Raw genomic sequence first — 57671 nt, forward strand, 5'->3', positions numbered from 1 at the left:
CACATTCTAATCGGATGGGGATGTATTCTTTCCTGCTTCGTGACATTCCCTCTAGTATTTGGATGGATGTACTTCACCATGGACGACAATGGCTACTACAGCATTATCGCAATGGGGATCCGGGTAATAACAGTACCAGCTAATGGGATCATTGCTAACTTATCTTATAACGCTCTGAACATTACAGCTGTGATGGTAATCGCCGGAGTATGCATGGCTCTATACCGCCGTTTGAAAAATATGCAGGCAAGAGCAGAACAAAAATTCATGTATGACTTTCTTCCATTATATATGCTGTTATTAGTTAGCGTTACAGGCTTGTCACTAACGTTTATGAACATCTTCTTGCGCGGTGCAGGTCAGCCAGCTATGTCCCTGATTCACCAGTGGTCAGTCATTATTACATTGATTTATCTTCCGTTCGGAAAACTTGCTCACATACCATTCCGCCCAATGAGTGTATTTGCAAGAAACTACAGAGAGCATTATGCGGAACAATCCATGAAAGGATGCAAAGTATGTGGTGATGAGTTTGTTTCAACAGAACAATCAAAAGATGTCGTAGAGGTTCTCGGCGTGAACGATATCGAATTTCAAACGAAGGAAGGCCATCATCTCGCTGAAATGTGCCTACCTTGCCGAAGAAAATACCGGATTGCTCAATTTTCCGGTTTCCCTATCCATGAGCTAAAAGTTAAGGAGGCAAACCAGAATGCAAAGGGATAAGTTTTTTAAAGAAGTAGAGAATGTGATACACCCGAATGAAACATTGGTCAAAACGCATTGTGCGTATTGTGGAATGCAGTGCGGAATGAATTTAAGGGTAAATAGAGCGACAAATAAAATCATTGGGGTTGAACCACGTTATGACTGGCCTGTAACGGTTGGAAAAATGTGTCCAAAAGGGGTTACAGCTTACCAGCAGACGAACCATGATGATCGTATTTTAAAACCGCTTATTCGTGATGATGCATCATTAAAGGGAACAAAGGAAGGCTTTCGTGAAGCAAGCTGGAATGAAGCATATGATTTAATCGTGAAAAAGTTCAGTGAGCTTCAAAATAAATATGGAAAAGATTCATTATCCGTTTTCAGCGGCGTATCAATGACAAATGAAAAATGCTATTTAACAGGGAAATTTGCACGTGTGGCTCTTGGAACGCGCTACATTGACTATAATGGCCGTTTCTGTATGTCTAGTGCGGCCGGGGGATTCCTTCGTTCTTTCGGCGTAGATAGAGGTTCAACATTACCCTGGACAGATATTCATGAAACGGATTGCTTATTTATTGCAGGAAGTAACACAGCAGAATGTCATCCAACTTCTATGTTCCGAGTCTGGAACGTTCAAGAAAGAGGCGGATACATTATCGTGGTGGATCCCCGCGAAACGCCTATTGCGAGAAGAGCAGATGTGCACCTTGACCTGAAACCGGGAACGGATCTTGCCCTTGCTAATGGAATCTTAAATTTATTAATTCAAAAGGGTTATGCTGACAAAGAGTTTATTAATAATCATACAAACGGATTTGAAGAAACAAAAGAGCTTGTAAAAGAATTTACACCGGAATATACGAGTGAGCTTACAGGTGTGGCACCGGAAAAAATCATTCGCGCAGCAGAGATTTATGGAAAAGCACCGAATGCAGTTGTCATGTTTGCCCGTGGAATTGAACAGCAGCATAAGGGTGTTGACAATGTATCTGGATATACAAACATGGCGCTTGTAACGGGTAAGATTGGCCGTCCGAAGTCTGGTGTAGCAACATTCACAGGTCAAGGAAACGGACAGGGTGGACGAGAGCATGGTCAGAAAGCGGATTTATTGCCAGGATACCGAAAAATTACAAATCCTAAACATGTAGAAGAAGTTTGTAAAGTATGGAAAATCACTCCGGAAGAAATGCCTCAGCCGGGTGTTTCTGCTTATGAAATGTTTGAACTAATGGAACAAAAAACGATCCGCGGATTGTATCTGCTATGTTCTAATCCTGCAGTATCCGCGCCGAATTTAAATTTCGTCAGAAGCGCGATGAAAAACCTGGATTTTATGTTGTGTTCGGATTTCTATCTTTCTGAATCAGCAGAGTTTGCGGATGTGATCCTGCCGTCTGTAACGTGGTCAGAAGATGAAGGGACAGTTACAAACCTGGAAGGAAGAATTATTAAGATAAATAAGGCACAAGAACCAATCGGTGAATCTAAGCCCGATTGGCAAATACAAGTAGAGCTTGCAGAACGTCTCGGAAGAGGAAAATATTTTTCATATTTGAAAACAGCAAAAGATATAGCTGATGAATTCAGACTGGCTAGTAAAGGCGGATATGCCGATTATTACGGTGCTACATGGGATAAAATCGACAAACAGGACGGTGTATTTTGGCCTTGCAAGGATGAAAATGACAAGGGAACGCCCCATATGTTCCTGGATAAAAAATTCTATCACGCAGACGGCAAAGCGAAAATTTGTGCGCTTCCTTACCGCCCCCCTGCTGAAGAGCCAGATGAAAAATATCCGCTTCGTTTAACAACTGGACGTGTCGTTTACCACTACTTATCAGGGAACCAGACGAGAAGAATCCAGTTCCTGCGTGATATGTGTCCGGAGCCATACGTCGAAGTACATCCTGAAACAGCAAAAATATACAATATGGAACATGAAGAAAGAGTCCGCCTATTTACCCGAAGAGGTGAGGCAATCTATAAAGTGAAAATTACAGAAGCAATTCGTAAAGATACTGTATTTGTTCCGTACCACTTTGGTCACGAGCAATCTATCAATCTATTAACCATTGCAGCACTGGATCCGATTTCCCGTATGCCGGAATATAAGGCATGTGCTGCTCAATTGGAAAAAGTAGAAATAAAGAAGGTGCAATAAATGAAAAAGAGGCTGTACTTAGAACTTGAAAACTGTATAGGATGTCGTTCATGCCTTGCAGCATGTACACAATGCGGAGGGCATGAAGAGCGGAACAGAAACTACGTTTACGATGTAAACCCTATGGTTAATCGGCAAACCATGCCTCTTATGTGCCTTCATTGTGTGAATCCGGCCTGTGCAAGAAGCTGTCCAGCCCAGGCAATCCAAATCCATGAAACAGGGGCCGTATTATCAGCTCTCGTTGAAAAATGTATCGGCTGCCAAAACTGTACGATTGCTTGTCCATACGGAATACCAAAATTTGATACTGAACAAAACTTAATGTACAAATGCGATTTATGTATCGACCGGACAAAAGACAGTATCCCGCCAATGTGTGCAAGTGTTTGTCCGTCTAATACACTTCAGTGGCTAACAGATGAAGAAATTGAAAATAAGAAAAAACAATTTAATCTAGATAATGGAAAATGGGTGACCAGCATCCCGTATCTTGAAGGTGAAACGAACGTTAAAGTAAATTTGCCTGGTATTTTACAGGGGATAACAAAGCTATTTTAGGAGGGATTAAGATGCCGTCAGATAAAAATAATAAAATTCCCTTTAATGAAGATAATTACACTCATAATATTGAACGGAATAATGAAAGAAAGCTTGACAGACGTGGATTCATGAAAACATTAGTGGGGGCTGCTGGCGTATTCGCAATTTCCTCCCTTCCTTGGGGGGCGGTAGCGGCTAAAGAATTGCTGGGGCTGGGGGATAAGGAGTATCCTCACAAAAAAATAACAGATGTAAGCAAACTTGCAATTGGTGACGCATTAGAGTTTAAATTTCCAGGTGATCATGATGATGCTCTTTTGATCAGATTGTCAGAAAAGAAATACGTAGCTTACCAAAATGCATGCACACATCTTCGCTGCCCGGTTTTCTGGGTGAAGGAAGAAGGAGAGATGGTTTGTCCTTGTCATCATGGGAAATTTGATGTTGAAACAGGTGTTCCAACTGCCGGTCCGCCAAGAAGGCCGCTGCCTGAGATTCAGGTGAAAGTTGAAAATGGCGCGGTATACGCAGTAAGGGTGAAGCGTTATGAGGCTTAAGTTTATTGGTGTCGCGCTGCTTTGTGCCTTCTTTATGATGAATATTGTATTTACCCAATTTATGGTTCACCAATATTATTATGAAAATTATGTAAATGTATTAATATTTGGGGGATTAAACATTGTGGTGTTTCCCTTAGCGTTATTTACTTATAAAAAAACGAAAAATGAAAAGGCGTGAATCAAATGAACAGTGAAACATACCTTGATTTTTGTTTTATAAAAGAAGCATCTGGAAATTTTGCTACTGAAATCGATAAGCTCCTTTCAGACCTTTTTAAAGATGTCCGTCTTAACTGGTATTTAGATGAAAAGTCAATAGATGGGGTTGATATTGTAGTTGCCGAAGTAAAGGGAATGAGCAGATGGGAGTCTGAAGAGGAAACAATTGAATTTATCGAGAATCATGCAAAAGATACATTCTGGAAATATTTGCAGGGTTATCAGATGAATGTTTACATGGCAAAGAGAGGGTGCAATACCTGTGGAACAAATTAATGTAGAAGATATACAACCATTAGTATCGGAAAAAGCAAGAGTAGCCATCTTAGATGATGATGGCCAGGATAAAGCTCCTTTCGTTTCTAAAACGATTGTTAAGGTGGAGCTTTGTCCTGACATAACACATCTGCGTATTTATTTTGACGACATTAACTTTTTCGCTGTCCCATTGTTATCCAATGTGACTAAAAATGAAAATGAGTGGTCAGCTTTTGATGAAAATTCGGGTTTACAATATATAATTAGAAGAGAGAGTGGTCAGGATGTTTAGAAAAATTCAGCTTCCATTACAAACCTTAAATCTCGTTGTAGGATTTATGGTGTGGGTATTAATTTCTTCCCTGCTGCCTTTTATTAAAGAAGATATCGCTATACAGGATGGTCAGCTTGCACTGGTAACAGCTGTTCCGGTTATTTTAGGATCTATTCTTCGCATTCCTCTTGGCTTTTACGCCAATCAGTTCGGGGCTAGGAAAATTTTCCTGATTAGCTTTATTTCGCTGTTATTCCCTGTTTATTATATCAGTATCGCGGACTCTCTTGCTGATTTGTTGATTGGAGGGCTTTTTCTTGGTATTGGGGGAGCCGTATTCTCTGTAGGAGTAACCTCTTTACCAAAGTATTATCCTAAGGAACGCCATGGCTTTATAAACGGAATTTACGGTGCAGGGAACCTCGGAACGGCTATATCAGCGTTTGCAGCACCTGTTGTAGCTACGAAGTTTGGCTGGTCTACAACCGTGCAGCTTTACCTTGTAATTTTGGCAGTCTTTATTGCAGGTAACTTCCTATTAGGAGATAAAAGGGAACTGAGAGTGAAAACACCGCTTTTAGAACAAATTAAGGGTGTCTACAAAAATGAAAAACTATGGCTGCTAAGCTTATTTTACTTTATAACATTCGGTTCTTTTGTTGCATTTACTATTTACCTGCCAAACTTTCTTGTAGCGAACTTTGGATTAGATAAAGTTGATGCCGGTATAAGGACAGCAGGCTTTATTGTCCTTGCTACTCTTATGAGACCAATTGGCGGGTGGCTTGCCGACCGCTTCCATTCTCTTATTCTGCTCATGTTTGTTTTTGGAGTTTATACGATTTCAGCAATGATCCTATCCTTTGCTCCATCTCTTGGCTGGTACACATTTGGCTGTTTAAGTATTGCTCTATGTGCTGGAATGGGAAATGGTGTTATTTTTAAGCTAGTGCCCATGTATTTCCAAAAACAGGCTGGTATTGTGAATGGTATAGTGTCCGCAATGGGCGGTTTGGGAGGATTTTTCCCGCCGTTAATTCTATCCTTGTTATTCAATATCACAGGCCATTATGCAATCGGGTTCATGGCATTGTCAGAAGTTGCTCTTGCAAGTTTGATTTTAGTCGTCTGGATGTATTTCCAAGGTAAAATGGAGCTTGCCAAAGAAGTGATTGACCATACAATAGAAGGCATTTTGATCACCGATACCAGTGGTAAAATCATTTCAGTAAACCCTGCGTTTACAAGGATTACGGGTTATCAGGAAAATGAAGTAATTGGAAAGAATCCTAGTATACTTAAGTCAGGTAAACAGCCCCAAACTTTTTATAAGGATTTATGGAAATCCATTGAAAAAAATGGTTTCTGGCAAGGTGAAATCTTGAATAGCCGTAAGGATGGACAACAATATCTACAATGGCTGACAATTAGTGCAATAAAGAATGATGCTGGGGATGTTGTTCAATATGCCGGGATGTTTAGTGACATTTCAAGTCATAAAGTGAAAAAAGCATAAAAAATCAATGTGCAGTAGATCATTGAATCCCAGTCTTGAAGCGGAGTTTTCGACGTAAAAGAAGTACTAGTGCAAACTTTCCCTAAGGACAGAAACTCTTTGTCAGCTTTTACATCGCTCGACCGAAAGCGTAACTTTTGAGAGGACGTCTCGTATTAGTCGTCCTGCCCGATAATTTGCGACAAACGATTAAGGAGGGTGAGAATGAATACTCAGCCACTCAAAAAAAACATCAGTTCTTATATTATTCAAACTCATGAAGAAGAGATTAAACGAATTGCAATGGAGCTTCATGAAGGCGTGGGACAGTCCCTCTACAGTCTCTTTACAGGTATGCAGCTCATTGAAAAGGCAATCGAACAGCCTGCCATGAAAAGCTATGCAGGTGATATGAACCAGCTATTGGAAAAGACAATTCAAGAAATCAGGCTCTTGGCTGTAGAATTGCATCCTCCTACCCTTACAACTCTGGGGCTAATTTCTGCTATGAAAAGCTATATAAAATTATACACTTCAACATATGGCATTGAAGTTGAGGTAGAGAATCTGGGTGTTGAATCGCAAATCTCTGATAGAGATAGCATTACACTTTTCAGAGTCTGCCAGGAAGCATTAGTGAATATAGCAAGGTATGCTGATACGATGAAGGCAAGTATAATATTCAAATGGAAAAAAAGCAGGTTATTGATTATGATTAAAGATTCAGGAAAAGGGTTTGAGGTGGAAACGGCTATGAATAAGTCGAGCGGGCTTGCAGCCATGAGTGAAAGAATGCATTTGATTGGCGGAAAATGTACCATATTTTCAAAAATAGATAAAGGGACATCTATAGAGATTTCTCTTCCATTATATTAAAATGAAACAGGGGGTTTGCTAATTGAGCAATCCCCGTTGTTGTTTCATATTCATTTATAACAATACATATACGAACAAAGCTAAGGGGGAACAGCTTTGATAAAAATTTTGCTTTGCGATGATCACGCCGTTGTAAGAATGGGCTTAAAGATGTTATTAAATAATCATGCTGATATGGAAGTGATAGGGGAAGCTTCCGAGGGGAACGAAGGAATACAGCAAGCACTAGAGCTCCAGCCAAATGTGGTAGTCATGGATTTAAGCATGCCTCATGGGAAAGATGGCTTATCAGCAACTTCAGAACTGAAAAAACTAATGCCTGAAGTAGCCATATTAATACTTACTATGCATGATGATGAAGAATATTTGTTCAGAGCTATTCAAGCGGGTGCTTCAGGCTGTATTTTAAAAACTGCACCACATGAAGAATTATTGGTAGCTATTCGCTCTGTATCGACCGGAAATGCTTACCTTCATCCATCTGCAACTAAAAGGTTAATGGAAGTATACATAGGCAGTGTGAAGCAGGGGACCTCTGATACTTTCAATCTGCTTTCGGACCGTGAAAAAGAGGTCCTGACATTGATTGCGAAAGGATTTTCCAATAAAGAAATTGCCGGACAGCTTGTTATAAGTGTGAAAACGGTTGAAACCCATAAAGGAAACCTGATGGAGAAGCTTCAGATGAAAACAAGACCTGAACTTGTTTCATTTGCTTTAAAAAAGGGGCTATTAGGGTATGGAATTTAACGTATGCAATAAATCGAGAAAAGATCAACCATTTAAACAAGCGTGTGAACAAGTATTAGAAGAATTGAACTGTGATTTTGTTGGGCTAGCTTTACAAAACAGCAACGGTCCAGACGTAAGCTGGCATTATGCCGCAGGGAATAGAAATGATAAATACAAAAGAATAACAGTTCGATATGGAAAAGGGATAGCAGGTAAGGTAATATCAACAGGCAGACCAATGGGAATTGAAGATTTTCCTAATAATATTCTGGGCAAAGCACTAGAATATCCTATCATGCTCGCGGAAAATCTCAGCTACGCTTTCGCAGTTCCAATTCAATTTAAAGGTGTTCTCAAAGGTGTATTATTAGTAGGTAATAGAACAAAACAGCCTATTTCTGAAAGTGACCAGCATACGATCCTTGATGCAGCGAAAAGATTGGAAAAGGAATTAAACAGCTCAATTTAACGGCAACAGGAGGACTATGTATGGACTGGAATAATCATTTGGAAATGAAAAAAGAGAATTCTTTTGGGTCCAGCGAAGCGACAATTATCGTTAATGAATCAGGCGTCATCTCTTTTGCGAATCAACAGGTATATGAAAATTTTGGTTATTTAAATCATGAATTAATAGGAGAAAAACTTTTGAATCTTATGCCAGGAGCAAATCTTCAGGCCAGTGGGGAAGGGGAAATAATCCACCAGTTCGGAATCCACAGAGATGGACATACTTTTTCACTTTTTTTCAGGGTGAATGCTTTTTCGCTTGAAAAAGAGGTCTATTACTTAGTCGTGTTCCATAAAGTGAAAGACCAATCACGACTTAATCAACAGCAAACCTATCCCATAAATGAGCTGGTTGATTTAATGTACGCACTCGATGAATCAACGATTGTCGCTTTTACAGATGAAAAAGGCAAGATACAATCCATTAACAAGAAATTTTGTGAGGTATCCCAATATTCAGCAGCAGAACTTATAGGGAAGGATCATCGAATTATCAATTCAGGTTATCATTCAAAGGAATTTATGCAAAATCTTTGGAGAACAATCTCGACAGGAAGTGTATGGAGGGGCGAAATTAAGAACAGAGCAAAGGATGGAACCTATTATTGGGTAGATACCACAATTGTCCCTTTCTTAAATGAAATAGGGAGCCCTTATAAATACCTGGCAATTCGGAAGGAAATTACCGAATATAAACGAGTTGTAGAGGAACTGAAAAAGTCCGTAAATAAACTTGTCGATTTTCAATTTGCTTTGGATGCTTCATCAATTGTAGCAATAACCGATCAAAGAGGGACCATCAAATTTGTTAATGATCAATTTTGCCGGATTTCGGAGTTTTCAAAGGAAGAGCTGATTGGACAGAATCATCGAATTATTAACTCGGGATTTCATTCTAGAGAATTTTTCAATGATCTTTGGAGAACAATTTCATCGGGGAAAGTATGGAAAGGTGAGATTAAAAATAAGACCAAGGGTGGAACCTATTATTGGGTAGATACGACTATAGTTCCGTTTCTTGATGATCACAATAAACCATACCAGTATTTAGCGATTCGCTATGAAGTGACCAAGAGGAAGATTGCGGAAGAAGAGATTCAGAAAATGACGGGAAAAATCATTGATGTTCAGGAAGATGAAAGGAAACGCCTTTCTCGAGAGCTTCACGATGGTATCGGACAAAACTTATACAGCCATCTCATCACTATTAACAGGCTGCAGACAGAAATGAGTCATCCTCTTTTAGATCAGATGCGAGATGAAGCAACTGAAATTATCGAAGAACTCCGACACCTATCATGGGAACTGCGGCCATCAGTACTTGATGATCTTGGTTTGTTCCCAGCCATTCGCTCTTATTTGGTCCGGTTTTCAGAGCATCATCATATCAAGATCCATTTTGACTGCTATTTAAATTGCCGTCTGAATACAAACAAAGAAATTACCATTTACCGTGTAATCCAAGAAGCATTAACGAATATTCGTAAATATGCTCAAACCGAAGAAGCAACAGTGACGATTCGGGAAATAGATGACGAAATTCATGTGGTTATAGAGGATGAAGGAAAGGGATTTGATTTAGAAAAGGTTACCCGTGGAGTAGGCTTATTCAGTATGGAAGAGAGAGCCAAAGCTGCCGGTGGAAACCTTTCCTTTCATTCTGTTGAGGAGAAAGGGACAAAAGTATTTTTGGAAATACCTTTGTAGAGAAATTTTTTTTTGTAACGATCAAGTAAATTTAGCTGCAAGGAATTACTGATAGCTTTACGCATTAAGATAATATTCCCATTAAAGGTCCTCTTAAGGGGTCTGTTAAGCTAATAGCCCATGGCGAAAGCTTCCAATATACAAGCAAACAAAAGTTGAAAGTTATGAAGAAAACCGCTACGAAGCTAATATGAATATGTGCTCAGAGCATTTATTCAAAATAACAATCTATGCGAAAACAGTCTTATTCAATTACAACTTTTGTGCTTTGTTTTATAATAAATTGATAGTAAAGGTGAACAACAATTTCTATCTACTGCACTAATAAAAATACTAAAATCATGAAAGGAGCCATGTATGCAATCACAAAATAAAACCGTTGTAAAGTCAATGCAGATTCTTAACCTTTTCATGAATCATTCCAAGCTCACTTTTAATGAAATGCTGGAACTTTCTGGCCTCCCAAAAACCTCTCTGCACCGTATGATTGGATCATTAGAAGAAATGGGGTTTTTAACAAGAGATGATGATGGTTATTATTCACTTGGGCTAATATTCTTGCAGTTTGGACAACTCGTAGGAGAGCGTTTAGATATAAGAAAAATCGCATACCCCATTATGAAAGAACTTCGAGATGATGTTGAAGAAGCTGTGAATCTAATTGTGAGAGATACTAACGAAGCCATGTATATTGAAAAGGTAGATACGTTGCATCCTGTTCGTTTATATACTTCAATCGGAAGGCGTTCACCACTGTACGCAGGTGACTCTCGAATAATACTCGCCTATTTGTCTGAAGAAGAGCGTGAAGCATATCTCGAAAATATAGAATTAAAACCAATTGCTATTGGAACGATAACAGATGAAAAAATACTCCGTCATGCTTTGGAAGATGCAAGAATGAAAGGGTATACGATTACTTCATCTGAATTAGAGGATTATACAAAATCCGTAAGTGCACCAATACTTAACGGTAAAAATCAAATTGTAGCAGGTATAAGCGTAGCTGGAATTGATGCAAGATTTCAAGAAGATCGCTTGCCGGAATTAATTGAAAAAGTAACGAATGCCGCCAGACGAATTTCATTGAAACTAGGTTCTCAAACTTCGTAAACTAAAACCGAAAAAGAAGTAGCAGATTAATAAACTTTGTATGTCCCCCAATTCAATTCAGTACTATACTGTCTGATTTTTGTTTCCTTATTTATTATGACTTACATAAGATTTACTTGGAATTTCTAAAAGTTGAGGGATAGGACTATGGAAAGCCATTCCCGAACGGAAACAACCATGAGCAGACCTTTCTTTGTTATTTCTTAGGTAAACCTTTTACCACTTGGTTCCTTGAAGGTGTGAAGGCTTCATCTCAACTAAGGGAATAATTTGTGTAACCACTCTAATCATTTACGATTATGGTGGTTTTTTGGGTTTTTGTTATCACACTTATGATAGGTTTATATTATCTATTTTTGCATGTTATGTTTATAAAAGGGGATTAGATGAGAGATAAAGAAGTATATCGTTCAATCATTGGAATAGTACCAATCCTTGGTAAGTTGGCATTATCTGTTTTCAATTATTAATATGAATAAATCGTACGAGGTTATTAACTTGGATAACGATTTTAGTAAAGAGTTTCTTGTGACACATAAAAAACAATACTTTATTTTATAATTTAATCCGTCCACGTAGACTGTTAAAATACGATATTTACTCTTGTAAGGGAACAAATAAAATGAACTAAACCATCGTTGGAAATGATTAGGGGAATTCGTCGAATAAGAAACGAAACGTGTACGGGAATCATCCTATTTTCGAATCTAGAATTCTCGCACACGTCAAGGAATAATAAACTATTGAAGAAATGAACATATTCTGTGTTGTCTGTTGTAGGTTACACTTCGTCCAAGTGGTGCTGTTTCTGCATTTAAATACGTGCAAATTCGGATTGATATATATTCCTTGGCACTCCAATGTCAGCCATGGTAAGTAACCCTGGTTTGCGAATAGCATCGATCTGCTTAGCGGTATTGATAACCATTGCAGCGGTCGCAGTATCTCCAAAAATTCCATTTGGAATGATCAATCTTTGCGTTTCGTTTCCTTCAATAATAATTTCATCTTCTTGATTAATTCCAACAGACATAGTCAAATCCAAGCATATTTCCCTTCCATTTGAGGTCTTGCCCTTGGATACTTGATGAAGGCCATTTACATCTCCTGGTTTTAAGGAAGTAAGTGGAACGGTAATATTTTCTCCAGCAATCGTCGGTTCAATTGTATTTTTTACACTTGTAAGGTTCCAATTGAGACCATAAGCGATTAATCTGACAGATTCTTCAAGTCCAACATGCCCAATTTTATTCTGTTCAGCTAAGAATTCAAATTCTTCTTTGGGCATACCGATCCCGACTTTTTTTTGTAAGGGAATGCGTCGTTTTGAAACATCTACCCTACGGTTGACAATTATTTTATTGACCGTTGTTAATACTGTTGAAAAACAGATGACCAATGTATCCATGATGAATCCTGGATTAATGCCAGTCCCAATGACACTAAGCCTTTTAGCCTTAGCGTAATCATCTATTTCCTTGGCAAGTTCAGGGTAACGGTCCCAGGGGAAAGAAAGCTGTTCGCAGGTAGAAACGACTGAAAAACCATGATCTAGAAGTTCTTTGATTTGTGGCCATACTTGTTGTAAGTTAGAACCGGTTGCATGAAGGGCGACAGGATGATCTGTGTTCGTTTTTACTTCCTGTATACTGGATACTACATTTAGTCCTGTTTGTTTTTCATTGATTAATAACCCAATATCATTTCCAATCTTTTCAGGATCAATATCTATAACACCAATAATCGAGTGTGGATTAGTTTGGTATGCACTGCGGAGAATTTCTATACCAATAGGGCCAAGTCCGAATACTGAAAATTCAGAATTTTGTTTAGTCAATAATCTCTCATCCTTTCAAATATCGTATAAAAAAATGCTAACATGGTAAGATCAATAATAAAAATAGTAAATTTTTATATACTTATAAATATTGGTTATAGAAGGGAGTACTTAAAGAAAGGGGGAATTATCAAGTAACGTATTTGTTCAAAGCGGGAATATTATTTGTATTATAATTTATATTGAATATTCAATATAAATTTATGTAAAAGAGGCTCTACCAAAGGTTTTACTTTTGGTAGGGCCTCTTTTTTTTAAATAACCTAATGTTTATTCTGGATCAAAATAAAAAACTCTTATTTATCGTAAAACGTTGGATCGTTTTGTAGAGTTTGCAAAATTTGATTAGTTAATAATGACGTATCTTCGGTGTTTTTCCATATCGCTGAAATGGAACTAGTTAATTCAGTGTTATCGATGTCTAAAGCTTTAACGTTACTTGTCCCTAACAAACCAATCATATCTTTGGGCATGAGAGCAACGCCAAGGTTATTAGAGACCAAATTAGCTATAGTTAATAATTCCGATCCTTTACATAATTCTTTCGGAGAAAATCCAGCAGTTAAACAAGCCTTTTCCAATAGAAATTGAAGGGAGTGTGCTTGAACAGCATCATAATGAATGAAAGATTCATCCTTTGCTTCGTATAAGTGTATAGAATCCTTTTGAGCTAGTGGATGAACTGTTGAAACCACTAATTGTAATGGAAACCTTTTGAATTCAATCATGTTCAATCCTTCATGGGCAATTATGTTATTGTGAATGGGAGTTCGGATAAACCCGATGTGATAATTTTGTTGATTAACTAGTTTGACAGCCCTTGATGATGTTGTTTCATGTAGATAAAATTCAACATCAGGATATTCCCCTAGAAACTTTTTTAATAGCTTTGGGATATAAATGCTAGCTGCAGAGGGTACGGTAGCGATTTCTATTTTAGGTTTGGGGATAATCTTGTTTTCAATTATGTAATTGATCGTTTTCTCAATATCATCGAAGGAAGGAGCGAGTTTTTTATAGATGTACTCTCCCTCCTCTGTTAATGTGATTTTTCTTGTTGTTCGATTTAAAAGTTTAAAACCTAGTTGTTTTTCAAGGGAAGAGATTTGTTGACTTAGCCCGGGTTGGGAAATATGCAGGGTTTTGGATGCCTCACTGAAACTAAGATGGTTAGAAATCTCTATAAAATAGCGTAGAGATAGAAAATTCATATGATCACTCACTTCAGTTGGATTTCAAGAATCACTGCCAAAAAGGTAATTTTTATAATGAACACTTATAAGTTTATAACAATAATATATTTCTAATATAGAAGAGTCAATATTATCCTTTAATAAAGGGTGGAGCTGTATAATTAGGGATTTCCACTCACAAATGATTGAATTTTCTAATTTATTCGCAGTATTTTGACCCATTTACGCCTTGTTTTTTGCTGATTTTGTAAGAAATAATAATTTATTCCTAGAGATTTTTCAGTACTAAGGTCTAACTGGAAAATGCAGGGGAATCAAGGTGGTCGGTAGAATATTAACAATATCATCTATTAAAAGGTGATAAAAATGCAAAAGGAGGATTTTAATGAAAAAATTATACAGTGGCTTTTTATTAGTTAGTATCTTGATGCTTATCGGAATCATGACAGCATGTAGTGGCAGTAAAGAAGGTGTCTCCGGCGGTGGAAGCCAAAACTTAAGTTTATTGACTGGCGGAACTGGTGGTACATATTATCCACTTGGTGGACAAATTGGAAATATCATTTCTGATAACACAAAGGCGAATATAACACCCCAAACATCCGGTGCTTCAGCTGAAAACATGGAAACCTTGAGAGTGGGAGAAGCTGAAATTGCTTTCTCGCAAACAGATATCGGAGCATATGCAATTGAAGGTAAAGAAATGTTTGAAGGAAAACCAATTGATAATATCCAAGCAATCAGCTCTTTATATCCGGAAACAGTACAACTTGTAACGACAGCTAAAAGTGGAATTAAATCAGTTAGTGATCTAAAAGGGAAAAAAGTATCAGTGGGCGCACCTGGATCAGGAGCATACATTAATGCCATGCAAATTCTAGAAATTCATGGATTATCAGACAAAGATATTAAAGCACAAAACCTATCTTTTGATGAGTCAACTGACGGGATCCAGGCAGGTAATATTGACGCAGCATTTATAACTGCAGGTACACCAACTGGTGCGGTTGAAGCGTTATCTGTACAAAATGATATTGTCATTATTCCAATGGCAGACGACAAAGTTCAAGCATTGGTTGACAAATATCCATACTATGCAGAGGATACCATTCCTAGTGGCACTTATAAAATAAAATCTGACATTAAAACGGTGGCTGTTAAAGCAATGTTAGTTGTATCAAAGGATCTTGATGAAGAATTAGTATATGAAATGACAAAAGCTATCTATGAAAATACAGACAAAATCACACATGCAAAAGGGAAGTTCATTACACCTGAAACGGCACTTGAAGGATTAGGGGATATGGAGCTTCATCCTGGGGCAGCTAAATACTTTAAAGAAAAAGGTGTTACTCAGTAAACACTATAATGGTCGGTAGTACGCTATATGTGTTCTATCGACTTTTGTTTTCTAGAAAAAAGATTCCTAATTTTGAAAGGGGTATCTATGAGAGTGAAGAAATTTACGATTTATTGTATACCTCTACTATTGTTTAGCGCTTGTCTATTCTTCTTTCCATATAAACAAGTCATTGCTTTTTCTTACCAGGATCAAGAGGAATTACTAGCATATTTACCGTTGAAAAAAGAAAAAACCGTTCAAATAAAGTATACACACTCTATTCACCTATCAGAAGTACTCGAAACATATCACTTATCCGACAAGAAAATGAAACTAACCGAGCTTGCATATAAAGATTTTGCAGTTGGTATGCCTTCTAATGCAGAAGGTGAGGAAGTATTTGAAGAGAAAGATGGCATTTATTATATAAAAAATATGAATCGCCAATTTGCATATATCGATTTAAGAATAGGGAAAGTTAGAGCAAATCATCGGTTAATTTATAAGGGGTGTACATACACAATTTCAAGTTTTATTAAGCCAGGCACATGGATCAGAATTTCTCCAAAAAAAATCTCATTTTGGGAACAATTGAATGGAGTGAATATAAATGGCTGATGATAACGAAATAGCGAAGTATTTAACGGAAGAAGAACAACAGGAACTATTAGAAAAATACGATCCTGAAGCGGGAACAAGGAAATTAACAGGTATTTTGGGTTACATTGCTTTTATCGGTCTCTTAGCCTTTTCATTATTTCAATTATATACGGCTGTTTTTGGTGTTTTTACAGCACAAATTCAAAGGACGATACATTTAGGTTTTGCACTTTCTTTAATTTTTTTACTATTCCCCGCAAACCGCAAGAATCGTCAAAAGGGAAAGTTCCAAATTGCCTGGTACGATATTATTTTAGCTGTTCTTAGTATTGGAGTAGGCGCTTATTGGCCATTATTTTTCGAGGATCTCGTTATGAATGTTGGTCGTTTAGGCACTTTGGATTTTGCAGTTGGTTTAGTAGCGATTCTACTTGTACTTGAGGCTACTAGGCGTGCAGTAGGTCTTCCCATTATGGTTATTGCCATAGTATTTGTTCTCTATGGACTTTTTGGCCAATATATGCCTGGGTTCTTATCACATCGTGGGTTAACCTTTGAGCGTATGGTACAAACGATGTTTTTCTCTACGGAGGGGATATTAGGCACACCTTTAGCGATTTCATCTACATTTATCTTCCTGTTTTTATTGTTTGGTTCTTTCCTTATTCGAACAGGGGTTGGTCAATATTTTAATGATCTTTCAACAGCGATTGCTGGTAGAAGAATAGGAGGGCCTGCAAAGGTTGCAATTTTTTCAAGTGCTCTTCAAGGAACGATAAGCGGAAGCTCTGTAGCTAATGTTGTTACTTCAGGAGCATTCACGATTCCGATGATGAAAAACCTTGGATATAAAAAGGAATTTGCTGGTGCAGTAGAGGCAGCTGCTTCAACAGGTGGTCAATTAATGCCGCCAATAATGGGGGCTGCTGCATTTTTAATGGTTGAGTTTATTGGTAACGGGATTACGTATTGGGATATAGCTAAAGCAGCTTCCATTCCAGCCATACTTTACTTTTCAGGAATTTGGATAATGACACACTTTGAAGCGAAGAGACTTGGATTGCGTGGGTTAACCAAAGAAGAAATGCCTAGTAAGAAAGAAGTATTTGGTAAGATTTATTTATTAATTCCGATAATCGCCATTGTTTTATTACTCATGTCAAATATAACGGTTACACATGCTGCACTGTACTCAATTGTCATTTCTGTCATAGTAGGCTTTATTAACAAAGATGTACGTATGAAATTCATTGATATTATTTATGCATTAGTTGATGGAGCTCGTACAGCACTTGCAGTAGCAGCTGCCACTGCATCAGCTGGTATTATTGTAGGAATTGTGACGAAAACGGGATTAGGGCTAAAGCTGGCAAATGGTTTAATCGATTTGTCTGGTGGATATTTAATACCAACACTTATGCTAACGATGGTAGCAGCACTTGTTTTGGGAATGGGATCACCGACAACTGCAAACTATGTAATCACATCCACAATTGCGGCCCCTGCAATAATTTTACTAGGTGTACCGGATTTATCGGCACATTTATTCGTTTTCTACTTTGGAATAATTGCAGACATAACACCACCAGTTGCATTAGCAGCTTTTGCAGCTGCAGGAGTTTCTGGTGGAGAACCGATAAAAACTGGGATAGAGTCATCAAAACTGGCAATAGCCGCATTTATCATTCCATACATTTTTGTACTTTCTCCGCAAATGCTAATGATTGATACAACTTGGATGGAAGTTGTATGGGTTGTTCTTACAGCAATGACGGGTATGATCGCAATTGGAGCCGGTGTAATTGGTTACTGGGTGAGGGGGATGCACTGGTTAGAAAGAATCCTTGCTATCGTGGTTGGGTTGCTATTAATCTATCCTGAAACAATTTCGGACATTATTGGATTAACTACGTTTGTAATATTACTTGGTTTACAATATTTGAGGAATCGAGACAAGGATAACAGTTCTAATATATTGGAACATAAACAAAATATGTAGAAATCATACCTGCAACGATATTATATGGCAGCAGAGGGTGTAAGGTATGTGTTTGCACTCTTTGTGACTATAATCGTAAGGACATGAATGGTATCAATAAATACTAGAGTTGAAGAAAAGCAGGTATTGGTTTTTTTTAATAGCATAAGAAATCTAAATCAAATTTTAGTTTTTGATTTTAAGGGGGTGGCTTGATGAGGTAAAGTTTCCAATTCATATTTTGACAAAAGAGAGAATAAAAGAATGTGCTTCAGTCAGTTCAAACTGCTTTTATATAGTAGAGAGTACATCACGCACATTCCATCTGGTAATAGTGAATGTAGTCGAATCCTGTAACAGCCCTTTGTGAATTTGTGAAGATCAGTAAAAGTTTCATTAGTTATGCATTTGTTTTTAGAAACAATGGATCTATAATCATTTTGAAAGGAGACTAATTTATGAAATTTATAAAAAGTTTTATTTTAGTTACTTTCAGTTTCTTTTGTATGATTACACCGGCTTTTGCAAGTGTCCCTGGAGTGGATAAGTCAATGGGAAGGGGAGCAACCAAAGGAATCGTATCAGTTTCTCATCCGTTAGCTGCTGAGGCAGGTATAAAAATATTAAAACAAGGTGGAAATGCAGTCGATGCAGCAGCTGCCATTCAATTATCGTTAAATGTAGTTGAGCCAATGATGTCTGGAATCGGCGGCGGTGGTTTTATCATGATTTATAATAAAAAGGAAAATAAAATAACGATGCTCGATAGCCGCGAAATGGCCCCGCAAAATGTAACGCCTGAACTTTTTTTAGATGGAAAAGGAAAACCAATTCCTTTTAGTAAGCGTCACACTACTGGAAAAGCAGTAGGAGTTCCAGGAACGTTAAAGGGTGTCGAAACAGCTCTTGAGAAATATGGAACGTTGGATATATCTCAAGTAATAGATCCAGCAATTAAACAAGCAGAAAAAGGGGTTAAAGTCAATTGGATCACAGCTCAATACATCGATGAAAATGTAAAAAAACTTCAAAATAATCAAGCGGCAGCAAATGTGTTTGTTCCTAACGGCCAACCCTTGAAAGAGGGAGATACCCTCGTTCAACCAGATCTGGCAAAGACGCTGAAATTAATTAAAAAACAAGGATCGGAAGTATTTTATAGTGGCCAAATTGGTAAAGCACTTACCAAAGAAGTGCAAAAACGCGAAGGAACAATGACAACAGAGGATTTAGAGAATTATGTGGTGAAAGAAAGAGAACCGATTAGATCGGAATATAGAGGATACGAATTGGCAGGGGCAGCTTCACCAAGTTCAGGCAGCTTGACTGTCCAACAAATCCTGGAGCTAATGGAAGGATTCGATGTACAAAAGATGGGGGCGAACTCCCCTGAATATCTTCATTATCTAACCGAAGCCATGCATCTAGCTTTTGCCGATCGCGCTGCCTATATGGCAGATGAAGATTTTTATGATGTACCAACAAAAGGACTATTGGATGAAGATTATATAAAAGAAAGAAGAAAACTCATTAATCCAAATAGATCAACGGCTGATGTAAAAGAAGGCGATCCATGGAAGTATGAGGGCACAGAACCCACTTCAATGGAGAAGGTAAAAGAAGAGAAAACTCCGATCGGACAAACGACTCACTTTTCTGTCATGGATAAGTGGGGAAATATGGTTGCTTATACGACTACAATCGAGCAAGTATTCGGATCAGGTATCATGGTACCTGATTATGGATTCATGCTTAATAATGAAATGACGGATTTTGATGCGACTCCCGGTGGCGTTAACCAAGTAGAGCCAGGAAAAAGACCGAGAAGCAGTATGTCCCCGACCTTCGTATTAAAAGATGGTAATCCCTTCATGGCCATTGGTTCACCAGGCGGGGCGACGATAATCGCATCGGTATCTGAAACGATTATGAATGTGCTTGATCATCAAATGCTAATTCAAGATGCGATACTTGCGCCACGTATTTATTCCGCTGGTTATCCGACAGTTAGATGGGAACCGGGAATTGAACAAAATACAAGGTTGGAGTTAATGGCAAAAGGCCATGTTTATGAAGAAAAACCCCAACATATCGGAAATGTGCAAGCTGTTATTTTTGATTATGAAAAGGGGAAAATGTATGGAGGAGCCGACAATACGAGAGAAGGAACTGTTCAAGGAGTGTATAATGTATCCTATAAATCGAAAAAACCAAAAGAAATAAAAGAAGAAAAGAAGGGACCGTTTACCTTAAAAGTGAATGGAGCCGTTTATCCTTATACAGCTGAACAAATGAAACTGATAAATGAAAAACCCTATATCCAATCAGACAAATTGCTACTTGGTTTGGGTGTAATTGGAACCGGGGACTTAGAAACATTTAGACCAGATAAAAAATCGTACTTACCTGTGATAAAAGTAGCGAAATCATTAGGATATAAAGCAAAATGGAACGAAAAAGATAAAGAGGCACTATTGGAAAAAGATCCGGCGGATATTGAAGATCCCGACGATGATGGTAGTGTTACGAATTAATTTTTCACTCTAAGTTTTAAGTTCCATAATAGTTGAATAATACCCTGAGAGAACGAAGAGTTTGAAAGTGATAGTAGTCTTAACCCTAAATGAATGTTAATAATTCCCCTTGTGCTATATGCATAAGGGGAATTATTTTTTGGGAAATGATGGCTAAAAGACTTGGACATTTTTCTATGAAGCATTCGGTGCAAGGCTCATCTTATATCGCTGATAAATCCAGATTGTACTACCAAGCCAAAACCCACCTGTAAAAAAGCCGCCAAGGATATCACTTGGGTAGTGTGCACCCAGATAAATTCGACTAAAGCCGATTGTTAGGATAAATATCGCACTTATAAAAATTAACATAGTTCGGCTGATCTTTTTGATAAGTACTGCCATATTAAGAAAGCCAGAAAACCATACAAAGCAATCGCATTGATGGCATGAACGCTTGTAAAGCTGTAACCGGTCGATTCAACTAAAGGGTTAATCCCGGGCCAAGAAATACTTTACTTGAATTATTTTGATTCAGGTAACGCACGAATCTGTTGACTGCTTACTAAGTAAGCAATCAAAATAAAGCCCGCGAGCGAAAGCAGACTTAGAAATAACGCAAGTGAAGGTTGAAGCAGCTTGATCATAAAATCCCTCTCATTCAATATAAGTAAGATTAACTATACGACGAATTAAGCTAAATCCGGTTTGAAATTCAATTTAAAAAACCTGATTTAGCTACATTATTCTTTATGAAGGGGACAGGCTCTTTACCCCAAAAATTATTTTGATGGTGCAGGATAACTAAAATTAGATTTCTCCTGTTCAATTGCAGATAATGCTAATTTTTTTATTGTTACATCATCCATTGGAGGATTGTGTAAACCTGCTCTTACATCTCTATAGTACCTTTGAAGAGGATTGCTTCGATGAAGGCTTTTTGCACCGACTATTCGCATGGCTTTATCGACAATTGTAATTGCTGCGTTTGTAACAATATGTTTAGCAGCTCCAAGCTCATTGGTGATATGAGCTCTTCGTGATTCATCATCATAAGCCTCTGCAACGCTATATAAGAAATGCCTTGCTTTCAATAATTCTACATCAATTTCTCCTAGAAGTTGTTGGACATTTGCCAGCTGGCTAATAGGTCCATTTAGACTATTTGGCGAATAATTATTAGCAAATTGTATAGCGTAATCTCTTGCAGCTTGCGCAATACCAAGGTAACAAGCTGGAATATGAAGAATCCATGCATTCAATTGGCTGCCACTTGGTATTTCAGGAAGTTCGACTAGTTTTGAATCATCTACTTCTACCTCTTTAAGAACCAGATCATGGCTTCCAGTTCCCCTCATTGAAATTACGTCCCATGTTTCATCTATGGTTAGTCCTACTAAATCTTTATGTAGGAGAAAAAATCCAACCTTTTGCTTTTCTTCAATCCATGCAGATACTAGAAAATAAGTTAATACTGGGGACATGGTTGTAAAAGTTTTACGTCCTGAAATAACCCAAGAATTCTCTTTTTTGACAGCTTTTGTTCCAGGACGCCCTCCCCGGGTTGGACTTCCTGTTTGTGCTTCACTAACTGAACGATTCACTAAGGCACCATTTAGAACTTCATTAGCAAAAAAGTTTATCTGTTTATCTGTCCAACTCTTTTTTTCAAAAAGTTCGCCTATCACTCCAAGGTTCCAGCCAATGGAAAGTGCTGTTGTTGCATCAAAACTAGCCAATGTTTCTTGAAGGAGTATCATGTCATATATTTTTAAACCTCCGCCACCATAGGCTTTGGGAAGAGTTGAACTTGTATATCCCATATTAATTAAATCTTGAATGTGTTCTGTTGGAAAGGTTGCTAATTCATCAATTTGAGCAGAATTATTTTTGAATTTTGATTCTAGTTCATGTAACTTATGTAACCACGTTTTTTGACTCTCTGTTTTAATAAATAAGTTAATCACGTTTTGCCCTCCTGCTATTTAAAAGGTTTACCTAGTAGTTTAACAAAATAATCCCTATTATTCTTATTGGTTTAAATGTTAATTGTGATGGTTTAAGTTGTCAAGGAATTTATATCCAGTAGATAATAAGTTGGAGATTTCCAAAAAATACATTGACTTTAAAATATTATCAATTTAATATTTGAATTATCAGTTACCATACTTAACCTACCAAAATAGTTGGTATTTAAGGGCAGCAGGTGGATCTGCTATATGAGGATAGTTAAAGGTATGTAATAAGCATTATACAAATAAACAAAAGAAGGAGATTTTTTATGAAAAGTAAAAAGTTTTTCAATGTGGTAGTCACCGGTTTAGCATTAGTAACCCTTTTAACAGGATGCGGTTCAAGTACATCGTCCGGAAAAGAAGCAAATACAAATGAAGGTAGTAGCGACACAGAAGTAAAAAAGGTAAAAATAGCATATGACCAAGCGTCAAAACCAATGTCTTGGTTAGATGAGAAGGGAAATCCAACTGGTTACGATGTAGAAGTTATGAAATTGGTTGATAAATTACTTCCAGAATACGAATTTGAATATATTGGGACATCAAGTGATGACTTATTAGTAGGCATTGAACAAGGTAAATATCAAGCAGGGGTTAAAAATGCTTTCTGGACACAGGAAAGGACAGAGAAGTTTATTTTTCCTAAAGAATTCCTTGGGTTAAGCAGTGCAGGACTTGTGTTAAAGAAAGAAAATGAAAAGATAAAAAATCTGAAAGACTTTGCTTCAGCTGGTTTTTCTTTAGCACCAATTGCTGCAAACAACGCGCAATATACAATTGTTGATGAATATAACCAGGCCAATAAGGACAATAAAGTAAAATTAAAAGCCGGAGATGCATTCACAGTTGATGTAGTTCAATGGGTAAACGAAGGTCGTGTAGACGGTGGAATAGCAATTGAGGGAGCTTTTAAGAAGCAAGTAGCAGAAGATGGTCCATATCATAATTTAAAAAATGATCTCGTTTACAATGAATTCGCAGTAATCAAAACTTGGCCATTGTTTAACAAAAAAGAACAAGAATTTGCAGACGCTTATGATGTAGCAATCAAAAAGTTAAAAGAAGAAAAGAAGACAAATCAGTTAAGTACAGAATTTTACGGCAGAGATTTGTTTGAGGTATTGGAAACTGTAAAAAGATAACAACACTTTAATCTAACAGAGCCTAAAAAAAGTAAATCATTGAGGCTATACTTGTCACTTTCTTATTTTAGGTTTTTGGTGAGTAACCTCAACTCAAACCTAAAAAGTAAAGAAGTGGCAAGTTTTTGTATATATACCTCTAATATTGAAGAATGATTACGTTTTAAATATTGAACCTTGTCAATAGGAAAAAGAAGATGGAGGTGAAACATGGAAAAATACTTTGATGTAAGTTACATAGTTGAGTCAGTACCAATGTTAATTCCTTTTCTAAAAGTAACATTAATGGTTGCTGGTCTCTCGGTCCTATTCGGGACAATCTTAGGTTTCATCTTAGCAGCCATGAAAATAGGAAATAGTAAAATTGCTAAGAAAATTGCCTATGGGTATACAACAATATTAAGATGTACACCATCTATTGTTCTCCTATTTCTAACTTATTATGGGATTCCAGCAATTGCAGATAATTTTGGCGTAAACCTAAACGACATTGACAAAGCGGTATTTGTTGTTATTACCTTTTCGCTTCAATTTGCAGCTGTCATGTCTGAGGTTATCAGAACATCGTATGAATCTATAGATAGAGGGCAATTTGAAGCTGCAGTATGTGTAGGATTAAGTAATACACAAGCGTACTGGAGAATTATTTTACCGCAAGCTTTTGTAGTTGCTTTACCAAACTTCGGTAACAGCTTACTTGAGTTGATGAAAGAAGGGGCCCTAGCATATACAATCGGATTGATAGATATCATGGGGAAAGCAGAGCTTATAATCGCTGGGAATTATAATACTCATGCATTAGAAATTTATCTTGCTTTAGCTGTTATTTACTGGATATTATCAATTGCTATTGAACAACTATTCTTAAAATTAGAAAAGGTATTTAGTAAAGGAAAACAAGTGATAACAACTACATAGGGGGTGACAGAGTGTCAGAAGGATTGGATTATAAATTTTTAGTGGAAACCTTTTTTGTAGCATTATCAGGGGTGCCCACGGCGTTATTCATTACAATTGTAGCTTTACTTGTTGCGCTTCCGTTAGGATTTTTGCTTGCTTTAACAAGAATAAATCAATTTCCGGTTTTAGATCGTGTAGCACAGATATATGTTTCCTTTGTAAGAGGAACTCCTGTCATAATTCAAATTTTTATTATTTATAGCAGTGTACCCTTATTGCTAGCTTCGATATTTGAAAAGTATAACATCGAAATGAATGTATACGATGTAAATCCGATTTGGTACGCATTCATTGTTTTTTCATTGAATACGACAGCTATTCTAATAGAAGTGTTTCGTTCAGCAATAAGCACAGTGAGTAAGGGACAACTAGAAGCTGCTTATTCAGTCGGATTAACAAATGTCCAAGCATTTAGAAGAATTATCATTCCACAGACATTAGTTGTAGCATTACCAAATATTTGTACAGCAACAGTCAATCTAATTAAAGCAACATCTCTAGGATATGCGTTGTCATTGCAAGAAATTACTCTAAGAGCCAAGGTAGCTGCCAATGTAGGCTACAATTACGTTGAGGCTTATATTGATATCTTTCTTGTATACCTGATTTTATGTAGTTTAGTAGAGTATTTATTTAAGCTGTATGAAAAACGTTTAAGTAGGTATAGAGCAGTAGGTATTTGAAATGAAGCAGGAGGTGGACATGATGTTAGAAATTACAAATATCCATAAATCATTCGGAGAAAATGAGATTTTAAAAGGTGTAGATTTAAAAATAGAAAAGGGTGACGTGGTAGTAATTCTGGGCCCAAGCGGTTCAGGAAAGACAACATTACTTCGATGCATTAACTTTCTTGAAAAAGCAGATCAAGGACATGCAATTTTTGGGGATATTGATGTAAATCTTAAAACAGCATCAAAAAAGGCGATTCATGGAATTAGGCAAAAGATAGCTTTTGTATTTCAAAATTATAATCTGTTTAATAATAAAACGGCATTAGAAAATGTGACAGAAGGTCTTGTTATTGGAAGGAAGATTGCGAAAGCAGAAGCAAATGAGATTGGTAAAAAAGCATTAGATAAAGTAGGTCTGTCAGAAAAATACAATGCTTACCCTATTGAACTATCAGGTGGTCAGCAACAAAGGGTTGGCATCGCGAGAGCAGTTGCTTTAAATCCTGATATTATTCTATTTGACGAACCAACTTCTGCACTTGATCCTGAACTAGTCGGTGAAGTTTTAACAGTAATGAAGCAAATAGCAAAAGAAGGAACAACCATGTTAGTAGTCACGCATGAAATGTCTTTTGCAAAGGATGTAGCAAACAGAGTAATATTTATGGATGCTGGTGTAGTAGTAGAAGAAGGATCACCTAAAGATATTTTTGTGAAACCAAAAGAAGAAAGAACAAGAAAGTTCTTAAAAAGGGTCTTACCGGAGGATTATATTTTTTACATTTAATTTTTAAATGAAATTAAGTTAATAAGAAAAGGGTGAATTTTTGAAGCTGATCCCCAGTTATAGATTAATAGCGATCACTCTATACATATAAGTAATTAAAACAAACGCATACTTGTGTTGAAATAATAAATCATTCAGTAATAACCATCGAAATTATGGGCTTTAGTGCAGCCTATATGAAGTAGACAAAAAACGAATTAACTATGAGAACCTGGTTGGGGATTTCGTGTAAATAACTAGTAATCCTACGAGATGAAATTAACTCTTCACTTGATCACTAGATTAAAAAAAATGCATAATTGAACGTATGTTTTCAATGCTTTTCTCCTTTCGTTTAGTTAATTGATGACGGTGCTCTTTAGTTTTTACAAGTGAGTTTTTGGTTTATAATAACAATTATCAAGTCTTATCAGGGGGTGAAACTTTGAATGAATATAATGTTACAGTTAAGAATGGCAGCACATTAATTCTGTCAGAAATTATTAAAGCTGAAGATGAAAGAGAAGTCCTTGGCACACTATTGATTACTAGCGAATTATTTAATCAACCTTTTACTGACATTAGGATTTTAGAACGCTAATTTGTTACTGAACTCTCCATTTGTTACAATCATAATAAATCTTAAAACAGTAGGCGATATTATGTGCGGGCGTTTCACCCTTTTCACTGACATTGAAGAAATAATTGACAGGTTTGATATTCAAGCGCCATTTAATGCCGAGTACCAATTTAGCTACAACATAGCACCTTCTCACTCTGTTTTATCCGTTATTAATGACGGATCTAGGAATCGACTTGGATATCTTCGTTGGGGACTCATACCTTACTGGGCAAAAGATGAGAAAATGGGCTACAAGATGATTAATGCCCGAGCGGAGACCATTGCTGAGAAAACAAGTTTTAAGAATTCGTATAAGAAGAAACGGTGTTTGATACTTGCCGACTCTTTTTATGAGTGGAAGAAGGCACCAGAACGTAAAATACCTATGCGAATAAAACTTAAGAGTAATGCCCCATTTGGAATGGCTGGTCTCTGGGAATCATGGAAATCACCTGAAGGTATCACGATATATTCCTGCTCAGTTATTACCACTACTCCGAATGAGCTAATGACTAGTATTCATGATCGCATGCCAGTTATACTTAAACCTGAAGATGAAAAGACTTGGCTGGATCCTTCAATTAATGATACTGCATATCTGCAGCAATACTTAAAATCATTTGATACTGAACAGATGGAAGCTTTTGAGGTATCAACTGATGTGAACTCACCTAAAAATAATTCACCTAAGTTAATACACCAAATTTGCTGAGAGGTCCTAGGACCTCTTTTTGTTTTCCTCTTTTCCTATTAAAGATGAAGTACTTTATCATCGTTCATAAGTTCCTCTTTACTCATTTGAAAAAACCTCCTTATAAAATACTTTAGGCTACACCTTGCGGAAATACACAAAATACTGTACTCTTATATTTGCTTTTCGATGCGGGTATCGATGTCACTTTCCTAGAGTGAATGGATGAAAAGCTAGGGCTGCAAAAAGACAACTTAGCAATGAACAATGCAGTGAACTTGTTAACCTGACTGATTCTTTACTCGTAGACATCGGAACATTTGATAATATCATTACGTAATTTGGATCTTCTTATCAAGAGAGACGGAGGGACTGGCCCGAAGATGTCTCGGCAGCAGACTTAATAGGAGTGCTGTGCCAAATCCAGCAGGCGAATACGCCTGAAAGATGAGGAGGGTGTTTTTTATAGTTTAAAAGACCTCTTCTTATTGTTTAATAGAAGAGGTCTTTTTTCAATTTCAAGGGTTTAGCTTTAGCTTCGTATTGGCTATTATGCTTTTGGAGTCATGTTGACAATAATATGAAAGTGATGCTGGATCTTACTAGAATTTTTTTACCGAATTAGTCAATGAAAAAGGGCTGTGACATATTTGTCATGGGAAAAATAAAAAGAGGTGTTCATCATGAGTACAAACAATAAAGGGAATCCTTGGGCTTTAGTCCCATTTGTCGTTTTTTTAATTTTATTTATAGGTTCCGGGGTTATTACAAGAGATTTTTATTCATTTCCGGTGATTGTGGCGATTGCGATTGCATCAGCGGCTGCATTGGCAATGAATCGAAAAGAGTCATTCAATCAAAAAGTTGAAATCTTTTGTAAAGGTTCCGGGGACTCCAATATTATGTTAATGGTTATCATTTTCCTTTTGGCCGGTGCTTTTTCAGAAGTGGCGAATGGAATGGGTGCGGTAGAATCAACGGTGAATCTTGCGTTATCGGTTTTTCCGCAAAATCTATTAATGGTAGGTATTTTCATTATCGCTTGTTTTATTTCTCTATCTATGGGGACAAGCATGGGAACAATCGTAGCGCTAGCGCCTATAGGTGTAGGAATTAGTGAACAAACCGATATTTCGCTTGCCCTTTCAATGGCCGCCGTTATCGGTGGTGCGATGTTTGGTGACAACCTATCTTTCATTTCAGATACGACAATCGCAGCTGTTCGAACGCAGGGAACGAAAATGAAGGATAAGTTTAAAGTGAATTTTTTCATTGTTTTACCTGCAGCCATCATTACATGTGTCATCCTTGGCTTTTTAACAATGGGTGAACAAGCAGCTATCTCTCAACATTCCTATAATTGGGTGAAGATTCTACCTTATCTTTGCGTTTTGATCACTGCATTAGCTGGAGTCAATGTGTTCCTTGTCCTCTCCATCGGTATTGTGTTTGCCGGAATTATCGGGTTAGCGGATGGTAGTTATCAACTGATGGGCGTCATTCAAAAAATGGGAGATGGAATGGCGGGAATGTATGAGATCTCTTTTCTTGCCATTTTAATTGCTGGTATGGTGTCAGTCATCAAACATAACGGCGGCATCGATTATCTTCTCCACGTCGTGACCCGTAATAGCAAATCAAGAAAAGGTGCTGAATTCAGCATTGCCGGTTTGGTCGGTTTGACAAATCTATCTACGGCAAATAACACGATTTCTATTATCATTGCAGGTCCGCTAGCCAAAAATATTGCGGAAAAGTATGGCATCGATCCTCGTAAATCAGCGAGTTTGCTTGACGTTTTTGCTTGTTGTATTCAAGGGTTAATTCCATACGGGGCACAACTGCTTGTTGCGGCGGGGGTAGCACAAATTTCACCTGTAAGTATTTTACCCTATTCTTTTTACCCGGTATTAATTGGGATTTGTGGAGTCATAGCCATTTTGATTGGTTTTCCGCGATTTTCAGGAAGTGAAGAGAAGAAACATACTTCTTGAAAAAGTGAATTAACCAGAAAAACACCCTGAATCTTTAGATCTAGGGTGTTTTTTTATATGCGTCCATTTTAATAAATATATATTTAGCTTTTATTCATGGAACTCTTTACAATTTTGATCTTAGAAGGGTTCAATTGAAAGTATCACAAAGCGTGGGAGAACAATTATTTTTATATGGAAATGATACAGAATATTATATCATTCTTATTCTCGATGGGAGTTTCCCAATTCATTCCTCAAATTCATGAATGAAATAAATTGAATGGTAGTATATAATAGATTATTGTATTGGGGATTCATTCTTGAATCTCCTTTTTTTACTATGGACTTCTATCGTTTATCTTACCGAGAGAATGGGAAATAAACAATGGTTGTCAATTGCTATCATATATAAGTTAATAATTAGAGGTGGTTTGTTTTTAATGGAGATGTTAGGAAGTTTTATTAGTGGAACAAATGATTTGTTATGGTCAAAAATACTGATTATTATGCTGATTGGATTGGGTCTTTATTTTTCCGTTCGTACGAAGTTTGTCCAATTCAGAATGGTAGGGGAAATGTTCAGGCTTTTGGGAGAAGGTGCCACAGCGGATAAAAAAGGTGTGACATCGTTTCAGGCTTTTTGCATAAGTACTGCTTCACGGGTTGGAACAGGTAACCTTGCAGGTGTTGCCATAGCCATCACAATGGGTGGTCCAGGAGCCGTTTTCTGGATGTGGTTAATAGCACTAATCGGGTCTGCCTCTGCCTTCATTGAAAGTACACTTGCACAAATTTATAAGGTCAAGGATGGCGATACATTCCGAGGTGGCCCTGCTTATTATATGGAAAAAGCATTGAATGCCCGTTGGATGGGTATCACGTTCGCTGTATTGATTTCGCTTACATTTGGGCTTGCTTTCAACTCTGTACAAGCCAACACGATCACAAGTGCGTTCAATGAATCGTTTGGGATCGATAAGTGGGTTACGGCAATCATCCTTGCTCTTGTTACGGCTGTCATCATTTTTGGAGGCATTAAAATGATTGCAAAAGTATCTGAGGTCATCGTACCGATTATGGCAGGAGCATATGTGATAGTAGCATTGATTATCATTATCATGAATATTACCGAGTTACCGGGTGTTTTTGTTTTAATCTTTGAAAGTGCTTTTGATGGATTAAGGGAAGTTGCTAGTGGAGCATTAGGCGCTGCCATGATGCAAGGAATCAAGAGAGGTCTATTTTCTAATGAAGCCGGGATGGGTAGTGCACCTAATGCAGGTGCGACAGCAGATGTCAGTCATCCGGTAAAACAAGGGCTTATTCAGTCACTTGGTGTATTTGTGGATACGCTTGTCATTTGTAGTTCGACCGCCTTCATCATTTTGTTCTCAGGCCTGTATACATCGAAGGAAACAGATGGTATAGTCCTTACCCAAAATGCACTTGGTACGGCATTAGGATCTTGGGCGGGCATTTTCCTTGCCATTATCGTACTGTTATTCGCCTTTAGTTCCATAGTCGGTAACTACTATTATGGAGAGTCGAACATTGGCTTTATTAATGAAAATAAAGTTTGGTTAAACTTATATCGTATCGCAGTCGTAGGGATGGTGATTTTCGGTTCGCTTGCTTCACTCAAGTTTGTATGGGGACTAGCTGACTTGCTGATGGGGTTAATGGCCATTATCAACTTAATCGCCATAGCCTTACTTGGAAAAATTGCATTTGCTGCACTAGCCGATTATCAAAAACAAAAGAAGAGTGGAAAAAACCCAGTTTTCCATGTAAACAATATTAAAGGTTTGAAGAATGTGGAATGTTGGGGTGATCCATCCGATAATGTGGATGAGAGTAAGAGCAATCGAAAGTTAAAAATAAATTAAGGCCCTTCAGCTTGTAGACAAAGTCCCTTTTTTTAGGGACAAGTCTATAAGCTTTTTTTTGTATAGGCGATGTTAAATCTAAATCTTGATAGGTATACATTAAGAAAGGGAACTCTTGATACATATTAAATTCCCTTTTTAATTCAACTATCGCTACCCTTTACTTGATTAAGGATTACTCTAAAATCAACGTTATATTTTTATTATCAAGGATAATTTCTTCTACCCAATTAAATATAGTTGAACCAATGTTCATTTTTGCATCCCTTATTTCTTTAATTACTTTTTCTTCATTACTTGGATGGCAATTTTTCAACATCTCATTCAGTATGGTTATTGTTTCTCCGTACCCTAAATCGATTTTAGATTTGACAGAATTTCTCCAAAAAATTGTATATTCTTCTTCAACTTCTATATCACCGAAACCACCAAACAAAATATCATTAAATGCATCGAGACTTCCATTCCACTTGTATTTTCCAGAGAGAACTACATTCGAAAACTCGTTACAGAGTCCATTAAAGTCCGAAAAATTTTCACCATCTATGACAAAAACTTTGTTAAATTTAATCACCTCTAATACATCATTTTCGTTATTTTAATTAAATCGCCTTCTTCAACTCAATACTTCTTTAGTGAAATAAGAATTAACTTGTCAAACTGAATTTTGACATAGGACGTAACATCTATATATATTTTAAGCGAACTTCAAGGTTTAGAGATAGGAAAAAAATTATTAAAAAGACTCCTTCCTGAATTTAAGAGGTTAGACTTCAATTCAGCTAGTGTTAAAGGGTTAGAGAAAAATAGTTCTTGCCACTTCTATGAGGCAATGGGAGCTAAAATAGTGGATAGCATGTTAACTAACATTGCAGATGATAACTTAAATTATTCGTTTATAGGTGGGAGGATATCAGCATATAAAAAGCATATGTTCTTTCTTATTCCACTATCGGGGCAGAAGAGTTGAATAAGGAAGTGGATACGTTGAGACAATATTGTAATAAGAAAAAGGCAAACTATCTTTAATATGGGCTGGATGGTATATAATACCGATAGTACAAAACGTTATTAAACTCATGTAAGCATACTTATACTGGCTTATGAAGTGATAATTATAGGGGGATAATATGGAACTTTCTTTATTATTAGAGTATGGCTGGGTATTAATTATTTTGATTTTTTTAGAAGGTTTATTATCTGCAGATAATGCTTTAGTTTTAGCTATTATGTCAAAACATTTACCAGAAGAACTGCAAAAAAAAGCGATTAATATTGGGTTGCTATTAGCTTTTATATTTAGGATTGGTGCAATCTTTATTATTTCGTACCTTTTCCACGTTTGGCAAGTGCAAGCAATTGGGGCTGCTTATTTAATTTTCATCGCTTTAAAACATTTACTAAAAAAGGACCACGGAGAAAAAGAGAAAAAAGGGAAAAGCTATCGTATGACTATTGTGCAAATTGCATTAGCTGATATCGCCTTCGCTGTTGATTCTATTTTAGCAGCGGTAGCTCTTGTCATTGCCCTACCAGATACTTCAATGGGTGAAATTGGGGGGATGGATGGCGCTCAATTTATAGTTATTTTATTAGGAGCAATTGCTGGTTTAATTGTTATTCGGTTTGCAGCAGGTTACTTCGTTAAGATATTGACAGAACGCCCTAGTCTTGAAACTGCAGCAATGTTACTCGTTGGTTGGGTTGGGGTTAAGTTATTAATGCATACTCTTGCGCATCCGGCCTTGCACATTATTCCTCACGAGTTTGTTGAAGGACCTATTTGGAATACAATCTTTTGGTCAGTAATGCTGCTTATTGCATTAGGTGGATGGTTTTTATCTAAAGGAAAAACAGAAAAACAGTGAAGTAAAATAAATATATTTGTCCGTAAAAAAATAACGATTTTTAAATTGTCAAACGATCATTCCGTTTACTAATTTTGAGTTATTTGATAATTAAACGAAAAGTTTTGTTCAAATAAGGGGTGCTTTATTTTAAAAAGGGAGGTTGCTGCGGCAACCTTTTTTTCTTACATACTAAAGGGGGAGGTGAGTGGTGGAAGGAAAAGTTCTTCTAGAAGTTGCATATCTTCTTTCTAAGCTCTAAAGAAGAAATTGATGATGAAGAATAACAGAAATTCTTATTAAGCAAACAGGGCTATTGGTGAAGGAGGACTTATAAAAAAGCCGATTCCTTAGTGTTTTAGGGAATTACTTTTCATTTGGGAATATCAAAGACACCATTGATCAAAATGGAAGATAGAATGAAATATGAGAGAAATCATAATAGAACTATACTTTTGAGGAACAATAAATTGAAAAGATATAAAAAGGATACAAAGCGAGGAGTTTTATGAAAAAGTTAGCAATGTTTTTCCTATGTCTTCTTATCTTAATTTTCCCATCACAAGTTATTGCTCAACGAAAAGTACCTATTTTAATTTATCATTCGATTGAAGAGTTTAATGGACACGGTTCTATGGAGTTATATGTAACCCCAAAGAATTTCGAAAAACAAATGATTTATTTACGAGACCACGGCTACACATTATTAACTTTTGATCGGTGGCAAGACATTAATAAAGTAAACAAACCCATTTTCATTACCTTTGATGACGGATACAAAAACAACCTGAATGCATTTGCTATCTTTCAAAAATTGGAAAACGAACGTTTTAAACCATCTGGTACCATGTTTGTTATCTCTGACTTTATTGGTCGCTCAAACCGATTATCGAAATCGGATTTAAAAACGATGGCTGATTCGGGTATGATCTCAATTCAGTCTCATACTGCTACACATCCTGACTTGACGAAAATAAAAAATTATGAATATGAACTGAAAGGGTCCAAAGATAAAATTCAAAAAATAACGGGCAAACCAGTTTATGCTCTTGCGTATCCATACGGGAATTTCAATGACAAAGTCGTAGCAGAAACGAAGAAATACTATTTGTTTGGGCTTACGACAACTCCTGAACCATTTTCTGAGAAGGGCATTAAAGACGAACTCTATCTTTTACCACGAATCTATATCAAATATTCAACTAGCCTTGACGACTTTGCAAAGATTGTTGACAGAGAATGAAGGCGGTTCCTATTCAAAGTAATCGCTTTTTCAATTGGACCTAAGGGAAAAGTAATAGTGCTTATAAGCTATTGGGTCAGAAACAAGGAAAATTTCAAATAAAAAAGGAGGATGAAATTAACCTCATTCTTCAACTTCAATTGGGCGCCTTTTTGAAAAAATAACATTAAACGGAGTTCATAAAAATGGATAGGAATGATGGATATGGATACTGAAATACCTCATTTTTCATGTTCCCAATCAGATAAGATTGAACCCTCTGGTTGTTAAATCAGCGATAAATCATCCTTTTCATAGTTTTTTTTATCTTTATTGAATATTGGATTATTTTTTACGCAAAATACCCTTGTCATTACTTCATGCTGTCAATCTATATGAGATGACAAATGTAACCAAGTTTCCCTGTTTTAATAAAATGGTCAAGATAAAAATAATTCGAAATAAGGAGTGAATTCTATGGATAGCAAGGAATCAAAAAAGGATTCTTTAGATATAGCTGGAAGAATTTATGACGTCAGTGATTATAAACGAAAGGATACATTGTCCTCTGGGCTTGCTAAAACCCACGAGCAAGTATCGGATACTTATACGGAAGGTGAAATGCAATCTGTAGTTGATGATGTAGACGGAAAGAATATAGAGATAAAAGGGGAAGAGGCTGAAGAAGAAAGCCAATAAAATAATTAAGGAGAAATTACCAGGGCATTGCATGAGCTTTCAAGAGTGAACTTTGCAGCTACTTGTTTTTCTCTTAGGCTAATACTATCCAGGTATTGGGTACCGACTCAATTGCCTGGATAGTGAAGAATATCTCCTTTTTATCCCCTAGTCTGTTGACCTAATGAAAAAGGCTAGGGATTGCTTCTTAATTAACCTTTTCAATCTCCATTTTTTGAAGTAATTCTTCTTTCGTTCTAGGGACAGGGTCTTCTTCTGTGAATATCTTTGATTGAATAAGTGATTGAAACATTTCAAATATCCATGGTTTTTCTAAATGTGCTTGATACAAAAGGTCTTCATGATGAAAAATAGTGACAGGATCTCCTTGATATATGACCTTTCCATCGTTCATGACAATGATTTCGTCAGCCCATTGATAGGCTAAGTTAACATCATGGGTTGATAAAATGATTGTTTTATCAGGGAGATGGATGTTATCCAAAAGAGCCATAATCTGTTTGGAAAAATAAGAATCCAATCCCGCCGTAGGCTCATCTAGGATCCAGACTTCGGGTTCCATGGCTAACACACCAGCAATGGCAACACGCTTTTTTTGTCCTAAGCTCAAAAAATGGGTGGGCTTATCTTTCAATTCTGTTACTTCTGTTTGGGCCATCGCCCATTCAACTTTCTCCCGCACGACATCTCTTTCCCAACCTAAGTTCATCGGTCCAAACGATATATCCTGTTGAACATTAGCGGAAAAAAGTTGTGAATCCGGGTCTTGAAAAACGATTCCGACCTGTTTTCGTAATAGTAATAATGTTTTTCTGTCATATTTTAATTTCTTTCCCTTAAATTTGATGGATCCTGTTGTTGGCTTTAAAAGACCGTTTAAATGTTGGAATAAAGTTGACTTACCGGCACCGTTATTGCCTAATAAAGCAATTTTTTTACCTTGTTGAATAGTAAGAGAAAGATCTTTTAATGCGAACGTCCCATCTGCGAATTGATGGGTGAGGCCATCTATATTAAAAATATGTTCTTCCATTATCGAACTGCCCCCAATTTATATATATCTATAAATAAAGAATAAGCTTAATAGAGTTACAATGGTAATCAGCCAATTACGAGAGGAATAAGTGTAAGAGTCATCGATAAATGAAATATTCTCTTGATACCCTCTTGCGTTCATTGCCATCGTTAATTGTTCAGAGCGCTGAAACACTCCTAAAAACAGGGAAGATATAAGTAACCCGAGAGATCGAATTCCCTTCCTCACTGAACTATACCCAAGCCGTGATGACTGTGATTGATGAATGGCCATAGCTGTATCTAAAAAAATAAAGATGAAGCGATAAGTTAATTCGATTAAATCAATCAGCAATGAAGGCAGTTTCAGCTTACGCAATACATTTAGTATAACTGTGATGGGAGTAGTTAAGGTTAGGAAATATAAACAGCTGATACTGCTTAATACGACAACGATTAGACCAATTACTGTTTTGATACTGTCTTCGCTGATAAATATTTGCCAGCTGCCGAAATTCCAGGACCACCATACATTTGGTATCGAAGTAAATTTACTTGCGAATGAAAAAAGGATGGTAATTGTACCTGATAGTACAAAAAATCCAGGTAATAAGAGTAATTTTAGATAATAAGAGATTGGGATTTTTGCCCCGAAAATGATAAAAGCACTCATCACTGTAAAGGTGATGAGTGAGACGGTCGTATCCCTCACTGCTAAAGAAAACAACAAAAGGGAGAGGGCAAAAATCATTTTCTCTAAAGGATGTACATGCTTTAGCCGGTTGAAATAGGCGTATTTATCTATGAGTAACATGTTTTTCCTGTTCGTCCTTTTCTTGAACGGCCTGTTTATTTTTTTGTCGCATAACGCCGATGAAGTATCCTATGAATCCGGCGCCAATCGCGGCTTGGAGAGCAAACAATAAGCTTTCGGTTTCTGCACCTGGCGGCTCCCAGATACTGTTGAACCAAGGCTTATATTCCGGTTGGATTTTAGTGATGGCTTCTTCCGCCACTCCATCAGCTCCACCAAATTCTGTTCCTTGTTGGGTGATTAACGGAATTATAGCAAGTATGACGACTAGAAAAAGCAACAATAAACTTTTTTTCATGCTAACGAGCCTCCTTAGATAACACTCGCAGTAATTTCAATTCGCCTAGATTGTATTTCTTCAAGAAATTCATGACAACGACTGTCAATAAACCTTCACTGATTGCTAAAGGTATTTGGGTAAGGGCGAAGATTCCTGAAAATTTAGTGAATGAGGCCATAAATCCCCCTACCTCCGATGGGAAAGCTAAAGCAAGTTGTACAGAAGTTATCACATAGGTGCCCAAATCTCCGAAAGTTGCTGCTAAGAAAACAGCAAGAGAAAAGGACCAACCTAATTTAGTAGTGCCTTTGAATACAAAATAAGCAATGAACGGCCCGCAAACAGCCATGGAAAAAGCATTGGCTCCTAGCGTAGTTAGTCCTCCATGAGCTAGTAATACAGCTTGAAATAACAGAACAATAGAACCGACGACACTCATGGCCAGTGGCCCAAACAAGATTGAACCTAAACCGACGCCGGTAGGGTGTGAAGAGCTTCCTGTAACGGAAGGGATTTTTAGAGCTGATAAAATAAAAACGAATGCGCCGGACAGACCCAGCATCATTTTTGTTTCTGGGTTTTCCTTCACTTTAGACCTAATGGAACGGTAACCCAAGATTAAAAATGGAAGTGTCACAGCCCACCAGAATATCGCCCATTCGATCGGTAAGAAGCCCTCCATAATATGCATGGCCATTGCCTTCTTTGGTATGAAGAGTAGTAAAATGACAAAATAAAGTATTTTCCAATTGGCTTTATTCATTTTTTCTCCTTTCAACGCTTTTATTTTTAATGATTAAAGCTGAGAAGAGAAGTGGCGGGCAACATAAAAAGCACTTCTCTCAAAAAGAAAGAAGTGCGTAATGAACAGTAAGTTTGCAGCATAATACAAATATTAGCTTATCTGCCTGATCCGCACACCCATCCTCGTAGGTTGAAACAGTTTCACGCTTCATGGCAGGTCTCCTGGCTCTGGATCATCATCCTCATACATCCTTCCCATCTCGATTGACAGTGGATTAAACTTTACGTATTAGGACTTCCCTTTACAGTGGCGGGACCGCGCCGGATTTACACCGACTTCCCTATTAAGCTAAATTCCGAGGAATCTAGCACCATAAAACTTATGTAATTTTTTGAAAATTCTCGTTTATTGTACCATAAAGCAATGATTCCATCTACACTCTATTCATATTTTTTTTTGAGAAGGATAAAATCGCTGAGAGGAAAGGCATGAAGCTGGATTTTCACCATTAAACTTTTCAAAACAGTCGGAATAAACTATTGAATTTTAAAAAAGTTGTTATATGATAGATAAAGTTAACTAGAAATATATTATTATAAAACCAAATATTTCAATTTAAAAGTGCTCTTGTATGAACACGCAAGGGATAATAGGGAAATCGGTGAGAATCCGATGCAGCCCCCGCTACTGTAACGCTGATGAAATTGTCGATAACCACTGGCCTAGAGCTGGGAAGGGACAAAAGTAAATTGAAGCGTAAGCCAGGAAACCTGCTTTTAAAATTGTGTGATACTTTTCGGAGGGAAAGGTAGAAGGACTATGGAGATTTTGAGAGTTTCACTTTGCTTGCTGGAGGCTCCCTTTTCATATAGTTTTTTTAACCTTAACTCTAACAGTTAAGGTTTTTTATTTTGCCTTTTCTCAGATTTAGGAGGAAGAAGATGACAACTTGGAACTTAAAAGGCACAAATTCACATCTTTTGATTTGTAACGGCAGCAGTTGCATGAAAAAAGGTGGCGAAGAAATAACGCAAGCAATTCGTGATGAAATTACTTCACAAGGTCTGAATCAAAAAATCCATACTACTAGAACTCGTTGTAACGGCAGGTGTAAGGATGCCTGCATTGTGATTGCTTATCCACAAGGGACATGGTATCGAGTGGACTCACCTGATTTTGGACGAGAGATTGTCCGTAATCTCGATGATGAGAAGTTTATTCCACAGATGATTTACCAATTTACTAATGGAGAAATGACTCCTAATCCAGATTTTCCAGCTCTAACAGGAATTTCAAAAGACAAGTCGTAAAAGGAGATGTCTAAATGAGTACAAACGGTAAATTATTTGTCGTTGGCTTTGGACCAGGGAATTTTGAACATATTACCAAACGTGCTGTAGAAGCCCTACAAGAAAGTGACTTCATCATTGGTTACAAAACATATGTGGAACTCATACAGGGCCTTCTTACAGATCAAACGATTATAAGTACAGGTATGACTGAAGAAGTATCACGTGCACAAGAAGCAGTGAAACAGGCGGAGTTGGGAAAGAAAGTGGCTGTAATTTCGAGTGGTGATGCAGGGGTATACGGAATGGCAGGGCTGGTTTATGAAGTATTGATTGAAAAAGGCTGGAAAGAAGAAACGGGAGTAGCCATTGAAATCATTCCTGGTATTTCTGCCATCAATTCATGTGCGTCTTTACTTGGTGCACCTGTCATGCATGATTCCTGTACCATCAGCCTCAGTGACCACTTAACGCCTTGGGATCTGATTGCCAAAAGAGTGGAGGCTGCAGCAATGGCTGACTTTGTCATTGCACTTTATAATCCTCGAAGCGGTAGACGGACTAGGCAAATTGTTGAAACACAGAACATTTTACTGCGTTACCGCTCGCCCGAAACACCTGTCGGATTGGTAAAAAGTGCGTATCGCGATCGTCAGGATATTGTGATAACCAATTTGAAAGACATGTTAAATCACGATATAGGGATGCTAACAACCGTCATTATTGGAAATTCATCTACCTTTTTATATGATGACAAAATCATCACGCCACGTGGATATCAAAGAAAGTATACATTGAATTCGGAAAAGCAACCATTGAAGCCGCATCAACGCTTGCAAAAAGAAGCAGAACCTTGGGCATTAGATCAAGAAACGGGCTCTATGCAGGAAGCGTACACCGAGTCGACTGGCGGAGTTGGATTGCTTACAAAAGCACCAGAAAAAAAGAGCACATCTTTTGAAGTGGCAATGGAAGCCCTCACAAGAGTCAAGGGTCAAACAGTTCAGCAATCAATTACGCCGATTGTTCAGCAAAAAATTGAGTCGGTATTCGAGCTTGCCGTTAGCCCAGGTGTGGCGAACAAGCAATTTACTCCGAAACAAATGATGACACTTGCAGAAGTTGTTGGAGAAAAGGGAACGATGGAATATACACCAAATCATAAAATCGTTTTAAAGATTCCTACAACAGATCCAGAAGTTATTACTGGCAAATTGCAATCAGCAAACTTTTTATTATCGCCAATTGGGGATGTATTGACTTTAAAAGCCTGTGATTTCTGTGATGGTGAAAAAGTGGAATCCATTCCTTACGCGGATGAAATACAGAGGGTGCTTGGTGGGATTGATATGCCTAAGGAACTGAACATTGGTTTTAATGGGTGTGGAATGGCTTGTTATAGTGCAGTGATGGATGATATCGGGATCGTTTTCCGAAAAGGGAAATTTGATTTATTCCTTGGAGCTAAACCTGTTGGCAGAACGGCTCATCCTGGTCAACCAGTTGCAGAAGGAATTGAACCGGATCAACTAGTTGAATTAATTACAAACATTGTCAACGAATATAAACAAAATGCTCATCCTAATGAACGACTATTTAAATATTTCAAACGGGCGAAAAAGATACAGGGCTATTTATATCAAGACATTGCTCCCAAAATAAAAATAGAGCCTGCGCCTTGTGAAGACTAATCAAGAGGGGGATAACAAATGAAAGCAGTATTATTCGTAGGACATGGAAGCAGACTAGCTTCTGGAAACGAGGAAGTTAATCGTTTTATTATAAATATGATTCCGACAATGGACGACTCTTTATTAATTGAAACATGCTTCTTGGAATTTGCCACGCCAAATATATCCCAAGGCATTGACAATTGCATAAAAAGAGGGGCCACTGAAGTTATCGTCATTCCGATTATTTTGTTGCATGCAGGACATTCAAAATTACATATTCCAGCTGAAATAGAGGATGGAAGGAATAAGTATCCAGCGGTTACATTCACATATGGACAAACGATTGGGGTTCACCATGAAGTATTAACGATTCTGACAGATCGCCTTGAGGAAGTTGGATTCGATACATCTTTGGAACATCCGGAGACAGCAATATTGCTGATAGGTCGAGGTGGAAGTGATGCTGATGCAAATAGCGATATTTATAAAATTTCACGATTATTGTGGGAAAAATTAAATGTGAAGTGGGTCGAAAATGCCTTCATGGGTGTTACGGATCCGTTTGTTGATGAAGGCATTGAACGCTGTATTCGGTTAGGTGCCAAAAAAATAGTGATGCTTCCATATTTCCTCTTCACAGGTGTGTTAATGGAGAGAATGGAGAATATGCTAACAGGCTATCAAGACCAATATCCAGAGCATGAATTTGTTTTGGCGAAATACTTTGGTTATCATACAACATTACAAACCATACTGAAAGAACGTGTAATCGAAGCTAGCGAAGGAAGATCAAGTGGTACCCGTGATCTAGAAAACTATCGTAAACATGTGGAGGAACATGGCCATGCCCACCATCACCATCATCATCATGATCACGACCATGGGCATGACCACCATGACCACGATCACGGTCATGAAACAGACCATGGCCATGCCCACCATGACCATGATGAGCAAGTGGTGGGGACTACAAAATGATTTTGTTCTTAGCGGGTACAAGCGATGCAAGGGAATTAGCGATTGAAATCCAACGGGTGGGATTCCAAGTTTTGGCAACGGTAGTGACCGAGTCGGCAGCAAAAAGTTTGCAAGATGCGAAGGTAACAACCCAAATTGGACGATTAACTGCAACAGATATGGCATCTTTAATCATCGAAGAAGGATTTCATGCGGTAGTTGATGCAAGTCACCCATTTGCAGAAGAAGCATCGAAAAACGCTCTTCAGGCAGCAAAGGAAGCAAATGTTCCTTATATTCGTTATGAACGTGAAAGTCAACGATTCCAGAATGAGAAATTGATTATGGTTCGTGATTATGCTGAAGCCGCCAAGCTTGCTGCTACAAAGCGGGGAGTTATTATGCTAACGACTGGAAGTAAAACCTTAGCGATTTTTGCTAAAGAGTTAGTAGGTCTGGAGAATACAAGAGTGATAGCGAGAATGCTTCCGCGCATTGATAATATGGAAAAATGTGCTCAGTTAGGCATAGAGCAAAAAAATATAGTCGCGGTTCAAGGTCCATTTTCAAAAGAATTGAACAAAGCGCTATACAATCAATATGGTGTCACGTTAATGATTACAAAAGAAAGTGGCAAGGTTGGATCTGTTGATGAGAAATTGGAAGCAGCATTGGAATGTGGAATTGAGACGATTATGATTTCTCGTCCCGATGTTGATTATAAAAATGTTCATTCCAGTTTTAATCTGGTCATTGCCGATTTGAAAAAACAACTAAACGAAAAATAGGAGGAATGTACGATGGATTTTAAAACAGATTTTAAACCCCTAACGGTTGATCCAGATAAAATATATGATTATAGTTTTTCAATTATTGCTGAAGAAATGGGTAATCATGATTTTTCAGAAGATGAGTGGAAGATAGTTCGCCGTGTAATTCATGCATCAGCAGACTTTGAATTAGGAAGAAGTGTCATTATCCATCCAAATGCCATTCAAGCTGGTGTAGAAGCAATCCGCAAAGGAAGACATGTTATTGCCGATGTTCAAATGATAGAAAGTGGAACGGGGAAAAAACGTTTTCAAAAACATGGCGGGGACGTTCATTGCTATATTTCAGACCCAGATGTAATGGTTGAAGCAAAACGACTGAAAACGACAAGAGCCATCATTTCGATGCAAAAAGCCGTAAAGGAAAATGAAGGCGGGATATATGCCATTGGTAACGCACCAACAGCATTGTTAGAACTCATTCGTCTTATTAAAGAAGGGATTGCTAAACCCGACTTAATTATTGGTATGCCTGTTGGATTTGTTTCTGCCGCGGAATCAAAAGAAGAACTAGCAAAAATTACCGAAGTGCCATTCATTACAAATGTTGGCCGAAAAGGCGGAAGTACTGTCACGGTTGCGGCATTGAATGCGATTTCCCTTTTAGCTGATTAGGTTAAATCATGGAAAAGAAAGTCAAGAAAGATCCCTCCCAAATGCGGCATGGGTATACGACCGGAGCCTGTTCAACAGCAGTAACTAAAGCGGCATTGATCGCATTGATCACTGGTGATGCACTTGAGGAGGCAACGATTTCTTTGCCTATAGGTAGAGATGCTACTTTTACAATTGAGAAATATGATATAACGGAAAATTCAGTTAGTGCAGAAACAATTAAAGATGCTGGCGATGATCCAGATGCCACTCATCTGGCACATATAATTTCTACTGTCAGCTGGGTAGATACACCTGGCATCATCTTGGATGGAGGGATTGGTGTTGGTCGCGTGACCAAAGCTGGTCTTCCTGTTCCTGTCGGAGAAGCGGCAATTAATCCTGTGCCGCGCAAAATGATTTTAACAACCGTGCAACAAACATTAGAAGAATTTAAGGTTAATAGAGGTGTGAAAGTCGTTATATCCGTACCAGCAGGTGAAGAAATCGCGAAGAAAACATTAAACGGCCGGTTAGGGATTGTCGGTGGCATTTCCATTTTGGGAACAAGGGGCACCGTCGTTCCTTTTTCCAGTTCCGCATATATGGCAAGTATTGTCCAGGCGATTAGTGTTGCTAAAGCTGGTGGCTGTGATCATCTTGTCTTAACGACAGGTGGTCGAAGCGAAAAGTATGCTATGGGTCTTCTTCAGGGGTTACCTGAAGAAGCCTTTATTGAAATGGGTGACTTTGTAGGCTTCTCGCTAAAGCAATGCAAAAGACAGGGAATTAAAAAGGTATCTCTTGTTGGTATGATGGGAAAATTTTCGAAAGTTGCACAAGGTGTGATGATGGTGCATTCAAAAAGTGCACCAGTCGACTTCGACTTTTTATCTGAAATTGCCCAAAGTGTCGGAGCAGATGATAACCTTGTTTTTGAAATTAAGAACGCAAACACCGCATCGCAAGTCGGTGATATGATGGCCGAGATTGATAACAAAGAATTCTTCAATAAACTTTGTGAAGCCTGCTGTCACTCAGGATTAAAGCAAGTGAAGGGCGGCATTGAAATGGAAACGGCGATTTATTCGTTGAAAGGACAATTACTAGGAAGGGCTGTTGGAATTGACTCAATCGATTAAATTAATCGGGATAGGAGATAACGGTCAAGAAAGCTTACTGCCTCAATATGCACAATGGATTGAAGAAAGTGAAGTGCTTATCGGCGGTGAGAGGGTCTTGTCCTTCTTCCCGAATTATCAAGGAAAGAAGATTGTCATAAAGGGCGGCATGAAAGCAGTTGTAGAACGACTACAGGAAGAGACTCGTCCGACGGTCGTTTTAGCTTCTGGTGATCCGCTATTTTACGGAATTGGCGGCTATCTTTCCAGCAAGATGAATATAGAAGTATACCCATATTTTAGTTCAGTTCAACTCGCTTTTGCCAAAATGGGTGAAAGCTGGCAAGATGCTTTCCTTGTTAGTGTTCATGGTCGAAGTATGAAAGGGTTGGCCCAACGGATCGATGGGAAAGCAAAAGTTGCATTGCTTACTGACGTTGAAAATAGTCCTAATCAACTTGCTAAATATCTTCTATCATTTGGTATGACAGAATATCGGGCATTTGTGGCGGAGAATCTTCAAGGAGAAAATGAACATTCAGGCTGGTATGAACTTGAAGAAATGATAGAGCGGAAATTCTCTCCGTTAAATGTCGTCATTTTGAAAAAGATATCTGAAGGACCGAGCTGGTCTTTAGGCATTGAAGATGAAGAATTTTCGCAGCGGAAGCCAGATAAAGGTCTCATTACCAAAAAGGAAATTCGAGTATTAAGCCTTCATGCGTTAAACCTTAAGAAAAGCAGCATCGTCTGGGATGTTGGGACGTGTACGGGCTCAATGGGGATTGAAGCTGCGAAGCTCTCACCTGAAGGTCAAGTTTTTGCGATTGAAAAAAATGAGCCGGATTTAGAAAATTGTTTACAAAACCAACGTAAGTTTCGTACCGATTTAACGGCGATTCATGGAAAAGCACCGCAAGGCTTAGAAACGTTTCCTGATCCGGATGCCGTTTTTATCGGTGGGACAGGCGGAGAGATGGTAGACCTCATCAATACTTGCTGCAATCGGTTGAAAAAAGGCGGAAGGATTGTCCTTAATGCCGCTACGATAGAAAATCTTTACCGTGCGAACGAGGCATTTGCAGAAGCAGGTTTTCAAACCTCCATCATGCACGCTCAAATTTCACGAAGCAAACCTATTTTAGGAATGAACAGATTTGTACCGCTGAATCCGGTTTATATCATTACTGCACAACGAAAGGAAGACATGAATGAGTAATCTTGGTACATTATATGGTCTTGGCGTCGGTCCTGGAGATCCGGAGCTTATTACAGTAAAAGCGTTTCGAGTCATTCAGGAATCGCCAGTTATTGCGTATCCGAAAAAAAGAAAAGGTAGCAAAAGCTACGCCCATCGTATCGTAGAAGTATACATTCGGCCTGAGGAGAAGGAAATGCTCGGACTTGTTTTTCCGATGACGAAGGATCAAACGATTTTGGATCGGGAATGGAACGAAACAGTTGAGAAGGTTTGGCAAAAGTTATATGAAGGTAAAGATGTTGCTTTCGTTACAGAAGGAGATCCGCTTTTATATAGTACGTTCATACATATGATGAAATTGATGCAGGAGTTGCATCCTGAAGTTGAGATTAAGACGGTACCAGGCATTTCTTCGTTTAACGGGTCAGCTTCAAGATTGGGCATTGCTTTGGCAGATGGCGATGATCATGTCGCGATTATTCCTGCAAGAGATGATTATGAAGCGATGAAGAAGGCGATTGAAGATCATGATGCTGTAGTGTTCATTAAAGTCGCAAAAGTAATCGATTTAATGATAACTGTATTAAAAGATTTAGATTTGCTTGAAAAGGCTTCAGTTGTAACCAAAGTCACTTCCGATGAAGAAGTAATCTGGAACTTAAGTGAATTGGAAGGACTTGAACTAGAATACTTAACTTTGATGGTGGTGAGAAAGTGAAAATTTATATTGTAGGTGCTGGTCCAGGAGATCCGGATTTGATTACGGTAAAAGGATTGAATATTCTCCAAACAGCAGACGTTATTTTATATACGGATTCATTAGTAAATGAAGAATTGATTGCAAAGGCAAAACCTGATGCCGAGGTGCTGAAAACGGCTGGAATGCATTTGGAAGAAATTGTTGATGTTATGGTTGATCGTGTTAAAGCAGGAAAAATGGTAGCACGTATTCACACAGGAGATCCTGCTATGTACGGTGCAATCATGGAACAAATTGTTCTATTGAAGAAAGAGGATATTGGCTATGAGGTGATTCCTGGTGTTAGTTCAGTATTTGCTTCAGCAGCAGCAATTGGCGCCGAGCTGACGATTCCCGATTTAACTCAGACACTTATTTTAACGAGAGCTGAAGGACGGACACCGGTTCCAGAATTCGAAAAATTACGAGATTTAGCGAGTCATCATTGTACGATTGCCCTTTTCTTAAGCGCAACCTTAACAAAAAAAATCGTCAAAGAACTCCAAACAGCGGGGTGGAAAGATGATACGCCTGTTGCAGTCATTCAACGGGCAACATGGCCGGACCAAAAAATTGTTCGTACTACCTTAGTGAATTTAGATGACGATATGCGTAAAAATGGAATCCGCAAGCATGCAATGATTTTGGCTGGATGGGCGTTAGACCCTAATATCCATGATAAAGATGAATACCGTTCCAAACTATATGATGCGAGCTTTACCCACGGTTTCCGAAAAGGTGTCAAGCCATGATCATTGAATTAAAAGAAGAGGAACTTGCCCCCATAAAACGGTCACATACTTATGCAATCGTAGCAATTACAAAGCATGGTGTAGAATTAGCAAGAAAATTACACACTGTTTTTTCAAATTCTGATCTATATTACATGAGCAAGTTTGAAAAAGGGGATGAAGAGCACAGACAAATCCAGCTTTTTTCGGGAAGCGTCCGTATGCTGTTACCCGCTTTATTCAAGGAATATAAAGGAATCATTTTAATTATTTCACTCGGTGCCGTCGTCCGGATGATTGCTCCAATTTTGAAGGATAAAAAAACGGACCCAGGAGTTGTTGTCATTGATGACAAAGGGGAGAATGTTATCAGTGTTTTGTCAGGACACCTTGGAGGAGCAAATGAACTTACCAAGGAAGTTGCAGCAGCGCTTGATGCAAATGCAATTATTACAACTGCATCAGATGTACAAAAAACAATTCCTGTCGATTTATTTGGCCAGCGCTTTGGCTGGGTTTGGGATTCTGCGGAAAAATTAACGCCAGTCAGTGCGTCCGTTGTAAATGAAGAGCATGTTGCAATCGTTCAGGAGTCGGGTGAACGGAACTGGTGGACGTATGAAACAGTATTACCTGAACAAATAATCGTTTATCCGTCAATTGATGACGCTCTTAAAGCAAAGCCTCAAGCAGCATTAGTCGTTACTCATCGGGAGCTTAGGCAGACTGAAAATAAGATTCTGGACAATGGTATTGTTTTTCGTCCAAAAGTCATTGTTCTTGGAATCGGTTGTAATCGAGGAACATCAGCCGTTGAAATTGAGCAGGTAATTGTGGAAACATTAGCGGAATTATCATTTTCAATAAAAAGTGTTAAAGCAATATGTACAATTTCAATAAAGAAAGATGAAATTGGTTTGCTTGAAGTCGTTCAAAAACACGGTTGGGAATTTGTGTATTTTGAACCGGAAGAACTTAATCAGGCTAAAATTGAAGCTCCGTCAGACACAGTATATAAATACACAGGTGCTTATGGGGTGAGTGAGCCAGCTGTTAGAATTTTTACAGGAGCGGAACAACTGGAGCTGGTTAAGAAAAAATCGGGAAATGTCACCATTTCAGTAGGGATTATTCCTTTATAAGGAAGGGGGGGATATTTATGAGCGATAGAAGATTAGTTATTGCTGGCACCGGAAGCGGTGTCGGAAAAACGACATTGACCATCGGAATTATGGCAGCCCTCCAGAAGAAAGGGTATACCGTTCAGGGTTTTAAATGTGGTCCTGACTATATTGATCCAACCTATCATACAGCCGTTACAGGGCGAACTTCACGAAATCTTGACAGCTGGATGTTTGAGCACGATATCGTCCGAGAAATACTTAACAAAGCGAGCATTGGAGCGGATATCTCGATTATCGAAGGAGTCATGGGCTTTTTCGATGGGAAAAATCCTTTATCGAATACGGGGTCAACAGCTGAAATCAGCATGATTACTGAAAGTCCTGTCTTGTTAATTGTCAACTGTGCGAGTATGGCGCGTAGCGCAGCTGCGATTGTTAAAGGGTTTCAAGCTTTTTCTACGGGTCCGAACATTATTGGAGTAATTGCCAATCAAGTGGGAAGTGAGGGGCATTACAAAATTGTCAAAGCAGCCATCGAGCAGGAATGCGATGTTCCAGTGATGGGGTATATGAAGCGAGAGTTAGATATTGATATTCCTAGCCGTCATTTAGGCTTAATTCCTGCCATTGAACGAGGTGAACTTGAACCATTTTTCGATAAACTCGCTCATTTAGTCATGGAAACGATTGATATCGAACAGCTGTATCTCTTGGCTAAGACCAGCACCATTTCCAGTGGGAATTCAGGAATCTTTCAGTCTAGTAGCAAGAAAGACGTGTGCATCGCCGTTGCAAAAGATGCGGCCTTTAATTTTTATTATCAGGAAAACCTTGAGTTGCTTGAAGCAAAAGGAGCGAACATCAAGTATTTTTCTCCATTAAAAGGGGATGAAGTTCCGTTGGATGCGGATGGCTTATACCTTGGAGGCGGTTTTCCAGAAGAATTTGCAGATGAACTTTCTCGCAATGAAATTGCTATAAAATCCATCAGAAACGCCATTGAAAAGGGTTTGCCAACTCTAGCAGAATGTGGTGGATTCATGTTTTTGAGCAAATCTATTGAAACAACTTCTGGAGAAAAGTATCCGATGGCAGGATTGATTCCAGGTAGGATCAAAATGCAGAAAAAGCTTGCGGCACTGGGATATCGTGAAATAACTGGAACCGAAAGCAATTTTTTAATAAAAGATTGTGAGCAGGCAAAAGGTCATGAATTCCACTATTCCACATTTGAGTCAGATGATGTGCTTCCGCATGCCTACGAGGCGAAAGGAAGATTTGGTTCAAAGAAAGAAGGGTGCATAATAGGTAATCTGGTTGCTGGTTATACCCATTTTCATTTTGCTTCCAATCCTAAACTTGTTGAGAATTGGATAGGTGCATGCTTAAAACAAAAAAAACTGATGGGACACGAAACATATCAACAATGAAAAGGTGTTTTTTTGATAAATAAGAGGAGGCAAGAGCATGAAACCGGGAAAGGTACATCTGGTCGGTGCGGGTCCCGGAGATCCGAAACTAATTACGGTATATGGAATGGAATGTATTCAACAGGCTGATGTCATAGCTTATGACAGGCTCGTCAATCCAAAACTATTAACCTATGCAAAAGAAAATGCGGAGCTTGTATATTGCGGGAAATCACCCGGGAGACATCATCTCATTCAAGAAGAAATTCATTCACTTTTGGTAGAAAAGGCCTTGCAGGGGAAAAATGTTACCCGTCTAAAGGGAGGAGATCCGTTTGTCTTTGGTCGGGGAGGAGAGGAAGCTGAGGTCCTGGCGGCTAATGGGATAGAATATGAAATAATCCCAGGAGTGACAGCGGGCATTGCAGCTCCAGCTTATGCCGGTATACCGGTTACCCATCGTGAACATGCGTCGAGTTTTGCGATTGTGACCGGACATGGACGTGATTACAAGGGTCAAGACAACCTGAATTGGCAGGCATTGGCTCAAGGAATTGATACCATCGCCTTTTACATGGGAATTGGTAATATGCCATTTATCTGCGAACAATTGATAGAGCATGGTAGAGACGAAGAAACACCAGTGGCTGTCATTGAATGGGGTACTACAGATAAACAAAGGACGATAACTGGAACCTTGAACACGATTTCTATGCTTGCTGTGGAAGCGGAAATTCAAAATCCGGCAATCTTTCTGGTAGGTGAAGTCGTTCAATTAAGAGAAAAAATCCAATGGTTTGAAAAAGTGATTGAATCAGAGTCTACGAGTGAAGGGAACGAGTCAAGATGTCTATCATTCAAGAATTGAAAGACCGCAGAGCCATACGAAACTATGAAGAAAAAGAAGTAGAAGATGAAAAAATCAGGCAGTTATTAGAAGCAGCTACATATGCCCCTAACGACCGATTACGTGAACCTTGGGGTTTTTATGTAATCAAGGGAGAAGCGAAGCAACGCTATGAACAGTTGGCAGAAAAATATTTACATGAGCGTTTCCCGACCAAGCCGAAATTGATTGATAGTTCACTAGAAGTTGTAAAAACTACTCCGCTTATCATTGTCGTAACCTCTGATATTTTGCCTGAAGATCCGGATTCATCCGAGGACAATGTATTTGCCTCTTGTTGTGCTGTTCATTCGATGTGGCTTGCAGCAAAAGAACTTGGTCTTGGCTTTGTATGGCGCACTAGAGGAGTAGGCCTTGTCAGGGATGAACGACTGCACGAATTTATCGGTTCGCCGGAAAACAAAAAAGTAATCGGTACTATTTTTATCGGCTATCCTAAAAAGGATCAACCTGTTTCTGCTACTAAACGAACTTCATACGTAGAAAAAACAGTTTGGCTATGAAGGTAGGCGAATAAGATGGCTCGCAGAGGATTGTTTCTTATATATACCGGAAATGGGAAAGGGAAAACGACTGCCTCACTTGGAGTTACTTTACGGGCAATTGGGAGAGGCATGAACGTTAAATTTCTCCAATTTATAAAATCTCCAGAGCGAACATATGGAGAGGCATTGGCTTTAAAGAAATTAGGGGTTGAAATGGAACAGCTTGGGATTGGCTTTACATGGACCAAAACTCCACAAGAGCATCGGGAGGCACTAACAATAGCTTGGGAAAAAGCAAAACAGGCCCTTTGTGATCCTACAATTGATTTACTGGTTCTGGATGAGTTAAACAATGCGTTGGCCATCTCTAAGTTCCCGATTGAAGATGTCTTGCCACTAGCAGAAGTAATTGATGCGATTCGTAATCGACCCGCTCATATGCATCTAGTCGTTACAGGCAGAGATGCCAAACGGGAACTGATGGATTTGGCGGATTTAGTTTCTAATATTGATGCGACTAAGCATTACTATGAAGAGGGAATCGGAGCTGTCAAAGGATTAGAGTTTTAAGGGGTGAGTCGAATGAAGGCAAGATCCATTATGATACAAGGGACGTCCTCTGATGTAGGGAAAAGTTTGATTTGTACGGCACTGTGCCGGGTGTTTTCCAATAAAGGATTACGAGTCGTACCATTCAAATCGCAAAACATGGCTTTAAATTCGTATGTAACGTTGGATGGCGGTGAAATCGGCCGTGCTCAAGGAGTGCAAGCTGAGGCTGCACGGATTACAGCAACCACTGATATGAATCCGATTCTATTAAAACCGAAGCAGGATATGGTTTCAGAAGTCATTGTGCATGGAAAACATTTTCTTGATATGGATGCAAAAAGCTATCGATATCAATTTGTCCAAGAAGCCATGCCCATCGTACGTAAATCGGTGGAAAAACTCCAGGACGAATATGACATTATCGTTCTTGAAGGAGCAGGGAGTCCAGCCGAAATCAACCTGAAGGATCGAGATATTGCAAATATGCGTATGGCCAAACTTGCAGATGCCTCGGTCATTTTGGTAGCTGACATTGATCGCGGTGGAGTTTTTGCCTCAATTATTGGAACACTTGCCTTATTGGATAAGGATGAACGCGAATGTGTAAAGGGGATTATCATCAATAAATTTCGTGGGATGCGCGAGTTATTGGATGACGGCATTGAATGGGTGGAAAAAGAAACAGGGATTCCAGTCCTCGGTGTCCTTCCTTATATAGACGTGAATATTGAAGCGGAAGATTCATTAGCACTATCTTCCTTGCGGTTTAAAAAACCTAAAAAGGCGGAATTTCCAATCGATGTCGCCGTTTTAAGATTGCCTCGTATCTCCAATTTTACAGATGTGGATCCTTTCTTTGATGAACCGGGTGTAGGCGTCAGACTTGTAGGCAGTGTGCACGAATTAGGGAATCCTGACCTGCTTATCTTGCCGGGTACAAAAAACACGATGGAAGATCTAGAGTGGCTTAGAAGAGCAGGACTGGATAGGGCTATCCAAGATTTGCGTGAAAAAGGGACATTAATATTTGGGATATGTGGTGGATTTCAAATGCTTGGTACGAAGCTTTTCGATCCTGATGCTGTCGAGGGCTGCGGAGAAAATGCAATAGGACTTTCTCTTCTTCCAGTACAAACCGTTTTTAATGCAGAAAAGAAAACGGTCCAAATGGAAGGTGTTCTTTCTTCAGGGATCATGGAAGGAGAACTGAATCTGACTGGTTTTGAGATCCATTTAGGGAGAACATCATTGGACTCTACACTAGTAAGGCCATTTCTTTTATTGAAGGATGGAAGAGAGGATGGGGCTATTTCTGCAGACAACAAAGTCATTGGGACCTATCTTCATGGGATTTTCCATAATCGCTTGTTTACAAGAATGCTAGTTAATCAAATTCGAAGGTCAAAAGGATTAGATGAAGTGAAGGAAAATGTTCAAAGTGACTCAGAGCGAAGAGAAGAAGCTTATAACCTCTTGGCTTCACATTTGGAAGAAAATATAGATATGGATACTATTTATGAATGGCTGCAGTTTGAAACCATGGAAAGTTGAATAATAGTCTCACCTTATCCATCAAGCTATCGGAATTATTATCTAAAATAAAGCGCAATTCTTTCCATGTATCATGGAAAGAATTGCGCTTTTTTGTATATCGTAAGGATTCAAATGAACTAATATTCTTTCGTTTTTATATGATTTACTTTCGTGAAAATCACATTCACCATTAATTACAGGGTTAAACTTTCTTTTATTTAGTCATATTAAGTGACAGACATATACAAGATATGTTATGTTGGCTTCTCTACATACTTTATAGAATTAAAAGGATGAGGTGTTTGATATGAATAAAACAGAACTAGTGAGTACTGTGGCAGCACAAGCTGAACTAACAAAAGACGACGCTAAAAAAGTAGTGGATGCATTGTTTGAAACAATCACAACTACGCTTGCTAAAGAGGAAAAAATCCAATTAGTAGGATTTGGAACATTTGAAGTGCGCGACCGTGCAGCTCGTACAGGAAGAAACCCACAAACAGGTGAAGAAATACAAATTGCAGCTAGCAAAGTACCCGCTTTTAAAGCAGGTAAGGAATTAAAAGAAGCTGTAAAATAAAATAAACATGTAGTGAAAAAAACTCTGGAGATGAGAAAAGTCTCCAGAGTTTTTTTATTTAAATAAGTTTCATTTTAAAAGTTTATTCTTTTATTTGCGTTTAATTTAGGCCGTACTAACATTTAGTTGTATATTGCGCTAAAAAAGGTAGCTATTGAAGTTAAACAGATTTAACAAACGATGATTGTTAATAAGTACTTATCAGTAAGGTTTATCTCTAATATATGTTAGGCTATAACAATAAAACAGTAAGCTCTAGAAAAGAAGAAAAGTGGTGAAAAATATGTTTAAAAAAATAATGAAGAAAATTAAGCAGCTTTCCGAAGGCAGCAGCGAGCGAAGACATAGCCATTATCGTCGAGGCAGCAGTAGCAGCAGCAGGGGGTATAAACGGTCTCCAATGAGTGGTAGTAACCGCTATAAACGAAAAGGAGGGAGGAGTAGCAGTTAATACCCCTCCATGAAGTAATTTATTTTTCTTTAGATATAAGTGCAGCATGAAGATCTGCTGAAAGTTCACTGATATCTGAATAAGGTTCTTGAATTCTTAATAACCTTTTTAGTAAATGTACGGTTTCTTTTTCTAAAGAAAGTTCTTCTGTCCAAGGAAGAACTTTTTTATTGTTGGAAGAGTAAGTCGTATAAAGTAAATATAAAAGTATGTCTCCTAAATCATAATAGTCCTGCTGTTTCATTTCTAATTCTTTTGATGATGAACAAATTGGGTCAACCGAGACAATCTGTTTCGACAGACCAAAGTCGATTAAAAAAGGCTCTTTGTCTTTTAGTAAAATATTTGGAATACGTAAATCTTGATGGTACATACCATTTTTGTGAAGATAAGCTACTAATTCTAGCAGGCGAGCAAGTAAAAGTAGAGACTCTTTCTCCTTAAAGGTTTTATGATTTAAGAAAATTTGGTCTTCCAAATTGTCCCCTTCAATGTAATTCATTACATAATAAAAATATCCGTTATTTGAAAATTCATCATATAACTTAGGCATACTTTTGTGGTTTAACAAACGCAGAATAGAGATTTCATTTTCAAACAGCTTAATCTCTTTTTTGATACAGCGTTTACTTGGACGAAGCTGTTTGACTACTCTATTCTCATTTGTTTTCAAATCTTTGCAGAGATAAACAATGCCGTAGCTTCCTGTTCCTATAACACTTATGACCTCGTATTTATCATACAAAACTGCACCTTTTTTAATAGGTTTATCTACAAAAAACTGAAAGAACTTTCGAATGGAACGCCAAATTGAAACTTTCCTCACCTCAACTTTAGAGTCATAACAAACAAAAGACCATTATGATTTATATTATATTTTCTTTTCTTGATCTTTATAAAAACAGAACGGTTTGGAAGAATGAAGAAGCATGGCTATTCTATCATGGTTTTTGAAAATGCAGTAATTAGTGTCTTTTTATTTTATTTAATTTAGATTTTTTCTAAAAATAGTAGTCACTAAGGAGAATGAATAGTCGTGACTCTTTCTCCTTTGTGGCTCAATGTTCATTCAACTGGTTATGACTTCGAAGAAACTATGCACTCGTTTACATATATACGAAAATATAAAATAGTTACTAAATATTGGGTGATGTAAGTAATAGTTTTCAAGAAATCCTATAAGTTCAGGTCATTAGACAAGGGGCCACGCTACACCTTTCATTTGCATTGAATATTATGTATAGTTAGTATTATATGTAAAATAGTTAGAATATTCAAAATAGAGAGAGGGGAAGTTATGAGCTTAACAATCACAGATTTGTTTATCGGACAGATTGCTAGTCTTCAGCGTACTTTTAATGAATCAGATGTAAGGTTATGCAGTGAATTAACAAAAGATTACAGCCCGATTTATCAAGTGAATAAAGAGGAATGGAGAAGCAATTACAGCAAGCCGATTGTTCCTGGTTTGTTAACAGAAGGGCTTATTACTCAAGTAATAAGTGAAAAACTCCCTGGCAGTGCCTGTATTTTACTACAAAAGGAATTAGTGTTTTACCATCCTGTACATATAGGAGATATGATTTCGGCTGAGCTGGAGGTTATTGACATTAATTTAAATAGAGATTGGGTGACACAAAAGGTGACTTGCTATAATCAAGCAGGAATTGAAGTTATTAAAGGACAAGTTGTGATATTAGTTTTAACTAATCAAGATGTTAGGTGATGTGAATGGAAAACGTTAAAAACGTTAAAAGAAATTGGGGATCAATTGAAGTCGATGAAAATGGAAAAGTTATAGGCGCCAGTGCTGATTTTTATGAGCATTTCACTATAATACCGACTGATTTGATAGGGGAGTCCATTGCGAAGGTCATTCACACTTCTACGAACAATTCTCTAAAAAATCCTGATAAAAAACATGTGTTTCCAGGTGTGATCTCAGGACACTCTTGTTTTATTAGAACTATTCGAAAAGAAAGCATTACCATTTATAATGTAATCATCCGACAAGAAGAGCTTGAATACGCTGATTTAGTATATTATGCCAATTCCTTGGATAGGCATAAAGCTAAGAAAAAAGCTGGAATTCAAAGTCGATATGGCTTTGAAGAGATTGTTGGAAAAAGCCAAGCGATTGAAAGGATAAAAGAGCTGGCAGCTAGAATTTCTACCAGTAGTTCAACAGTGCTGCTTACCGGAGAAACTGGAACAGGTAAGGAACTGTTTGCTCAAGCGATTCATGGTTTGAGTACAAGAAAATCACACCCGTTTGTTCCGGTCAATTGTGCTGCAATACCAGATGAATTATTTGAATCGGAGATCTTTGGTTATGAAGCTGGGGCATTTAGCGGTGCGAAAAAAGAAGGTAAACCTGGGAAAATAGAATTAGCTCAAAATGGTACCCTTTTTTTAGACGAGATTTCTGAACTGCCTTATCAGGCTCAGGGCAAGCTCTTACGTGTCTTACAGGAAAGGGAAGTAGAAAGACTCGGTGGAACAGGGAGTAAGAATGTCAATATCCGTATTATTGCGGCGACGAACAGAGATCTAAAAACCCTTATTCAAGAAGGGAAATTCCGGCAAGATTTATATTACCGTCTTTATGTTTTTGAATTGAAAATTCCTTCTTTAAGGGAACGGCCGGAAGATATTCTTCCGTTAGCTTATTATTTTATCGATTATTTTAATAACAAATTAGGGTGTAACGTTAGAGAAATTGAGCCTAAACTCCAAGAATGGCTTTCAAATTATAGCTGGCCCGGAAACGTTCGTGAATTTAAAGCAATTATCGAACGAGGTATGAATATCGTAGAGGGACGGACTTTAACATTGGACTCTTTATATTTTACACCTAATTTAACTTTGCAGGATGAGGTAGAGGAACTGGGGATTTCTTACTCAAGTAGCTTGGATGAGGTAGTCGGGAAAGCTGAGATATCTGCTATTCAGCGTGCGTTAACAGAGTCGGATGGAGATCGTTCTTTAGCCGCTCAAAAGCTGAAAATTCATATTGCGAGCTTATATAGAAAAATTGCGAAGTACAAGCTGAAATAACGTTACTATAATGTTGATAAGTGAAATATAAATCAAGTTAACCTTTGAACACACTTTAGAAGTGTGTCTTTTTTTTGATTTCGCATATTTGATTTGCAAGATTGCGAAAAAAATTAAAAATGCGAAAACGATATTAAATGAAGCCTGATATGCAGCAATAATAAGTTGGCACACAACTTGCATTAATAGATTGACAAAGGATGAAGTTACTTAACTTAGATCATAAGATAGCCCGTGAATAGATTGTTTTGTAACTTCGTTAAACATAACAAAGGAGGTAATAACATGTTGAATTTTTCCTTTACAGAAGAACAAGATTATTTTCGTAAAATGTTGAAAGAATTTGCGAAGGAGGAACTGCTTCCTCACTATACAAAGTGGGATCGAGAAGAGATTACTCCAAGACACTTGTGGAAAGAGCTTGGGGAGTTAGGCGTAAATGGCCTGCGGATTC

At 37.9% G+C, this 57671-nt stretch carries 59 protein-coding genes and 3 riboswitches (2 of these 62 running past the window's edge); of the genes, 48 read left to right on the forward strand and 11 right to left on the reverse strand.

Features of this window, described 5'->3' with window-relative positions; genetic code table 11:
- The 13 genes from AKG34_RS09250 to AKG34_RS09310 all read left to right on the forward strand — a co-directional run.
- Positions 1-726 carry the 3' portion of a hypothetical protein gene (locus AKG34_RS09250; RefSeq protein WP_053345810.1) on the forward strand. The gene continues 357 nt to the left of window position 1, outside the view, so the window shows 726 of its 1083 coding nt (coding positions 358-1083); its start codon lies off the left edge, out of view; the stop codon is at positions 724-726.
- A complete protein-coding gene (locus AKG34_RS09255; RefSeq protein ID WP_053345811.1) occupies positions 713-2881 on the forward strand; it encodes a molybdopterin oxidoreductase family protein in 2169 nt (722 codons plus the stop codon). The genes AKG34_RS09250 and AKG34_RS09255 overlap by 14 nt, the downstream gene beginning before the upstream one ends.
- Complete coding sequence (locus tag AKG34_RS09260; RefSeq protein WP_053345812.1) at positions 2882-3442, forward strand: 4Fe-4S dicluster domain-containing protein; 561 nt, start codon at positions 2882-2884, stop codon at positions 3440-3442.
- 11 nt (positions 3443-3453) lie between these two features.
- Positions 3454-3981 (forward strand): Rieske (2Fe-2S) protein, encoded by a 528-nt coding sequence (locus tag AKG34_RS09265; RefSeq protein WP_053345813.1) that lies wholly within the window; start codon positions 3454-3456, stop codon positions 3979-3981.
- Complete coding sequence (locus AKG34_RS09270; protein ID WP_053345814.1) at positions 3971-4162, forward strand: hypothetical protein; 192 nt, start codon at positions 3971-3973, stop codon at positions 4160-4162. The genes AKG34_RS09265 and AKG34_RS09270 overlap by 11 nt, the downstream gene beginning before the upstream one ends.
- Positions 4163-4167: 5 nt before the next feature.
- Positions 4168-4479, forward strand: coding sequence for a hypothetical protein (locus AKG34_RS09275; RefSeq protein ID WP_053345815.1), 312 nt, complete (start codon positions 4168-4170; stop codon positions 4477-4479).
- A complete protein-coding gene (locus AKG34_RS09280; RefSeq protein WP_236694899.1) occupies positions 4433-4753 on the forward strand; it encodes a hypothetical protein in 321 nt (106 codons plus the stop codon). Before AKG34_RS09275 ends, AKG34_RS09280 begins: the two co-directional genes overlap by 47 nt.
- On the forward strand, positions 4746-6251 hold the full coding sequence (locus tag AKG34_RS09285; protein ID WP_053345817.1) for a nitrate/nitrite transporter: 1506 nt from the start codon (positions 4746-4748) through the stop codon (positions 6249-6251). Before AKG34_RS09280 ends, AKG34_RS09285 begins: the two co-directional genes overlap by 8 nt.
- Positions 6252-6455: 204 nt before the next feature.
- On the forward strand, positions 6456-7106 hold the full coding sequence (locus AKG34_RS09290; protein ID WP_053345818.1) for a sensor histidine kinase: 651 nt from the start codon (positions 6456-6458) through the stop codon (positions 7104-7106).
- Between the two features lie 96 nt (positions 7107-7202).
- The gene (locus tag AKG34_RS09295; protein WP_053345819.1) at positions 7203-7856 is read left to right on the forward strand and encodes a response regulator; all 654 of its coding nucleotides are present in this window, start codon (positions 7203-7205) and stop codon (positions 7854-7856) included.
- Positions 7846-8307 (forward strand): GAF domain-containing protein, encoded by a 462-nt coding sequence (locus AKG34_RS09300; RefSeq protein ID WP_053345820.1) that lies wholly within the window; start codon positions 7846-7848, stop codon positions 8305-8307. Before AKG34_RS09295 ends, AKG34_RS09300 begins: the two co-directional genes overlap by 11 nt.
- A 20-nt stretch (positions 8308-8327) precedes the next feature.
- Positions 8328-10055 (forward strand): sensor histidine kinase, encoded by a 1728-nt coding sequence (locus AKG34_RS09305; protein WP_053345821.1) that lies wholly within the window; start codon positions 8328-8330, stop codon positions 10053-10055.
- 357 nt (positions 10056-10412) lie between these two features.
- Positions 10413-11168 (forward strand): IclR family transcriptional regulator, encoded by a 756-nt coding sequence (locus AKG34_RS09310; RefSeq protein WP_053345822.1) that lies wholly within the window; start codon positions 10413-10415, stop codon positions 11166-11168.
- Positions 11169-11982: 814 nt separating this feature from the next.
- Here the strand turns inward: AKG34_RS09310 and AKG34_RS09315 are convergent.
- A complete protein-coding gene (locus tag AKG34_RS09315) occupies positions 11983-13005 on the reverse strand; it encodes an NAD(P)H-dependent amine dehydrogenase family protein (RefSeq protein WP_053345823.1) in 1023 nt (340 codons plus the stop codon).
- A gap of 296 nt (positions 13006-13301) precedes the next feature.
- On the reverse strand, positions 13302-14216 hold the full coding sequence (locus AKG34_RS09320; RefSeq protein ID WP_053345824.1) for a LysR family transcriptional regulator: 915 nt from the start codon (positions 14214-14216) through the stop codon (positions 13302-13304).
- 367 nt (positions 14217-14583) lie between these two features.
- Here AKG34_RS09320 and AKG34_RS09325 point away from each other — a divergent pair, with 367 nt between their 5' ends.
- The 4 genes from AKG34_RS09325 (at position 14584) to ggt (ending at position 20652) form a co-directional block, all read left to right on the forward strand.
- The gene (locus tag AKG34_RS09325; RefSeq protein WP_053345825.1) at positions 14584-15558 is read left to right on the forward strand and encodes a TAXI family TRAP transporter solute-binding subunit; all 975 of its coding nucleotides are present in this window, start codon (positions 14584-14586) and stop codon (positions 15556-15558) included.
- 93 nt (positions 15559-15651) lie between these two features.
- A complete protein-coding gene (locus AKG34_RS09330) occupies positions 15652-16158 on the forward strand; it encodes a DUF1850 domain-containing protein (RefSeq protein WP_407946251.1) in 507 nt (168 codons plus the stop codon).
- Positions 16151-18139 carry a TRAP transporter permease gene (locus AKG34_RS09335; RefSeq protein WP_053345827.1) on the forward strand — a complete coding sequence of 663 codons (1989 nt, stop codon included), beginning with the start codon at positions 16151-16153 and terminating at the stop codon, positions 18137-18139. The genes AKG34_RS09330 and AKG34_RS09335 overlap by 8 nt, the downstream gene beginning before the upstream one ends.
- 437 nt (positions 18140-18576) lie before the next feature.
- Positions 18577-20652 carry a gamma-glutamyltransferase gene (ggt, locus tag AKG34_RS09340; protein ID WP_053345828.1) on the forward strand — a complete coding sequence of 692 codons (2076 nt, stop codon included), beginning with the start codon at positions 18577-18579 and terminating at the stop codon, positions 20650-20652.
- A gap of 174 nt (positions 20653-20826) precedes the next feature.
- On the opposite strand, the gene AKG34_RS29270 is transcribed toward ggt, so the two are convergent.
- From AKG34_RS29270 to AKG34_RS09345, 3 genes are all read right to left on the reverse strand, one after another.
- Positions 20827-21111: a phosphatase PAP2 family protein gene (locus tag AKG34_RS29270; protein WP_269083757.1), complete on the reverse strand. Its 285-nt coding sequence runs from the start codon at positions 21109-21111 to the stop codon at positions 20827-20829.
- Positions 21112-21155: 44 nt separating this feature from the next.
- Positions 21156-21278, reverse strand: a complete 123-nt coding sequence (locus AKG34_RS29275) for a hypothetical protein (protein WP_269083728.1) — start codon at positions 21276-21278, stop codon at positions 21156-21158.
- A 135-nt stretch (positions 21279-21413) separates the two neighbouring features.
- Positions 21414-22595: an acyl-CoA dehydrogenase family protein gene (locus AKG34_RS09345; protein ID WP_053348053.1), complete on the reverse strand. Its 1182-nt coding sequence runs from the start codon at positions 22593-22595 to the stop codon at positions 21414-21416.
- A 317-nt stretch (positions 22596-22912) separates the two neighbouring features.
- On the opposite strand from AKG34_RS09345, the gene AKG34_RS09350 reads away from it, so the two are divergent.
- The 8 genes from AKG34_RS09350 to AKG34_RS09380 all read left to right on the forward strand — a co-directional run bounded on the left by AKG34_RS09350 (position 22913) and on the right by AKG34_RS09380 (position 31363).
- Positions 22913-23788 carry a transporter substrate-binding domain-containing protein gene (locus AKG34_RS09350; protein WP_053345829.1) on the forward strand — a complete coding sequence of 292 codons (876 nt, stop codon included), beginning with the start codon at positions 22913-22915 and terminating at the stop codon, positions 23786-23788.
- A 210-nt stretch (positions 23789-23998) separates the two neighbouring features.
- Entirely contained in the window at positions 23999-24706 is a 708-nt protein-coding gene (locus AKG34_RS09355; protein ID WP_053345830.1) for an amino acid ABC transporter permease, read from the forward strand.
- A gap of 11 nt (positions 24707-24717) precedes the next feature.
- Positions 24718-25431 (forward strand): amino acid ABC transporter permease, encoded by a 714-nt coding sequence (locus AKG34_RS09360; RefSeq protein ID WP_236694902.1) that lies wholly within the window; start codon positions 24718-24720, stop codon positions 25429-25431.
- A 22-nt stretch (positions 25432-25453) separates the two neighbouring features.
- On the forward strand, positions 25454-26209 hold the full coding sequence (locus AKG34_RS09365; protein ID WP_053345831.1) for an amino acid ABC transporter ATP-binding protein: 756 nt from the start codon (positions 25454-25456) through the stop codon (positions 26207-26209).
- Positions 26210-26633: 424 nt separating this feature from the next.
- The gene (locus AKG34_RS27925; RefSeq protein WP_157443964.1) at positions 26634-26789 is read left to right on the forward strand and encodes a hypothetical protein; all 156 of its coding nucleotides are present in this window, start codon (positions 26634-26636) and stop codon (positions 26787-26789) included.
- A gap of 61 nt (positions 26790-26850) precedes the next feature.
- The gene (locus tag AKG34_RS09370) at positions 26851-27522 is read left to right on the forward strand and encodes an SOS response-associated peptidase (RefSeq protein WP_053345832.1); all 672 of its coding nucleotides are present in this window, start codon (positions 26851-26853) and stop codon (positions 27520-27522) included.
- Positions 27523-27849: 327 nt separating this feature from the next.
- Positions 27850-27955, forward strand: a riboswitch (SAM riboswitch).
- Between the two features lie 229 nt (positions 27956-28184).
- Positions 28185-29495: a Na+/H+ antiporter NhaC family protein gene (locus AKG34_RS09375; protein ID WP_053345833.1), complete on the forward strand. Its 1311-nt coding sequence runs from the start codon at positions 28185-28187 to the stop codon at positions 29493-29495.
- Positions 29496-29917: 422 nt separating this feature from the next.
- Entirely contained in the window at positions 29918-31363 is a 1446-nt protein-coding gene (locus AKG34_RS09380) for an alanine/glycine:cation symporter family protein (protein WP_053345834.1), read from the forward strand.
- 175 nt (positions 31364-31538) lie between these two features.
- Here AKG34_RS09380 and AKG34_RS09385 read toward each other — a convergent pair whose 3' ends face one another.
- Positions 31539-31937: a barstar family protein gene (locus AKG34_RS09385; protein WP_053345835.1), complete on the reverse strand. Its 399-nt coding sequence runs from the start codon at positions 31935-31937 to the stop codon at positions 31539-31541.
- Between the two features lie 556 nt (positions 31938-32493).
- Between AKG34_RS09385 and AKG34_RS09390 the strand changes: the two genes are divergently transcribed.
- The 3 genes from AKG34_RS09390 (at position 32494) to AKG34_RS09400 (ending at position 35131) form a co-directional block, all read left to right on the forward strand.
- Positions 32494-33231, forward strand: coding sequence for a TerC family protein (locus AKG34_RS09390; RefSeq protein ID WP_053345836.1), 738 nt, complete (start codon positions 32494-32496; stop codon positions 33229-33231).
- 487 nt (positions 33232-33718) lie between these two features.
- The gene (locus tag AKG34_RS09395) at positions 33719-34453 is read left to right on the forward strand and encodes a polysaccharide deacetylase family protein (protein WP_053345837.1); all 735 of its coding nucleotides are present in this window, start codon (positions 33719-33721) and stop codon (positions 34451-34453) included.
- Between the two features lie 456 nt (positions 34454-34909).
- Positions 34910-35131, forward strand: coding sequence for a YozQ family protein (locus AKG34_RS09400; RefSeq protein WP_053345838.1), 222 nt, complete (start codon positions 34910-34912; stop codon positions 35129-35131).
- Positions 35132-35318: 187 nt separating this feature from the next.
- On the opposite strand, the gene AKG34_RS09405 is transcribed toward AKG34_RS09400, so the two are convergent.
- From AKG34_RS09405 to AKG34_RS09420, 4 genes are read right to left on the reverse strand one after another with little or no spacing between them, the layout of a single operon-like run.
- A complete protein-coding gene (locus tag AKG34_RS09405) occupies positions 35319-36164 on the reverse strand; it encodes an energy-coupling factor ABC transporter ATP-binding protein (protein ID WP_053345839.1) in 846 nt (281 codons plus the stop codon).
- A gap of 18 nt (positions 36165-36182) precedes the next feature.
- The gene (gene cbiQ / locus AKG34_RS09410) at positions 36183-36959 is read right to left on the reverse strand and encodes a cobalt ECF transporter T component CbiQ (protein ID WP_053345840.1); all 777 of its coding nucleotides are present in this window, start codon (positions 36957-36959) and stop codon (positions 36183-36185) included.
- On the reverse strand, positions 36943-37257 hold the full coding sequence (locus tag AKG34_RS09415; RefSeq protein ID WP_053345841.1) for an energy-coupling factor ABC transporter substrate-binding protein: 315 nt from the start codon (positions 37255-37257) through the stop codon (positions 36943-36945). Before AKG34_RS09415 ends, cbiQ begins: the two co-directional genes overlap by 17 nt.
- A gap of 1 nt (position 37258) precedes the next feature.
- Positions 37259-38002, reverse strand: coding sequence for an energy-coupling factor ABC transporter permease (locus AKG34_RS09420; RefSeq protein WP_053345842.1), 744 nt, complete (start codon positions 38000-38002; stop codon positions 37259-37261).
- 176 nt (positions 38003-38178) lie between these two features.
- Positions 38179-38374: riboswitch (cobalamin riboswitch) on the reverse strand.
- Positions 38375-38586: 212 nt separating this feature from the next.
- A riboswitch (cobalamin riboswitch) is annotated at positions 38587-38776 on the forward strand.
- A gap of 149 nt (positions 38777-38925) precedes the next feature.
- Between AKG34_RS09420 and AKG34_RS09425 the strand changes: the two genes are divergently transcribed.
- The 17 genes from AKG34_RS09425 to AKG34_RS27930 all read left to right on the forward strand — a co-directional run bounded on the left by AKG34_RS09425 (position 38926) and on the right by AKG34_RS27930 (position 54160).
- Entirely contained in the window at positions 38926-39294 is a 369-nt protein-coding gene (locus AKG34_RS09425) for a (2Fe-2S) ferredoxin domain-containing protein (protein WP_053345843.1), read from the forward strand.
- A 14-nt stretch (positions 39295-39308) separates the two neighbouring features.
- Complete coding sequence (cobJ, locus tag AKG34_RS09430; RefSeq protein WP_053345844.1) at positions 39309-40964, forward strand: precorrin-3B C(17)-methyltransferase; 1656 nt, start codon at positions 39309-39311, stop codon at positions 40962-40964.
- 18 nt (positions 40965-40982) lie between these two features.
- Positions 40983-41924 carry a sirohydrochlorin chelatase gene (locus AKG34_RS09435; protein WP_053345845.1) on the forward strand — a complete coding sequence of 314 codons (942 nt, stop codon included), beginning with the start codon at positions 40983-40985 and terminating at the stop codon, positions 41922-41924.
- Positions 41921-42691: a precorrin-6A reductase gene (gene cobK / locus AKG34_RS09440; RefSeq protein ID WP_053345846.1), complete on the forward strand. Its 771-nt coding sequence runs from the start codon at positions 41921-41923 to the stop codon at positions 42689-42691. Before AKG34_RS09435 ends, cobK begins: the two co-directional genes overlap by 4 nt.
- 12 nt (positions 42692-42703) lie before the next feature.
- Positions 42704-43348, forward strand: a complete 645-nt coding sequence (locus AKG34_RS09445) for a precorrin-8X methylmutase (RefSeq protein WP_053345847.1) — start codon at positions 42704-42706, stop codon at positions 43346-43348.
- 8 nt (positions 43349-43356) lie between these two features.
- Positions 43357-44469, forward strand: a complete 1113-nt coding sequence (locus AKG34_RS09450) for a cobalt-precorrin-5B (C(1))-methyltransferase (protein WP_053345848.1) — start codon at positions 43357-43359, stop codon at positions 44467-44469.
- Positions 44453-45667 (forward strand): bifunctional cobalt-precorrin-7 (C(5))-methyltransferase/cobalt-precorrin-6B (C(15))-methyltransferase, encoded by a 1215-nt coding sequence (locus AKG34_RS09455; RefSeq protein WP_053348055.1) that lies wholly within the window; start codon positions 44453-44455, stop codon positions 45665-45667. The genes AKG34_RS09450 and AKG34_RS09455 overlap by 17 nt, the downstream gene beginning before the upstream one ends.
- Positions 45660-46367 (forward strand): precorrin-2 C(20)-methyltransferase, encoded by a 708-nt coding sequence (gene cobI / locus AKG34_RS09460; protein ID WP_053345849.1) that lies wholly within the window; start codon positions 45660-45662, stop codon positions 46365-46367. Before AKG34_RS09455 ends, cobI begins: the two co-directional genes overlap by 8 nt.
- A complete protein-coding gene (gene cobM / locus AKG34_RS09465; protein ID WP_098174651.1) occupies positions 46364-47140 on the forward strand; it encodes a precorrin-4 C(11)-methyltransferase in 777 nt (258 codons plus the stop codon). The genes cobI and cobM overlap by 4 nt, the downstream gene beginning before the upstream one ends.
- The gene (locus AKG34_RS09470) at positions 47137-48261 is read left to right on the forward strand and encodes a cobalt-precorrin 5A hydrolase (protein ID WP_053345851.1); all 1125 of its coding nucleotides are present in this window, start codon (positions 47137-47139) and stop codon (positions 48259-48261) included. Before cobM ends, AKG34_RS09470 begins: the two co-directional genes overlap by 4 nt.
- A gap of 17 nt (positions 48262-48278) precedes the next feature.
- Positions 48279-49673 carry a cobyrinic acid a,c-diamide synthase CobB gene (locus AKG34_RS09475; RefSeq protein WP_053345852.1) on the forward strand — a complete coding sequence of 465 codons (1395 nt, stop codon included), beginning with the start codon at positions 48279-48281 and terminating at the stop codon, positions 49671-49673.
- Positions 49674-49710: 37 nt separating this feature from the next.
- The gene (gene cobA, locus AKG34_RS09480) at positions 49711-50520 is read left to right on the forward strand and encodes a uroporphyrinogen-III C-methyltransferase (RefSeq protein WP_053345853.1); all 810 of its coding nucleotides are present in this window, start codon (positions 49711-49713) and stop codon (positions 50518-50520) included.
- Positions 50499-51062 carry a nitroreductase family protein gene (locus AKG34_RS09485; RefSeq protein ID WP_053345854.1) on the forward strand — a complete coding sequence of 188 codons (564 nt, stop codon included), beginning with the start codon at positions 50499-50501 and terminating at the stop codon, positions 51060-51062. The genes cobA and AKG34_RS09485 overlap by 22 nt, the downstream gene beginning before the upstream one ends.
- Positions 51063-51077: 15 nt before the next feature.
- Entirely contained in the window at positions 51078-51614 is a 537-nt protein-coding gene (locus AKG34_RS09490; protein ID WP_053345855.1) for a cob(I)yrinic acid a,c-diamide adenosyltransferase, read from the forward strand.
- Between the two features lie 12 nt (positions 51615-51626).
- Entirely contained in the window at positions 51627-53147 is a 1521-nt protein-coding gene (locus AKG34_RS09495; RefSeq protein ID WP_053345856.1) for a cobyric acid synthase, read from the forward strand.
- A 289-nt stretch (positions 53148-53436) separates the two neighbouring features.
- A complete protein-coding gene (locus AKG34_RS09500) occupies positions 53437-53709 on the forward strand; it encodes a non-specific DNA-binding protein Hbs (RefSeq protein ID WP_053345857.1) in 273 nt (90 codons plus the stop codon).
- A 283-nt stretch (positions 53710-53992) separates the two neighbouring features.
- The gene (locus AKG34_RS27930; protein WP_161804917.1) at positions 53993-54160 is read left to right on the forward strand and encodes a hypothetical protein; all 168 of its coding nucleotides are present in this window, start codon (positions 53993-53995) and stop codon (positions 54158-54160) included.
- A 19-nt stretch (positions 54161-54179) separates the two neighbouring features.
- On the opposite strand, the gene AKG34_RS09510 is transcribed toward AKG34_RS27930, so the two are convergent.
- Positions 54180-54905, reverse strand: a complete 726-nt coding sequence (locus AKG34_RS09510; RefSeq protein ID WP_236694904.1) for a protein kinase domain-containing protein — start codon at positions 54903-54905, stop codon at positions 54180-54182.
- Positions 54906-55457: 552 nt separating this feature from the next.
- Here AKG34_RS09510 and AKG34_RS09515 point away from each other — a divergent pair.
- The 3 genes from AKG34_RS09515 to AKG34_RS09525 form a co-directional block, all read left to right on the forward strand.
- Entirely contained in the window at positions 55458-55886 is a 429-nt protein-coding gene (locus tag AKG34_RS09515; RefSeq protein ID WP_053345859.1) for a hotdog family protein, read from the forward strand.
- Positions 55887-55891: 5 nt separating this feature from the next.
- A complete protein-coding gene (locus AKG34_RS09520) occupies positions 55892-57217 on the forward strand; it encodes a sigma-54 interaction domain-containing protein (protein ID WP_053345860.1) in 1326 nt (441 codons plus the stop codon).
- Positions 57218-57502: 285 nt separating this feature from the next.
- Positions 57503-57671, forward strand: the start of a protein-coding gene (locus AKG34_RS09525; RefSeq protein WP_180320461.1) for an acyl-CoA dehydrogenase family protein. Its footprint extends 986 nt past the window's final position; only the first 169 of its 1155 coding nucleotides appear in the window; the start codon lies at positions 57503-57505; its stop codon lies off the right edge, out of view.

Source organism: Peribacillus butanolivorans, from assembly GCF_001273755.1.
Lineage (GTDB): Bacteria > Bacillota > Bacilli > Bacillales > DSM-1321 > Peribacillus > Peribacillus butanolivorans.

Coding starts and splice junctions, on each gene's coding strand:
- AKG34_RS09520 (WP_053345860.1), top strand. CDS start 55,892: ATGGAAAACGTTAAAAACGTTAAAAGAAATTGGGGATCAATTGAAGTC.
- AKG34_RS09435 (WP_053345845.1), top strand. CDS start 40,983: ATGAAAGCAGTATTATTCGTAGGACATGGAAGCAGACTAGCTTCTGGA.
- AKG34_RS09450 (WP_053345848.1), top strand. CDS start 43,357: ATGGAAAAGAAAGTCAAGAAAGATCCCTCCCAAATGCGGCATGGGTAT.
- AKG34_RS09325 (WP_053345825.1), top strand. CDS start 14,584: ATGAAAAAATTATACAGTGGCTTTTTATTAGTTAGTATCTTGATGCTT.
- cobJ (WP_053345844.1), top strand. CDS start 39,309: ATGAGTACAAACGGTAAATTATTTGTCGTTGGCTTTGGACCAGGGAAT.
- cobI (WP_053345849.1), top strand. CDS start 45,660: ATGAGTAATCTTGGTACATTATATGGTCTTGGCGTCGGTCCTGGAGAT.
- AKG34_RS09375 (WP_053345833.1), top strand. CDS start 28,185: ATGAGTACAAACAATAAAGGGAATCCTTGGGCTTTAGTCCCATTTGTC.
- AKG34_RS09390 (WP_053345836.1), top strand. CDS start 32,494: ATGGAACTTTCTTTATTATTAGAGTATGGCTGGGTATTAATTATTTTG.
- AKG34_RS09495 (WP_053345856.1), top strand. CDS start 51,627: ATGAAGGCAAGATCCATTATGATACAAGGGACGTCCTCTGATGTAGGG.
- AKG34_RS29275 (WP_269083728.1), bottom strand. CDS start 21,278: ATGATCAAGCTGCTTCAACCTTCACTTGCGTTATTTCTAAGTCTGCTT.
- AKG34_RS09350 (WP_053345829.1), top strand. CDS start 22,913: ATGAAAAGTAAAAAGTTTTTCAATGTGGTAGTCACCGGTTTAGCATTA.
- AKG34_RS09470 (WP_053345851.1), top strand. CDS start 47,137: ATGATCATTGAATTAAAAGAAGAGGAACTTGCCCCCATAAAACGGTCA.
- cbiQ (WP_053345840.1), bottom strand. CDS start 36,959: ATGTTACTCATAGATAAATACGCCTATTTCAACCGGCTAAAGCATGTA.
- AKG34_RS09290 (WP_053345818.1), top strand. CDS start 6,456: ATGAATACTCAGCCACTCAAAAAAAACATCAGTTCTTATATTATTCAA.
- AKG34_RS09485 (WP_053345854.1), top strand. CDS start 50,499: ATGTCTATCATTCAAGAATTGAAAGACCGCAGAGCCATACGAAACTAT.
- AKG34_RS09280 (WP_236694899.1), top strand. CDS start 4,433: ATGTTTACATGGCAAAGAGAGGGTGCAATACCTGTGGAACAAATTAAT.
- AKG34_RS09395 (WP_053345837.1), top strand. CDS start 33,719: ATGAAAAAGTTAGCAATGTTTTTCCTATGTCTTCTTATCTTAATTTTC.
- cobA (WP_053345853.1), top strand. CDS start 49,711: ATGAAACCGGGAAAGGTACATCTGGTCGGTGCGGGTCCCGGAGATCCG.
- AKG34_RS09445 (WP_053345847.1), top strand. CDS start 42,704: ATGGATTTTAAAACAGATTTTAAACCCCTAACGGTTGATCCAGATAAA.
- AKG34_RS09355 (WP_053345830.1), top strand. CDS start 23,999: ATGGAAAAATACTTTGATGTAAGTTACATAGTTGAGTCAGTACCAATG.
- AKG34_RS09370 (WP_053345832.1), top strand. CDS start 26,851: ATGTGCGGGCGTTTCACCCTTTTCACTGACATTGAAGAAATAATTGAC.
- AKG34_RS09400 (WP_053345838.1), top strand. CDS start 34,910: ATGGATAGCAAGGAATCAAAAAAGGATTCTTTAGATATAGCTGGAAGA.
- AKG34_RS09365 (WP_053345831.1), top strand. CDS start 25,454: ATGTTAGAAATTACAAATATCCATAAATCATTCGGAGAAAATGAGATT.
- AKG34_RS09380 (WP_053345834.1), top strand. CDS start 29,918: ATGGAGATGTTAGGAAGTTTTATTAGTGGAACAAATGATTTGTTATGG.
- AKG34_RS09475 (WP_053345852.1), top strand. CDS start 48,279: ATGAGCGATAGAAGATTAGTTATTGCTGGCACCGGAAGCGGTGTCGGA.
- AKG34_RS09415 (WP_053345841.1), bottom strand. CDS start 37,257: ATGAAAAAAAGTTTATTGTTGCTTTTTCTAGTCGTCATACTTGCTATA.
- AKG34_RS09265 (WP_053345813.1), top strand. CDS start 3,454: ATGCCGTCAGATAAAAATAATAAAATTCCCTTTAATGAAGATAATTAC.
- AKG34_RS09500 (WP_053345857.1), top strand. CDS start 53,437: ATGAATAAAACAGAACTAGTGAGTACTGTGGCAGCACAAGCTGAACTA.
- AKG34_RS09305 (WP_053345821.1), top strand. CDS start 8,328: ATGGACTGGAATAATCATTTGGAAATGAAAAAAGAGAATTCTTTTGGG.
- AKG34_RS09320 (WP_053345824.1), bottom strand. CDS start 14,216: ATGAATTTTCTATCTCTACGCTATTTTATAGAGATTTCTAACCATCTT.
- AKG34_RS09260 (WP_053345812.1), top strand. CDS start 2,882: ATGAAAAAGAGGCTGTACTTAGAACTTGAAAACTGTATAGGATGTCGT.
- AKG34_RS09275 (WP_053345815.1), top strand. CDS start 4,168: ATGAACAGTGAAACATACCTTGATTTTTGTTTTATAAAAGAAGCATCT.
- AKG34_RS09285 (WP_053345817.1), top strand. CDS start 4,746: ATGTTTAGAAAAATTCAGCTTCCATTACAAACCTTAAATCTCGTTGTA.
- AKG34_RS09490 (WP_053345855.1), top strand. CDS start 51,078: ATGGCTCGCAGAGGATTGTTTCTTATATATACCGGAAATGGGAAAGGG.
- cobK (WP_053345846.1), top strand. CDS start 41,921: ATGATTTTGTTCTTAGCGGGTACAAGCGATGCAAGGGAATTAGCGATT.
- ggt (WP_053345828.1), top strand. CDS start 18,577: ATGAAATTTATAAAAAGTTTTATTTTAGTTACTTTCAGTTTCTTTTGT.
- AKG34_RS09255 (WP_053345811.1), top strand. CDS start 713: ATGCAAAGGGATAAGTTTTTTAAAGAAGTAGAGAATGTGATACACCCG.
- AKG34_RS09335 (WP_053345827.1), top strand. CDS start 16,151: ATGGCTGATGATAACGAAATAGCGAAGTATTTAACGGAAGAAGAACAA.
- AKG34_RS09300 (WP_053345820.1), top strand. CDS start 7,846: ATGGAATTTAACGTATGCAATAAATCGAGAAAAGATCAACCATTTAAA.
- AKG34_RS09310 (WP_053345822.1), top strand. CDS start 10,413: ATGCAATCACAAAATAAAACCGTTGTAAAGTCAATGCAGATTCTTAAC.
- AKG34_RS27930 (WP_161804917.1), top strand. CDS start 53,993: ATGTTTAAAAAAATAATGAAGAAAATTAAGCAGCTTTCCGAAGGCAGC.
- AKG34_RS09515 (WP_053345859.1), top strand. CDS start 55,458: ATGAGCTTAACAATCACAGATTTGTTTATCGGACAGATTGCTAGTCTT.
- AKG34_RS09405 (WP_053345839.1), bottom strand. CDS start 36,164: ATGGAAGAACATATTTTTAATATAGATGGCCTCACCCATCAATTCGCA.
- AKG34_RS09425 (WP_053345843.1), top strand. CDS start 38,926: ATGACAACTTGGAACTTAAAAGGCACAAATTCACATCTTTTGATTTGT.
- AKG34_RS09420 (WP_053345842.1), bottom strand. CDS start 38,002: ATGAATAAAGCCAATTGGAAAATACTTTATTTTGTCATTTTACTACTC.
- AKG34_RS09270 (WP_053345814.1), top strand. CDS start 3,971: ATGAGGCTTAAGTTTATTGGTGTCGCGCTGCTTTGTGCCTTCTTTATG.